We start from the raw sequence: 57671 nt of genomic DNA, 5'->3' as shown, positions 1-57671 counted from the left end.
ACTTTAAATTCAGTTAATTCATAGCCTTCAAAAACCGACGTAGTTTTGAGTCGTTTGTCGTCGCGCGGCAACATGTCCGTCACAAAAATATCCAGTAAGCCGTCGTTATTGATGTCGGCAATATCGGCTCCCATCGATGACAGACTAATATGGTTCATGCTTTCTTCGAGCGATTCCTTAAAGGTTCCGTCTCGCTGATTGATGTAGAGATAGTCGCGTTCGTAGAAGTCATTCGAAATATAAATGTCCAACCAATTATCCTCATTTACGTCACCAATGGTTATTCCCAAACCAAAAGCGATCAAACTGCCGTAAATTCCTGCTTCTTCACTTACATCGGTGAACACCGTAGTGCGTTTTGTCTCATTTGATGCAGTTGAATTTTCATCTTTTGCTTTGTCGGGTATTTCCAACGTCTTTGTCTGTTGCGTTTTGCTTTCTGCTTTTTTGGCAGTGCTTGCAGTACTTATAGTTTCATTTCGAAACAGCTTGTGTCCGCCAAGCGGATCGCGGTATTGACGAAAGTTTTGGTATTGGAGTTTATCGACCGGTGTAAAGCTATTGTTAAGCAGGTACATGTCTAAGTCGCCGTCACGGTCGTAGTCAAAAAAAGCGGCGTGGGTTGAAAAGCCTCCGTCAACAAGGCCGTATTCTTCGGCTTTATCAATAAACTTGGGTACGCCATCCGGACCTATTCCCTGATTGATAAATAATTCATTGCCGCGACTGTCGCCTTTGATATTTCCTGCATTACAAACATAAATATCCATCAGGCCGTCACCGTTGACATCTGCAAAGGTTGCGCCTGTAGACCATGCCTTTGTACCTCCGACGCCCGAGGTAGTGGTCACGTCATCAAATTTCCAACGGTCATTGGCATTTTTGCCTTTATTAAGAAAAAGGTGATTTTCTTCAAAATTGGACGTGACGTAAATATCAGCCCAACCATCATTGTTCACATCGCCAATGGCAACGCCGCCACCGTTATAGAAATTGCGGTAGTTAAAAATGTTAAGCTCTTTTTTGTCCAGCAATCGGTTTGTGAATGCAATTCCTGTTTGAGAAGCAGGGAGCGATTCGAACAGGTTATTGTCGGCGGCTTTATTGCAACTCAGTACCAGCAATAAGGGTGAAACTATTGGAAGGAAAGCATGGGTTAATTTCTTCATCATAGGTTTTGTCAATCTCTCGCAGCGGCAGATTTTTTACAAAATTAACTAAAATATAAAAGCGAGTGAGCTTTTACACTCACTCGCTTTTTATCACTTATTGATTCTTACAAAGAACCTCAGACTAGTAACCCGGGTTTTGGCTCAAGCCGGGGTTAGCATCACGACGTTGTTGTGGGATAGGGAACAACAATGTTTTAGGATTAGGCTCTTTCATGAATTTAGAAATGAATTTGCTGCCTACTTTGTTGTACTCTCCAAAACGAATCAAGTCATTACGACGCCATGCTTCCCATGCCAATTCGCGACCGCGTTCCGCTAAGATATTATCAAGCGTCAGTTGAGCGGCAGTCCATGCTACTACACCGGCACGTGCTCTAACGATGTTAAAATCAGGCAAAGCTTCAGCCGTTTTGCCTAAGCGGAAAAGAGCTTCTCCTCTCATCAAATAAACATCAGCCAAACGGAGCATTGCCCAGTCGTTATCTTGGTCGTTTACTGTGTTTCCTCTCTGGATTTCGTATTTACCCAAACGAACACCTACGCTTTGGAACTCAGGGTCAGCGGCGGTCATTTCGTCTTTGGTCATGTTTGGATCATAATTGATATCACGACCGTTGTCGTCTTTTACGGGTTTGCCGTCAGCACCGTATTGAGGACCAACGATCCACATTTTTTTACGGAGATCTTCGTTTGAGAACGAGTTATAGAATTCAGCAATGGTACAAAAACCGTTCCACGGAGCATCTGCCAAAAGGTTATAAGTTCCTTTATTCTGGTAGTGCAACGTACGCATTTGAATGTTCATTCCACCCGCTTGGAAACGATCAAAAGGAATAGCCCAGATGTTTTCAGTTGAGATCTCGTTTTTAGTAGAGAAGTTTGAAAGGAAATCAGCCGCTAACGTATATTTTCCTGAACTAATAATAGAAGTACACATGTCGGCTGCTTTTTGCCACTCAGGAGTTCCTTTAAACACTGCTGCATTCAAATACAACTTTGCCAAAATCGCCTGTGCAGTCCATTTATTGATACGACCATAATAGGAGCCTCCCACTGCGTCGCTCAATTCAGGCAGTGATTCTATCAATTCTTTTTCTACAAAAGCATACACCTGTGCACGAGGAGTAGTAGATACTGCTCCGCTGGTAGATTCAGTAATAAGAGGTACGTTACCGAAAGTATCCATGGCCAAGTAGTAATAAAAAGCACGAACAGATCTTAATTCAGCAATCGCTTTCGTATTACCTGCTACCTGAGGGATCAACTGGTTGATCGTGTTGATACCGCCTTCAAACAGAAAACCCCAGATATCGTTGATCGGACCGTGGGTTGTAGTCCAAGTGTGGCGGTTGTAGTTCAACCAGTTTCCACCATCGTACCAGTCTTTTCCACGAGTTGGAACAATACCTACGTCGGTCGTTACTTCCACATTGTGGATACGATCTACATAACCACGTAAGTTTGAATAAGCAGGACCCAACAAAGACGCCAACTGCTCCGGAGTACTCCCAAAACCATCTTTGGGTATGCGTCCATAAACCGTCTCATCCAAATTGGTACAGGATGCCATTGTAAGCGCTCCTGCCAATGAAAAGTAAGTGAATATTTTCTTCATTTTGATGATATTAATCATTGATTAGCACAAAAATTGAAAGATACTTTATGTACGGTAATTAGAAATAATTAGATTTTATTCAGAATATTATTTCCAATTACCGTATTTTTTAGAATGACAAGTTTACACCCACCTGGAATCCGCGTGCTTTAGGAAACTGTTGTTTGGTATAAACACCCGCCGTTGCAAAACCTGTGTTCATTTCAGGATCTACTCCTTTAAATTTAGTAATTACGAACAGGTTGTTGCCGGATACATATACTTGCGCACGGGTCAATACACCTTTAGCAGGGATTGTATAGCCTAAACGGAAGTTTGACAAACGTACAAAACTACCATCCTCCACGAAGTAACTGAAAGCTCCTGTGCGTGTATCACGAACGGGCGAATCAACGGCTTCACGAAGTGAGTTTTCTGCAGGAAGACGGTTGTTTGGATTGGCAAACATCATACGCTCTGCGTTGAAGATTTTGTTTCCAAACTGGCCGTTCAACAGGAAGCTAAGTGCAAAAGCTTTGTAGCTGAAGTTGTTGGTCAAAGAAGCAGTAACTTTAGGCAATGGACTGCCGATAAAATCACGATCTGCATCGTTTTCGCTGATTTTTCCGTCTCCGTCAATGTCTTTGAAAACAAACTGGCCTTTATCATCTAATCTTTCAACTACACCACCATAGAAGGCACCAACCGGCAAACCAACTTTGATAATAGAGAATGGAACCGAAGAAGTACCGCGTGTAGCAGCTCCTAAACCTGAATATAAGAAGATGCTGTTTGCCGCGATGAAATCACCTTTAGCAAGTGAAGTTACTTCATTTTTAAGCGTTGCTCCGGCAAATGTTACATCGTAACGGAAATCACCTTTATCGACGATCCCTACGTTCAACGATAATTCTAAGCCTTGGTTACGCATTGAACCTACGTTAGCCAAAATGGTCGGAAACAAAGGTTTGATAGAAAGCGGGGCGTTGATCTCGTACAAGAGGTCTTTGGTATTACGAATGTAGTAATCCAACGATCCCGTTACACGATAGTTCCACAAAGCAAAGTCAACACCGGCTCCGTAGTTCTCGTTTACTTCCCATTTCAGATCCGGGTTAGGATTCTGTGCAGGTTTGTATGATGGAAGCCAGTTACCGTTGTCATAGTATTTATCACTGGGTCCAACCAACGCTAAAGAACGGTAAGCGCCAATTCCTTCGGAGTTACCCGTTTGACCGTAGTTGAAGCGAAGCTTTAAGTTATTAACCGTAGGATTGCCTTTCAGGAAAGCTTCTTCCGTAAGTGTCCAACCTAGTGACAAAGATGGGAAAAGCCCCCACTTGTTGTTTTGTCCGAATTTGGTTGAACCATCGCGGCGTACGGTCAGCGTTGCAAAATATTTATTGTTCAATGCAGCAGTTGCTCTTCCAAAGAATGAAATAAGCTTATATGTATTGCGGAATGAGCTTACGGCATCACTTGAGCGTTGTCCTAAAGATACCCCGGCCCCTGCTCCCAAGTTATTGAACAGAAGCTGATCGCTGATAAAGTTATTGTTCTGTGCAGAGAAACCTTCGTAGTTAACATCTTGGTGAGAATAACCACCCAAAACGCCTAAGTTCAATCCGTTGAATGTTTTGTTATAATTCAAGGTGAATTCTAACAGATTATCCTGCGTCTGACCATCGTCGATAGGACCTGATGTACGTCTGGCAAAACCGGAAGCACCTACGAACGCTTTAGGAATACGGCTTTGGTAGAAATAACCCTGTTGGTTACTGCCTTTAGTTGCACCATTAACACCAACAACCAAATCCTTCGTAAGGCTATATTTCATGTTGATATTCCCTAAATATTCAATTGATTTAGAATAGTTAGTTGTCTGCTCCAAAATAGCAACGGGATTGAAGGCCCCAAATTCACCTAAACGTTCAAAGTAACCTGTTTTTGCAATAACACCTGTTGATGTTTGGAAATTTGGGTCAGTTGTAAAAATAGGGTCAGTCGGTAAGTTGGTAATTGAAAAAGTAAACGCATCATAGTTAACGTAATCACGCTTTCCTGTAATGGCTGAAAGGCTCGTTGAGATTTTCAGTTTTCCATTAAGGGCAGTTTGATCCAAGTTGATACGAGCACTTATGCGCTCAAGTCCTGATTGTTTTACAACTCCCTGTTGGTTCAAATAACCAATTGAAGCACGGTAGCTGAAGTTTTCAGTTCCGCCTGAGAATGCCAGGTTATGGCTGGTTACAGGAGCTTGGCGAGTGATGGCGTCAAACCAGTTGGTGTTGGCACCTTGGTCATTTACCAGCGTCATACCTAATTTTTTAACGGCAGCGCGGTACTCATCGCCGCTCAAATAATCAGGAGCCTTTGCCACCATGTCCATACCTACATAAGCATTGTAGTCAACGGTAGCACGACCGCCTTTACCACGCTTAGTGGTAATCAGAATTACCCCGTTAGAAGCACGGGCACCGTAAATAGCTGCTGAAGAAGCATCACGCAATACGTCAACGGAAGCAATGTCATTAACATCAATGTTCTGAATAGGTACACCCGGTACACCATCTACTACATAAAGAGGATCAGAACCTGCCGCCAATGAACCAACCCCGCGCAAACGAACGGTAGGACGTGAGTTGGGGTCAGAACCTGTTTGGTTGATGGTCAAACCGGCTACTTTACCCTGTACCGCTTGAAGAGGGTTAGAGATAACACCCGCATTGAAGTCTTTTGAACTGACAGATGATACCGTACCTGAAATTTCCTGACGTTTTTGAGTACCGTATCCCACAACCACAACCTCGTTAAGTACTTGATTGTCTTCTGCGAGAGTTACATCTACTACACTGCGGCTCCCTACTTCAACGTCCTGCGATTTGTAACCTACGAAACTGAATACAAGCGTAGCATTTTCTGGTACCGCAATTTTGAAGTTACCGTCTGCGTCAGTGTTGGCACCACGTTGGGTGCCCTTTACGGCGATGCTTACGCCCGGCATACCTGTACCGCTTGCATCTTTTACTTTACCGGTCACTTGTTTGTCCTGGGCCCATACCCCCAACGACACTACTGAGACTAAAACTGTCAGTAAAAATTTACTGACGAAAGCCCACTGTCGGGCAATGGAAGCCCGACCTGCTAAGGGGAAACTGTTCATCATAGGTTGATAATTGGTTTTTGTGAATAATTACCTAATTGGTGATCGCAATTTGTAACACACTCACTACTACGGTTTTTGGATTGTTCCAAGTATTTGTTGTCACAAATGCTTTAACCAGACGGCAAATTACAATAATAAATCTTTATAATACAAGTTTTCGAAGATTAAAAAGGAATTAATCACTGCATTTTTAGCCCTAAAAAGGGGAGGATTCGAAGAGAAGCGATCTTCCATTTATTCAACTAAAAATTTCATGAAACGAAGGGTTTACCTAACTTTGCAACTGATAACTTAAAAAGACTTTTATGAAATTTTTTATTGATACTGCAAATCTGAGCGAAATCCGCGAGGCTTATGAGTTAGGGGTATTGGATGGAGTAACCACCAACCCATCTTTAATGGCAAAAGAAGGAATTACGGGGAAAGCCAAAATCATGGCGCATTACAAAGCAATCTGTGATATTGTGGATGGTGATGTGAGTGCCGAAGTAATTTCTACTGATTTTCAGGGGATGATCAAAGAGGCAGATGAGCTCATCGAAATTGATGAGAAAATTGTCGTAAAAGTACCCATGATTAAGGATGGTGTAAAAGCCATCAAACACCTTTCGGATCGCGGTATAAAAACCAATTGCACCCTTGTGTTTTCAGCCGGTCAGGCATTGTTGGCGGCTAAAGCGGGAGCTACATATGTTTCGCCGTTTATTGGCCGTTTGGATGATGTCTCAATGGACGGGATGGATTTGATCGAACAAATTGTGACCATTTATCAAAATTATGGTTATACTACCGAAGTATTAGCGGCATCGGTTCGTCACTCGATTCACCTTCTGAAATGTGCAGAACTCGGAGCGGATGTCGTTACGTGTCCTTTAAGCGTTATTACTTCTTTGCTCAAGCACCCTCTGACCGATATCGGTTTGGAGAAATTCTTATCTGATTACAAAAAAGGAAATCAATAAAACAGTAGAAGCCGGGGTGAGAAGTCAGGAGAAAGAACAATTTTACCTCTGACTTCTCACTGACTCCCGGCTCCTTACAACTATAAAGTATGACTGCTTTTTCATCTGAACCGATTATTCAACTCGAAAATACCGACATTTATCAAAATGGCAACAAGCTTGTTTTGGCTGATGTGAATTTTGTCATAAATAAGGGCGATTTTGTATTCCTGATCGGAAGAACGGGAAGTGGAAAAAGCTCTTTACTCAAAACACTATACGCAGATCTCTGGTTGGAGTCGGGAACAGGAACAGTAGTAGGGTATCAGTTGCAAAAGCTAAAACAGGCAGATGTGCCTTTTCTTCGTCGTAAGATCGGTATTGTGTTTCAGGATTTCCAGTTATTTTTTGACCGTACCGTAGAAGAAAATCTTGAATTTGTACTTCGTGCCACCGGTTGGACGGACAAAGCCACGATAAAAAACAGAATTTCAGAGGTGTTGATGCAGGTCGGTTTGGGAACCTTGCAGAAAAAAATGCCGCACCAACTTTCGGGAGGGGAGCAACAGCGAGTTGTAATAGCCAGAGCAATGCTGAATGAGCCTCAGATCCTGCTGGCTGATGAACCTACCGGAAACCTTGATCCGGAAGTGGGTGAGCAAATCATGCAGGTATTTCAAAGCATTAACACCGCCGGTACAGCTATTCTAATGGCGACGCATAATTATGACTTCCTGAAAAAATACCCGGCACGCGTACTGAAATGTGAGTCAGGGAGTGTGAGTGAAGTGTAAATAGTAGAAAAATACAAAAATAAATGTCCCTGTTGGGAAAATTCGAATATTCTTCTTAGTTTTGCATAAAATAACTGCACCGAGCGCTTCGTAACGTCTCTGCGTCTTTTTTCTCCCATGGGGTATTGGAGTCCCCATCGTTGTCTGTTGGAAAATCACGCTTCGAATTATTTGGCACCGGCTCATTGAGATTTCATGAGTGTTCCGTGCATGGGCAATTTTTAAAAATCCTGTTGTTGATCGTAACCACCGATGAGTTAAACTAAAACTCGTCGACGGGAGGTAATCGTTGAATGGTTTTCGCCGGCGAAAAACCCTTCTGTGCCAGCGTTGTGCTTACCACTCGAACAATTAACGGGAACATTATCAACCGTTTAACTTGTGCGTAAGCACTTAAAACAATCAATGGAAGTACTTTTTGATTCATTAGGTCTTTCGGAAGAAATTCTGAAAGCAGTAACAGAAATGGGTTTTACCAAACCCTCACCCATCCAAGCAGAAGCCATCCCGTCCCTTTTGGAAGGCCGCGATGTATTGGGACAAGCCCAGACAGGAACGGGCAAAACAGCCGCTTTCGGTATTCCTGCCCTTGAAAAAGTCGATATTTCCGACAAACGTACCCAAGTATTAATGTTGTGTCCTACCCGTGAGTTGGCCGTACAGGTAACTGAAGAGTTGCGTCGTATTGCTAAATATAAAAAAGGACTGAAACTCGAAACCGTTTATGGTGGTGATTCCATCGAGCGTCAAATCCGCTCACTCAAAATAGGTGCCCAAATCGTGGTCGGAACGCCCGGCCGTGTAATGGATCTTATTGAACGTAAGGCGCTTAAACTGGATTTTGTTAATTACGTAGTATTGGATGAAGCCGACGAAATGCTTGATATGGGCTTTCGTGAAGATATCGATACCATTCTGGAAAGTGTACCCGATGAGCGCCAAACGGTGTTGTTTTCGGCTACCATGTCGAAGCCGATCATGGCTATCGCACAAAAATTCCAGGAAGACCCCGTCCAGATTAAAATTACGCGGAAAGAAGTTACCAACGAAAATATTGAGCAAACGTATTTTGAAGTAAAACAACGGGCCAAAACCGAAGTAACCTGCCGCGTATTGGATGCATATGATTTGAAACAGGTCATTATTTTCTGTAATACCAAGCGTAAAGTAGATGAAGTAACCGAAGAATTATCTGCCAAAGGATATTCGGTAGAAAGTTTGCACGGTGATTTGCGTCAAACGCAGCGGAATCAGGTAATGGCAAAATTCCGTTCAGGAGCTTCCAATATACTGGTTGCGACCGACGTAGCCGCTCGCGGTATTGACGTATCGGGCATTGACGCCGTTATCAACTTTGATTTGCCGTTGGATGAAGAATATTACGTTCACCGTATCGGCCGTACCGGTCGTGCCGGCTTAACCGGTAAGGCGTTGACCTTGGTAGCAAAAGACGAAAAATACCGTTTGCGCCAAATTGAGACCTATACCAAAGTTAAAATTGACAAAGGAGTAATTCCAACGTTTGAAGATATCGTTGGTGTACGCAAAGCGCGCTTTATTTCGCAGGTAGAAGAGGCCGTTTCGTCGGGCGATTTGGATCTGTACGAAGATATGTTGGGCATGTTGCACCATACAACAGGCTTCACTACGGAGCAAATTGTCGCAGCGTTGGTGAAAATCAACATGGGTATTCAGAAAAGCGAATTTGCGGATAATGATCTGGCATGGGATGCTGATCGTCGTCCATCAGAAAGAGGTTTTGAAAAACGCGGACGTTTTGAAGACCGTGGTGGAAGAGGCGAAGAGCGTGGCCCGGGCCGCTTCGGTGATCGTGGTGGTGACAGAGGAAGCCGTGAGGGCGGTAGTGATCGTCCAAAACGCAATGGCAACGAAGCCGGTATGGTTCGTCTTTTTGTCAGTGTAGGTCGTAAAGACCGCGTTCAACCGCGTGATATCGTAGGAGCTATTGCCGGCGAAGCGGGTATTCCAGGCCGTGTAATTGGCTCGATTGATATTTTTGATGCTTATTCATTCGTGGATGTACCTGAGCGTGATGCCCGCAAAGTGGTAGAAGCCATGAGTGGCAATACCATCAAAGGCAAAATGGTCAATATCGAAGTAGCAAGATAAATGTAGGAGCAGGCTTTACCTTTACGTCTGCCCTTTTTCTTTATTCTTCCATATTTCGCAGTTCACAGTTTACAGTATAAGTATCTTATCTGTTGACTGTGAGCTTTTTGTTTTATAAAGACCAAAAACTATTTTCCGGTATCTTTGGTTAACTAAAAGCGTGAAATTAAGGCACGCCAAATGACATTCCGCAAGAAAAGATAAAAGTGTTATGATAGAAAGACCCATCACTGATTGGTTGCCCCTGACTAAAAAAGAGGTCGAAAAAAGAGGCTGGGACGAAGTGGATATTGTACTGGTTTCGGGCGATGCCTACGTAGATCACCCTGCCTTTGGTACGGCGGTGATCGGTCGCATTATGGAAAGCGAAGGGTTTAAAGTGGCCGTTGTGGCTCAACCCAACTGGAAAGACGATCTGCGGGATTTTAAGAAATTCGGTCGCCCCAAATACTTTTTTGGCGTTACGGCCGGCTGTATGGATTCGATGGTGAATCACTATACGGCCAATAAGCGCCTCCGCTCTAATGATTCCTATACGCCCGGAGGAGAAGCGGGTTTCCGTCCTGATTATGCCACGACGGTTTATTCCAATATTCTGAAAGAGTTATATCCCGATGTACCGGTCTTGATTGGTGGGATCGAAGCGTCGCTGCGGCGCGTTACGCACTATGATTATTGGCAAGACCGATTGATGCCGACCATTTTGGCGGATTCCAAAGCAGATATGTTAGTCTATGGCATGGGCGAGCAGCCTTTGCGAGAACTCTTGAAATTGGTACGTGAAGGTGTTCCATTGAATTCGATTCGAAATGTAAACCAAATTGCTTTTTTGCAGGATTCTGATTCAGAGCTATCAGGTGATAGAGGTTGGGAAACGGTCGAGTTGTCCAGCCATGAGGTATGTTTGGAAGATAAGATCAAGTATGCTGCCAACTTCAAGATCGTAGAAGTAGAATCGAACAAATGGCAGGCCAACCGAATCATTCAGAAAGTGGGAGATCAAACCTTGGTCATCAATCCGCCGTTCAAGATCATGGACGAAAAGGAAATTGATGCTTCGTTTGATTTGCCGTATACGCGTTTGCCGCACCCCAAATACAAAACCCGCGGTACGATTCCGGCCTACGAAATGATCAAATTTTCTATCAATATGCACCGAGGCTGTTTTGGTGGTTGCAGTTTCTGCACCATTTCGGCGCATCAGGGGAAATTTATCGCATCGCGCAGCGAGAAATCCATCATGAAAGAAGTGGAAGAAGTAACTAAGCATCCTGAATTTAAGGGATATCTTTCTGATCTGGGCGGACCGTCGGCCAATATGTACCGCATGAAAGGCAAAGACGAATCCATTTGCGCGCGTTGTTCAAGCCCGAGCTGTATTCACCCCGTCATTTGCTCTAATTTAGATACCTCTCATAAGCCGCTTACGGAACTGTATAAAAAGGTAGATGCTCATCCAAAGATCAAAAAAGCATTTGTGGGTTCGGGTATTCGTTATGATTTGTTGGTGGATGATTTTAACAAAAACAACAAAGACGGAAACCACGATGAATACATGGAGCAACTCATCACACGGCACGTTTCGGGAAGACTGAAAGTAGCGCCGGAGCATACTGCTGATGATACCTTACGCGTCATGCGTAAGCCGTCGTTCAAGTATTTTAAATTGTTTAAACAGAAATACGATAAGATTTCGGATAAACATAATCTCAACCAACCACTGATTCCGTATTTTATTTCCTCGCACCCGGGGTGTGAAGAGGCCGATATGGCCAATTTGGCGGCAGAAACCAAAGACCTTGGCTTTCGCTTGGAGCAGGTACAGGATTTTACACCTACGCCGATGACCGTAGCGGAAGTGATTTATTATTCGGGCGTGCATCCATATACGCTGAAACCCGTATTTACGGCAAAGACCAAGGAAGAAAAACTGAATCAAAACCGCTTCTTCTTTTGGTATAAACCCGAATTCAGAAGCCTGATCCGAAGTAGACTTACTAAGCTGAATCGCCCTGATCTGGCTGATCGATTATTGGCAAGTGGAAAAAAGAAAAAATAGTTTACTTTGTAAAAAAATAAACTCATGGTTGTTATAGCTGCCAAACGAAAACCCAAGATTCGGAGAGTACCTTCCTATTTAGTTTACGAAGAACTCGGTGGTGAGGCTTTGCCTTATCGCGGGTATTTAGATGTATTAACAGGTAAGAAGAAAATCGAAGAGATAATGGGAAGGAGTTCATTGCAGGCAGTTTTAGTTTATATTATTGGGTTGTTTGTTGGTAATCACATTAATCGAAAAAAATACTTGATTGCGTCCAATGAATCGGGGCTTCATATTGATTCGGGAGATAATTTAGCGAATGATATTGCGATCTATGACAAATCGACCACAACCCTCAGCAACAAGTATTTTGAGACTCCTCCCAAACTTGTGATTGAGGTAGACATAAAGGTGGATTTGGAAGAATCACGATGGAGTAACGAATTGGAATACGTATTGGCAAAATCACAGAAAATGCTTGATTTTGGAGTCGAAAAGGTAATTTGGATCAGTACTCAAACCAAGAAAGTTTTCGTCATGTCAGCTACAGAACGTTGGTACTTGGTCAATTTCAATGAAGATATTCCATTGATTGAAGATTGTACGTTGAATTTAACGCAATTGCTTCAAGATGAAGACATTGTATATTAATTTTTTCAATTTGTCAGACATTCCAAGCCTTTAAGACGGGATCGCCCGGACTTGGAATGTCTCTCTTACTTATTTTTTCTTCAAAGAAATCACTTCACTATACGCTTCATTTAGCCCCGCCACCATTTTGTTCCATTCAGGAAAACTGGATTTTTTGATAAGCAAAGTATCAAGAGTAAGATTTGTACGGACAATGATTTGTCCGTTTTTTTGTTCGTACGTAAGCTTAAAGCCAAAATCAGGATTGGCAAAGGACTTGTTTTCGGGCAAGTAAGATACTTCATAACCTGCGGGGATCGGCAAAATTTCCACGCTTTGGTACATATGCGCAAACTCGTGTTTCCAGTCGTTCTTGCGCGTTTCTTCCTGACGTTTGTCAGCCCACGGACGGGTTAAATGGGGATTAATGAACAATTCTCCTGCTGCTTCCTGCACATAATCAGGGACTTTGAAAGTGTAATCAAACTGTAAGGGTACGTCGCGTTGGTTAATGCCCGATACTGTTCGTTTTTCCAAGGTAGATTTATTGGAGCCGCGACTGAGAATGGTCTTATAATACTCATCCCGCTGAGGTTCCGAACGGTATTGAATGGCGGATTTCACCGATGTTTTCCAAAGCCCTTCATACATCATCGTGCCTTTTCCTTTCAGTGTTTTTCCATCAATCGACAGGATCATGGAATCCCGTTGGAAATTTTGAGCTGCCGGAACGATAGGTACAGGTACGATCTCGTACTTGTCTTCCGAGGTCATTACCATCGCTTCTTTTCCCTGAATATGTGAGGTGGGTAGGCCAAAATCAATACGGTCGTCGGTGGCATCCAAAAACTGCCATTGGCCATCGCGTTTGATGGCCGCGATCATGTGGTTATCCACACTCATGGAAGGGTTTTCCACATATTTATAAGGAATATCGCGTGTACCGATCCAAACTAAATGCGCCGGAATACCGGCCAAATTAAGCATGCTGGAAGTCAGACTTGCCATGTCTTTGCAGTCGCCGTAGCGTTTTTGACACACATCTGCCGCCTGACGAGGGACAAAGCCGCCCAATCCTTCTTCAAAAGCGATATATTTTACGTGATCCTGTACCCAGTAATAAATCGATTTGATTTTTTCCTGCTCGGTTTTGCCTTTCGTTAGTGAATCAGTCAAGGCTTGCAAAGGAGCATTAGGCTGTTTATTCAGGTCTTTTACGAGACTTTTGTAATAGTTAAACAACTTTTGAACATCGCCCAATACCTCCGTTGTTTTGCCGTCTGCGGTATAACTTTCGATGAATAAAAGCACCTGCGGCACATAATGACGCAGTGAAGGGGATTCGGTTTCGAGCGGTGATGCTTTGAGATTTTGCGCTTTCCAGTTGTAAGTGGTTTTGCCGTTCAGGGTAGTTTGCTTAAATGCAATTCCTTTCATATCTCCATAGGTCTTATACGCTATTTTGACCGAAGCGGGAAAAGTAACTGAAAAATCGCTGTTGACCACCGGGACATAGTTGCCGAATATAAAGCCTGAAAGCATGTAAGGGTTTTTGATGCGTTCACGGTATGAAACCGTGCCGATTCCACCCTGTTTTGCGCCCGGAAAGGTGAACTTTTTCACCTGCATATCGTCAAAAAAGATGCCGCCACCCGGGCTGGGGCGTTCGGTTTTAAAATCAGTGACGGGAGTGCGCTTAAATCCTACTTTTTCGGGAACATACGAAATCGCTTCCAATTCTTTTATTTCCTGAAAAGCATCTGAAAAGTAGATTCGCTCATCGGCCCAAACGCTGGCGCGTTCGTCCAGAAATACGCGATCTTCCTGATGCAACACATCTATCTGTAAAGCTCCGTTGACCAATTCTACATTGACCTGTTCTGAACGATTCAGGTAAGCCATTTCGTCGTTGGGGAATTTGGCTTTCAGTTGGGAAATGTTTACTTTAGGTTGCGCCCAAAGAGCGGTAATATGTATGAGAATAAAGGCTGAAGTTGCAAGGGCAAAGCGAGTAATTCCTGCTATTTTTTTCATCAACAAAGGATAAGACATAACTAAGGAAATGATTAATATGGTATATGAATAACGGAAGGTTGCCGGGAAAAGTTTTATTTTGTCAAACGTTGTGACTCTACACGCTTTTTTCACTTTTGGCAGGAGAAATTCCGGTCTGTTATCGTGAAGGAAGGCAACAACATCTTTTCATTATAAAGTTAGATTTTATGCAACAATCATCGGATGATTTGATTCAAAATTCCAATGAAGCAATTCAGCATTATTTAAACATGCCGGATCTGCTGAAGGATTTACTGCTTCAAGTAACTAAAGATTTTCAGACGGCACAAATACCCTTAGCGTTGGATTCGATAGAATATTGCTCTTTTGAGGGCCTGTGCGACAAAATACTAATGGCGTTAGATGAGCATTTGGCAAAGGGAGGAACGTTGAAAAATGTCTTGAACCGGGTAGATTTAACCGAAAAGCAATTGAAAAAATACATTCCCAATCGTCTGAACAATAATCTTCGAGCATTATCGGAATTGATTATCAAACGTGAGTTACAGAAAGTAGTGATACGGTATTGGTATAAACAATCTTCCGAAAAATAGTCATTTGTTAATAATTTCATGTTTTTTTTAAAATTTCCCTGAACCTTACTACTTTTATATGTGTTGATGTGACACTAACTTATGAGAAAAGAGTAGATGAGTAATCGTTATGCGTCTATGGCGCTTGAGTTGACGACTCCCGTCGACGACGAGCGTCCTGTATATGTCACGGGAAATTTCTGTGAATGGTTTCCGGACATCGACAAATTTCAAATGCAAAAGGTGGAACCCGGTAAATATCAGTTTCAATTTCCGCCTGACTTCCTGTTTGACCAACCAATTGAGTATAAATACACCCGAGGCGGTTGGGATCAGGTAGAACTGGATTCGTTTGGTGAAGCACCCCAAAACCGTAAAATCCGTACGAAAAGTGTTGCCCAAAAAGATTTTGTGCCTCATTGGCGCAAAGACGGGCGCGCCTTTGACACAAGCCTTATCCCTACCGTAGAAGTTGTTTCTGAGCAATTCGAGATCCCGCAGTTAAGCCGTAAACGCCGCATTCGTATTTTACTTCCGTACGATTATAAGACTTCTTCCAAATCCTACCCTGTCCTTTACCTTCAGGACGGGCAGAATCTGTTTGAGGATGGTTCGGTATATGGCAATTGGGAAATCGATAAAAAAATGGCCATTCTGACCGCCCAAGGCAAAGGCAATTTGATCATTGTGGCCATAGACCATGCCGATGAGGACCGTTTGCATGAATTTGCCCCCTATGCCAATCCTAAATTTGGAAAGGGTTCCGGAAAAAAATATGCAAATTTTATTGTTCGGACGCTGAAACCGTACATTGATAAAAATTATCGCACGCGTCCTGAGCGCCGGTATACGGGCGTTGGAGGAAGCTCAATGGGAGGCCTGATAAGCATCTATGCAGGATTAATGTATCCCGAAATTTTGGGCCGCTTAATGATATTTTCGCCTTCGTTGTGGGTTTCTGATAAAATATACTTCGACGCCATAGAGTTTTTCAATCCGATGGAAACGAAGATTTATGTATACGCAGGAGGTAAAGAAGGTCGTTTTATGATACCAAGTACCGAACGACTCAAAGAGGCTGTTGAGCGGCAGGGCTGGTCTTCCAATCGTCTTCAACTAAAGCTTTCTGTAGACCCCAAAGGCGAGCATACTGAGGCTCGTTGGGGAAAAGAATTCCCAAAAGCCGTTGAGTGGCTTTTTTTTGACACGCACTAAAGAGCGCATTTTGGCACTTTTCTTGCTCTGACTCCTGAAACTTTACTCAGGTTTTAGGGGTGAAGCACTATTGCTTCCATTATTTTCAAGAAACTCTGTGCCAATTAAATGCGTATGAACAAACGTGTCCACTTTTGGGCTTTCGGGGGCAATGATTTGTTGAGGCGCACTTCATATGCTTTTTTTTACTTCGTTATTTTGGTAGTTACGGGGCCGATACGTGCCCAGACCCCTGTTCTTCTCAAAGATATTAATACCCTTGCCGATCCGATTTTGCCCGGTACGACCTTAGGCAGCGACCCGCGTTTTTTGGTTGACCACAAAGGCACTTTATTCTTTACGGCCAAAGAAAAAGGAACTGCCGTTGGGCTATGGAAATCAAATGGGAGCACAAATGGAACGGTCAAAATAACCGACTTGCCAAATACCGTTTCCGGATTAATCAGTGTCGGGAATCTTCTCTATTTTGCCGCAGACCAGTCTGGTTTTGGGTATGAACTTTGGAAATCAAACGGGACCGCCGCCGGAACGGTTCGGGTTAAAGACATTTATCCGGGTAGTCTCGGAAGTATGCCGGAAGGGTTTACCAATGTGAACGGCACGCTTTATTTCGTAGCTACCAATGCAACTAACGGAAGTGAACTTTGGAAATCAGACGGCACCGAGGCAGGAACGGTAATAGTAAAGGATATTGTGTCGGGTACACCGGGAAGTAATCCACAGGGACTGACCAATGTGAACGGTACGCTTTATTTCGTAGCCGACGATGGGGTAAATGGGTATGAACTTTGGAAATCGGACGGGACGGCTGCGGGAACGGCGTTGGTGAAAGATATAAATCCGGGTAATTCGAGCAGCAGCCCTCAGCATCTTATCAATGTAAGCGGAACGCTCTATTTTGTGGCTAACAATGGAGTAAACGGGTATGAATTATGGAAATCAAACGGAACTGCTACCGGCACCACCTTGGTCAAAGATATTTTGAGTGGAAGCAAAAGTTCCATGCCCCAATTTTTGACTGAATTTAAAGGAAGTTTATGTTTTTCCGCTAATAATGGTGTAAACGGCTATCAATTGTGGAAATCAGATGGCACAGAAAACGGAACTGCCTTGGTGAGCGATATGCAGGGAGGAAGTATAGGCAGTAGTCCACAATACCTGAAAAATATAGGAGGTAATTTGTATTTCTCGGCCACTAACGGAATAACAGGGCGTGAGTTCTGGAAGTCAGACGGAACATCGGCTGGGACATTCATGGTAAGAAACATTTCTCCCGGTGGCGAATGGTCTGCAAGTACGCCGCTGCTTTTTACCGACGGAAAAGGAATTGTCTACTTTACCGCAGACGATGGCGAAAATGGCCGCGAACTTTGGAAATCTGATGGTAAAGAAGAAAGCACAACTGCGCTGACCGAATTGAGGCCCGGAAAAACAGGCAGTGGAATCAGTAATATGATGTCGGTTGCGGATACGGTGTACTTTACAGCCGATGATGGAAAAAAAGGAAGCGAAGTATGGAAATTAGTACCCTGTGCTACCGTCAAATTGGCTTCGACAGATACCACAATTTGCCATAAAGGACCTTATTCCCTTTCCAAAATGGTTACCAATTCCCGTGATTTTGTCACGATGGTTTGGCGGCGGGGAAGTTTGGCGGGACCCATTGTAGACGACCCTGAAAATGCAATGCTTACCGAGGCTTCCACTGATTTCTACGTAGCTGCACAGATGTCCTCGGGGTGTTCAAGTAATGCAAAAATTACCATCACTACCATTCCTTATCCCGAAAGAGTGGGAGGGTTGTATGTAGTGTTGGAGGGGGCTTACCAAAAGGGCGTCGGAACCATGTCAACCTTGTTGAACCAAAAAGGCCTTTTGCCGGGCCAAACTCCGATTAAGGGGCTTGCTACGCCTGCAAGACAGCCCTATTATGGTTCTCCTTGGTTTTATGATGGGAACGAAACGATGAGTTCTTATCCTGCCAATGCAACGGATTGGATATTGGTATCGCTTCGTACCGGCCAAAACGATCCTTCTACTACCGTCTTTAAAGCTGCGGCAGTATTGCTGAAGGATGGTTCGAGTGTGGTGAAAGGGTGCCCGAGTAAATTGAAGAATTATACGAATTACTACGTTGCCATTGAGCACCGCAACCATATCGGCATTGTTTCTGCTACCCCAACCCTTTTTCTGTATGACAGTTTTTTTTACGATTTCGGCATTCAGCAGTCTTATCTGCCTCCCGGAGTATCATCAATAGGGCAGAAACATATTGATAATCGCTATATGATGTATGCGGGTGATCTGCAAAAGGCAAAGGTCGGAGAAATAAATGCCAATGATGTTATTGTTTGGCAACAGCAAAACGGTCAGTTTGGCCGCTATTTGGCAGGAGATGCAAACCTTGACGGCGAAGTGAATGCGCTTGATCAGATACTTTGGCTACTGAATAACGGTCTGTTTACGGGAGTTCGATTTTAGTTATTGTGGGAAAATTGACAGAGTACAAACGATGAAAAAAAAGATTTACTTCCTACTGATGAATTGTTTACTGGGGGTAGTAGTATATGGACAGGGAATTCCTAATGAAGTAGTATATGAGCCCGATGAAGGAGGCTACCCATCAGGATATACGCCGCTGCAAAAACTGGGAAATTTTGACCTTTCCAGCAATGCTCCCAACGAGCCATTTCGTCATTTACTCAAACTTTTTGAAGCACAAAAAGTAGTTTGGGATGATGTCACCGACTTCCGAGATTATGGATTCAAAGCCTTTTTCGGCGGTTCGGGCGAAGGCAAACCTAAAGAGAATCGCTACACAGATATTAATGAAGGTGCCTTCAGAGACGCTTTTACCGTGGACGGAGAATCCTTTCCCATCAACCCCATTTATCTACCCGACCCCAATAGATCAACATCCGCCCAAGGGCAGCGCTTCAAATGCTTTGATGCACCTTTTCTCTCCGTTACCATTGACGATGTGAATGAAGCAAGTAAATGGAATCCTTTTTTGCTTACTGAACGTGATCTGGACCGTCGGGGAAAATACGCAGGCGATGCCAAAATGGGTTTTTTGCGGTGGGATATAGAAACCTTCTCCAATTCCGAATGGCTCGGCATCCTTAAAGGGCGTCAGGTGTGGGAGAATGGGAAATACCGACACTCGTTCAATGGCGGCACGAATCCTGCTTACAAAGACCTGACCGATTCGCAATTTTTTGATGTTGTGCAGCATCGTTGGAGTTACGTTTTTACCGAACTTATCTACAAGACACGATTATATAGTAACAACTCAAAGATATGGCAATACGGGGCCGGTCCCATTAACCAAATGGACCCGTTTATCTTTCAACAATTTGATGAAAACGGAGGTATTGGCGGCAATTGGAAGTATCCTAACAATCCTATCTGGAACCTGCGCAACAACATAAATAACCGCGCACTGAACGAAGAATTGAGCTACATGGAAGCTTGGGATTTTGTGCAGCAATTTGCCATGTGGGCTATTCTTCAATACAATTCCGAGTATAATCAATGGATGAACACTGATATCATCCGGTTAAAAAATCCACCTAAAACCAATGTAACGGCAGGAGCGCCTACGCGCTACGATATTGTGGATATTGGCTCCGATGCTTCTACCGGAAATCGCCGCGTGCGTGTTACGTTGCATGCTCAGGATGGCAGCCTGCGGGCGGCTGACCAAGCCTATCGTGTTACTTTTCAGCATTGGCGCGGCTTTGCCGAAGTTACTTTTCCGGTAGGCACGCATACGATAGAAATGACGACTTCTTCGCCGGAACTTGTTTGGCAAACCGACGACCATTTTCTGCTTCTCATTTGGAATACCATGTATTGCGCGCGTTATCATGAACCTACCAAACTCGGATTTATCAATTGGGAGCCAACGCCCCGCACGTATAATTTCAGCCCTTATTCATTGGCAACAACGGATATTTTTGAGCAACGGATCTATGATGCGCTTGTGGGATTTGCTAATTTACAGAATTATGGCATCGTAAATTGGGAGGCCAATACCGTTGGTAAGGTGAACCCAATGGTGCGCGAAAGTATTATTTTGGCTCAGAAAAAAATAGCGCCTTACAAGACACATATTGAAAAGCAAACCTTGGTTTTTACCGACATAAGTACCGACGGAGGACAAACCTGGATCACAGGAGGGTATCCTAAAACGCCCTACGAAGCGCATTATAATGGCTGGTGGATGGGTGGCTTTTATCAAAATAATGAGGCTTTTCCGATGGTATTGGGGTCTTACAATGAAGAGCAAAAAACCTTTTTGTTTACGCATTTAGCCGGGAGACTGCCGATAGGTACGCTTAATTATAAGATTCGCGTCAAGGTGCCCAACTCAGAAACCACGCATATTTTTGATGTATCTTCTACCCGAAACCTAGCATATTCACTTTTTAAGATTTAGCTTCGTGAATGCAAAAAATCGTTGTCACCGGAGCATCAGGGTTTTTGGGCGGACGTTTGTTAAAATACCTTACGCAACATAAAAGGGCGATAGAGGTAATTGGAACCGGTCGCCGTAGTGAACGGAAAGCCGAATTTGAACAGTTGCATTGTCAATACCAAGCGGGCGATTTGCTGGATGAGAATTTCTGTAGAGCATTGCTCGAAAATGCAGATGTTATTGTCCATTGCGCTGCCTTGTCGGCGCCGTGGGGAAAGCGGGAAGAATTTGTAAAAGCCAACATTCGTACTACCCAAAACCTATTAAATACCGGCCGAAAATCAGGCGTTAAGAAGTTTGTTTTCATCTCTACTCCAAGCATTTATTACGATGGTCGGCACCGTTTTCACGTTTCGGAAAATGATCCGTTACCTTCAAAACCGGTAAACGAATATGCCGCTACCAAGTGGGAAGCGGAAATGGAAGTGTTGCGCCAAAATTCACCGACATTTCAAACCATCGCTCTGCGCCCGCGCGCAATTATTGGGGAAGAGGATACCGTTATTTTTCCAAGATTATTAAAAGCCTACCAAAGCGGCCGTCTCAAGATCATTGGTGATGGGCGCAACGTAGTCGATCTGACAACGGCGCGAAACGTCATTGAAGCGGTTATTTGTGCGCTTTATGCACCCAAAGAGGCGTATGGGCAGGCGTACAATATCACCAATGGAGAACCTGTTATATTATGGGATGAGATCAATTTTTTGTTGACGAAACTCGGTTTAACGCCTGTGAGCCAACACGTTCCTTTGGGAATGGCAGATGCGTTTGCTAAATTAATGGAATTAAAAGCCAAAATTACCGGTGGTTCTGAACCAACGCTTACCCGCTACGGCATTGGCGTTTTGGCGAAATCACTGACGATGGATATTTCGAAAGCAAAAGCATTACTGACTTATCAACCTGTACAAACAACTCGCGAAGGCATTATTGAATTTATTGAATGGTATCGAAACCAACAACTGTAACCTATCGCATTTTTGCGTCGGGATATTGTACTGCCCATGATTGGATCGTAGACCCCAAAAACGGTCATGGAAAAGCTAAATTCTATGCTACTTGGCTGTTGATCGAACATCCAACGCACGGCTTATACCTTTTTGATACCGGTTATTCGCCCCGATTTCTGGAAGCGACGCGGCATTTTCCTGATAAATTTTACGGTTGGGCTACACCTGCTTTTATCAGAGACGAAGAAACGGCGGTTTCTAAGTTGGCACAATTGGGTATAAAACCGTTGGATCTGAGTGGCATGATCATTTCCCATTTTCACGCTGACCATGTAGCAGGGATGCTGGACTTTCCGAAAATACCCATTCTTTGTCATCCCGAGGCGCTGAAACAGGTGTTGTCTGTCAATGGGTTTGGCGCAGTGCGGCACGGAATTGTGAAAGCATTGATTCCAAAAGATTTGGAGGAAAGGGGGCATGTGATCGCTGATTACAAATCAGCGGCAGAAAACGTCTGGATTATAAATCCAGACGAGCAATGGACGGTTCGGCGCGCGATTATAAATCCAGACGAGCGAATTTCCTCCATTCAGTTTCATGATTTATTTGGCGACGGAACGGTTGGGTTAGCCTATCTGCCCGGTCATGCACGCGGACAGTTGGGCGTGCGTATTCACGCAGCCGACCATACGTTGTTTTTTGCAACCGATGCTGCGTGGCGAAAAAGCGCTTTAGAAGCCAATATTTTGCCAAGCCCGACCGTAAAATTATTCTTTGATGATTGGCAAGCCTATAAAGCTACATTTGCGGCCTTGCGTGACTATCAAGCTACATTTCCAACACATCGGCTGCTTTTTACCCATTGTCCGCAAACAATGAATTATATTGCTTAATGCAAGACTTGGAAAGTTTCAAAAACTTTCCAAGTCTGCTTTTTGAATTATGTATTTCAAACTCCAAATTCTTTATTTTCTGCTGAGAAATAAACTGCGCGGTTCGTTCCGGAACAGAGTGCAGTTAGAGAGTTTTCAAAAGCGGCAGTGGAAACATTTTGCCCAAAAAACAATTCTTAAATCTCCTTTTTATCGTAAGTATGCCACAATCCCATTGAATGAGTTTCCTGTAATGTACAAAGAGTTGTTCATGGAGCATTTTGATGCAATAAATACCGTTGGAATAAAGAAGCAGGAAGCAATGGAAACAGCCCTAAAGGCGGAAGAAACCCGAGATTTTGCTTCAGAAATTAACGGAATTACGGTTGGGCTTTCGACGGGAACCAGCGGCAAACGGGGTTTGTTTTTGGCTTCAAAAACCGAACGGGCGCAGTGGGTGGCTATGGTGCTGCATCGAGTGGTGAAATGGTCGATTTTTAAACAGCAAAAAGTAGCTTTTTTCCTGCGTGCCAACAGCAATTTGTACAGCTCGGTCCAGTCGTCGGTATTGGCGTTTCATTTCTTTGATATTTTTCGAAAAACAGAAGAATTAGTGGTGGAATTAGGTCGTTTACAACCTGATATTGTCGCAGCTCAACCGTCGCTTTTACGGTATTTGGCGGAGGCGCAAAAGGTAGGAACATTAAACATAAAACCTCAACAGATCATTTCATTTGCGGAAATACTGTACGACGATGATCGTACGGTTATTGAAGAAATCTTTGGAATAAAAATTACGGAAGTGTATCAATGTACTGAAGGTTTTTTGGGTGTAAGCTGCACACACGGTACTATGCACCTCAATGAGGATGTAGCGATTTTTAAAAAAAAATACGTGGACGAGCGTCGGTTCATACCCATTGTAACGGACTTTACGCGCACTTCGCAGCCCATTATTCGCTACGAGATGACCGATATTTTATCGGAGCGCAGCACACCATGCCCGTGTGGATCGGCGTTATTGGGAATTGAACGCATTGAAGGCAGGGCCGACGATGTCCTCGTTTTTGAAGAAAAAGGTAAAACGATTACGATTTTTCCTGATACATTGGTGAGAAAAATTGCCCGCGTTACCGATGATTTCAGCCATTATAGAATTACCCAAGTGGCTGTTGATCGGTTGAAAGTTACAGTGGAAACGGAGCCGAAAAATAAACAAAAGGTTAGCCATCTGATAGAAACGGCTATTTTAGATGTATTAAAAGAACAGGCAATTGAGAATGTTGTCGTTGAATTTAGAGAAGATGAAATAAATGCCAAAGGCGCAAAACACCGTCGGGTAGTGCGTATGTTTAAGTAACGATATATGAAAATTCAAATTCAGGCCATCGAAAAATACCTACCCGGAATTGCACTGGAAAGTGCTCAATTAGAGGCGCAAATAGGTATTTCAGCGGGTTGGATCGAAAAAAATGTAGGAGTAAAAACAAGGCATTGGGCTGCGGCTGACGAAACGGTAGCCTCTATGTCGGCAACAGCTTTACAAAAAGCACTGACTGCCGCGAATATTCCTGCCGAAACGTTGGATATGATGATCTACGCGGGAGCATCCTACGATTATCCTATTCCGCACAATGCGGGGCGTATCAAAAAAGAATTGGGAACATCGGCTAAATTTCCCTGTTTTGACGTGGATGCTACGTGCCTGAGTTTTTTGAATGCACTTGATATTGCTCATTTGTATTTTCAACGCGATAATATTCGCACCATAGCCATTGTCTCTGCCGAATTGGCCTCGCGTGCCCTGAATCCCAAAGATCCCAAAACGTACGGATTGTTGGGAGATGCTGCCGCTGCTGTTATTTTAACCAAAAGCGCCGAAGGATACGAGCCTGCGGCACCTTATTTTATCAATAATTCGGAAGGAGCTGATTTAGCTTGGATTCCCACGGGTGGGAGCGTAGATCGCGGAATGTCTTCCGATACACCTGAAGAGTCTTTCTATTTCAGAATGGAAGGCAAACGTCTGATATCGCTCACGTTGCAGGAGTTAGTACCTTTTCTGGAAAACTACGAGCAACTTTCAGGCATCGCAGTAACGGAGTACGACTATATAATTCCACACCAGACCAGTAGGTTCGGTAATGAGATTTTTGCCAAACAGTATCATTTGAAGGAAGAACAATTGGTTAACACAATTGCTCAATATGGCAATTGCATTTCAGCCTCTATTCCCTTGGGGTTATGCGATTTGATTCACGCACAAAATGATTTGTCCGGCAAAACACTTCTACTTATCGGGAGTGCGGCGGGGCTGTCGTTGGGAGCAATTACGCTTAGATTTTAGGTTATTTCAACAAAACAGCATCAATGGCTTTCCAGTCAATTTTGGCAACCAGTTGGCGGGCCATTTCTGCGGGCGCTGTAATGGTCACCACGATATTTTCTACCAATTTACCGCCTTTCTTAAACTTGGGCTGATAGCGCGTATCCTGCCCTTTTTTAATGGGGGTTGTATTCCAACCACCCAACAATATGACCGTTTCCTGACGACCAATCGCTCCTTTTAAATCAGGTTTAAGACGAACTTCAAGCGCAATAGGACTGCCGGGAACTGAAATATTCTGAACATTTTCGACGATACGGGCGCTTTCTATATCTTGCAGACGGTAATTGCCGAGGTTCATTTCAACACTTACCGAGTAAGTATCTTTGGCGCGTTGCGCAATGGCTTTAGGATTTTCCTGATACATGGTATCGCGGTGTACATACAATGAAGGAGGCGTAATGCTGTCCGGCTTCATGGTGTCCAATTCTGCTTTGCGAGCAGCCATTAGCTCAGTGCTTTCCATTGTAAGGTCATAACGGTCGGTGCAAAGATGCACAAATCCGCCCCATTCAGAGGTTACTTCGAGGTTGCCCATCGAATGCTTTTCGTCAAACACTTTCCAGTTTCCTTCGGGAGTTATGGTGGTAAATTGTCGTTGAAGTTCTTTGACTACGCGTTCATATGCTTGATTTTCAGCGGCTGTAGCGGGGCGACACTGTGCTTGTATTGAAAGAGAAAGACCAATCAAAAAGGCTGTAAGTAGGAGTTTCATAGCAGGTACTGTTTAAAAGCGTTCCGGAAGAGCAAATCTTTCCGAAAAGTAACACAAAAAAACCATGCTAAGCTTACTTGTTGTAGAACTATTTCCCCAAAATTTCCCCTGCAACTCTTTCCCCCGATCGAACAGCACCTTCGATGTATCCGTTCCATACGTCAGAAGTTTCAGTACCTGCCCAATGAATGTTCCCAATCGGCTCGCGAAGCCATTTTCCCACGCTTGTCCAGACGCCTTTGGGCAGTACACCTGCGTAGCATCCGCCCGTCCATTCTTCGGGTGTCCAAGTGTAATCTAAGTAGCGTAGCGGTTGAAGCGCTTTCTCACCGTAAAAAGTAGCAAAAGCGCCGAGTGCCTGATCTTGTCTCTGAGCGGGGGAAAGTTCAGCGAAAGACTTTGCCTGATTGCCCAAAACAAAACCCATTAAAATACCTTTGCTGCCATCCTTCGGAGAGTTGTCGAACGTGACCGTAATGTGGCCATCGGGCGTGGCGGCCAAACCGTTGAGGTTTTCATCACGCCAAAAAGGGCGGTCGTAAATAGCATACGTTTTCCAAACGGCTCCCATAAACATTTGTTGGGTAAGCTGCGTGCGGGAAGAAGGCAAGGCCGGTTGAAAAGAGATGTTATTGATAACGGGCGGTGGAACCGCCACCACAACGTGTTTTGCTTCAAATGAAAAATCCTCACCGCTCACCGTAACCCTTTCAGCGGTATGTTCAATGCGTTTAACGGGAGAATTAAGTCGGAGATTATCTTTAAAAGTCTCAACCATGCGATTGGCTACGGTCTGCATTCCTCCCACCATGCGCTCTTCCTGCGCGCCGCCTTTAACGTTCATCAACATATCCAGATCCTTGCCCGATTTAGTATAAAACAACGCATGAAGCATGGATATTTCCGAAGGGTCGGCTGCCCAAATGGCTTCGGCGGCGACTTTGAAAAATTGGCGTGCCGTCGTAAAACTCATTTGTTTCTGCATCCATTCGGCCAACGTCATGCTGTCCCATTGAACGGCATTTGGTGTGAGCCAGGGAGCTTCAAGATTGACCGTTTTAGAGAGTTTGTTCATTTTCTTGATGGCCATGTCCAAACTCAACAGGGCACCAATGGGTAACGGGGGAATCAAGCCTTTATAACGTTTTACTTTTCCTCGGAAATATTGCGTGCTTTTTCCGGCGTCGTAGGTTTTGAAGGTTTCTACACTGTATTCTTTGGCTAATGCATAGAGCCGATCCTGCGTAGGACCTACCCAAGCACCTCCCAGATCCACGTAACTGCCGTCTTCAAAGGTTTGGGTGAAAACGCGACCACCTACGCGGTCACGGGCTTCGAGGAGGAGTACCGTTTTGCCGGCACGCAATAGGTCGCGCGTAGCAGTAAGGCCGGCGTAGCCTGCGCCTATAACGATGACATCGTACATGGAGTCGGATTTTAGATATATTTATAAATAAACGCCGGACATCAGAGTTTCCCATTGCCCGGCGTTCAGTGATTCAACAGTAAATTACACTCTTGATAATTTTATTGGATACGTCTGCTTGGCGTTCCATTGGCAGATATAAATGTTTTCGTCATTATCTATACACACATCGTGGCAGTGCATGAATGTACCGCCCACGGTAGAGGCATCCTGCACCATCAATTGAAGTTTTCCGTCGCGGTACTCGGGTTTTGTGCCACCGGGGTTTGAAACAACTTTGTCGTTTTTGTCCAAGATCGTTACAAAACCGGAATTGTTCGTTTGGTTCATGTACCGTAAACGCGACCAACAAACGCCCGCAAACAAATGATCTCCGTGAATCACCGGACGACAAACAAACGCACCGGGCAGGAAAATCGTAGACAGGTATTTTCCATCTAAAGTAAAACGCTTGAAGGAGTTATGAACACGCGAGGTGATGAGTAACGTTGGATTTGCTTTGTTACGATAATCGACCGTGATGCCGTGAGCTGTTGCAAATTGATCGTCACCATCGCCGGGACCGCCGAATTTGCGGATAAATTCTCCTTTGGAAGTATATTGCAATATCCACTGAGAGCCGTAGCCGTCGGCCACATAAATATCACCGTTCGGCCCGATGGTGGTTTCGGTAGGTAAGAATTTGTCTTCAGCTTTGTAAACCCCTATTTTAGAAGGATGTTCGATAACGAAAAGCACTTTTCCGTTGATGTCGGTTTTGGTGACTTTGTTTGAATTAGGATCACAAATAAACAAAAATTCTTCCCCGTTGGCATTCCAAAGGGTAAGGCCGTGGCCGCCGGGATATTCATGTCCCCAACTGTCCAATAATTTGCCCGAACGGTCGTACACTAAGATATTATTCTTGGTTTCGTCAGTCACCATGATCAGCCGCCCTTTGCTGTCCATGACCATTTCATGGCAGTTTTTGACAGGAAACTTAGCCGCATCCAATTTACCCCAATCCGCATTGATTTTGTAGCGATGCGATCCATGACCGATGATCGTATCAGCGGTAGGTTGGGCTTTCACGGAAGTGATAATAGAAGGTGCCAACAGCGTAGTTGCGGCTGCTTTGACAAAATCGCGGCGAGAGGTAGAAAGGTTCATTGTTTGGAGCGTACGTTTTTAGCAAAAAGCGATTTGAATCCGTTTTTTACTTCTTATAATAGGTTTTGCTTTTTAACACTTTTAGGTAATCAGCATTATAGTTTTGGAAATACCCAAGGCTTACGATAAGCGGGCGTAATGAGTGCATTGGCCGCTTCATTTTTGCCAAAGGATTGCGATGCTTCGCTCCATTCCAAACGCGAATTAGTGCGTAAGGCAATATTGCCGGCGTGTGCGTATAACGCCACCAATCGGCCATTCTCAATGGGGCAGTTAGGGTCTTTACGACTTTTGATACATTCCAACCAATTTCTGACGTGTTCTTCATGGGTTTCTTTGCCGTATCTTTTGGGAAGCGCCGGGACTTTATAGCCATTTTTGTCGATTTCGGGGAAAAGCTCCCAACCACCACGATCTATCACGAGTGTGGCATCATTGCCAATAAAGGCCAACCCATACGAGCGGCCATAAGGCCCGGTTTGGATACCGGCAGTTTGTTCCCAGGAAATGGTATAATCGGGAAGTTGATACATAACGCTCAATGTATCAAAGGCTTCGTGATTAAAGTCCGGAGAATAAAAATTGCCTCCTGTGGCTATTACCGACTGCGGCGGCATTTTGATGTTTTTGGCCCATAATGCAATATCCAATAAGTGAGCGCCCCAGTCGGTCATGAGGCCGCCGCCGTAATCCCAAAAAAATCGCCAGGAACCGTGGTGGCGTGTTCGATTATAACTTCGTTGCGGAGCGGGTCCAAGCCATTGTTCATAATCAATGCCGGCAGGAACAGGTTCGTCGGGAACTTTGGGCGAGCCGATGGCATAATTAAAATTGGCCCAACTGTGGACTTTTCGCAGGTTTCCGATACCGCCCGATTGAATGAATTTCATGGCACTTTGCCAATGTTCACCACTTCGTTGCTGTTGCCCCACCTGCACCACACGATTGTTTTGGCGCGCGGCTTTTACCATCACGTTACATTCGCCGATCGAATTTGCCAACGGTTTTTCCACATACACGTCTTTCCCGGCTTGACACGCTTCCACCATTGGCAGACAATGCCAGTGATCGGGAGTACCTATAATAACGGCGTCAATGGCCTTGTTCTCCAATAATTTTCTGTAATCTCCGTAGAGTTGCGGTCGCTTTCCCTGCTTGCGGGCAACTTCATCGGCGCGTTTGTTGCCAATGTTGGAATCAATGTCACAGATCGCTGCGCATTCAACATTGGGTTGGTTGAGCGCATGGTTCATGATGCCGTTGCCCATATTATTGCAGCCAATGACGCCAATGACGATTTTTTCATTGGCCGATGTACGCACGCGGTTGGTTGCGTATGTTTCAGTAGCTTGCGCAAAGGCGCCCGCAGCAATCGATAATTGAGTACTTTTTTCCAGAAATTTTCGGCGATTCATCAGGTTTAGGATTAGACGGTGTTGACCTTGATTTGTTTCCGGTAATGAATAGGTTAGAAACTGTTTTTTATAGGTAAGTATATTGAAAAACGCCTATTTGGTTACGAACCTATCAAGCGTTTGAAACCTGTTTTCTACCCGATTTAACAAAAAAATGAGGAGATAAAGTGTGAGGTTTAAACTGCCTGAAAGCTCAGTGCATCAATAACATTTTGAAACAATGTAAATGAACAGTTTTCGTTGGTAAACAAACCATTTTTTGTAAATGAGGGTTATAAATTGAAGGGGCTTTCCCTAACTTTGTGAGTTTAGCAATCAGCCGCATGAACGTAGCCGAAAACCAACAAAATACTTCTGCCATAGACTTCGAAAACCTCAATCCGAAGCAATACATTATCATCAAAGGCGCCCGCGTCAACAACCTTAAAAACATTGATGTAGCTATTCCCCGCAATAAATTGATTGTGGTCACCGGGGTGTCGGGGAGTGGTAAATCGTCTTTGGCGTTTGACACGCTTTTTGCCGAAGGGCAACGGATGTATGTCGAAAGCTTGAGTAGCTATGCGCGTCAATTTTTGGGGCGTATGGAAAAACCCGAAGTAGATTACATCAAAGGCGTGTCGCCGGCGGTGGCGATTGAGCAAAAGGTCAACACTCGGAATCCGCGCTCTACCGTGGGTACTACGACGGAGATCTATGATTACCTCAAATTGCTTTTTGCCCGTGTAGGTGTTACTTATTCGCCCATCTCCGGGTTGCCTGTCCGGAAAGATACAGTAACGGATGTGGTCGATTTTATGCTCAGCCATGAGGAAGGAACGCGGGTGATGGTCCTGGCGCCGTTGATCGTAAAAGAGAACAGAACCATAGCGCAGGAGTTAAGTATTTTACTGTCAAAGGGATATACAAGAGTCGTTGTAAATAAAGAGATGAAATCCATTGAAGAATTAATGGAAACCAACGACTATACTTCATTGCCCATAGAAAGCTTTTTTATTCTCATTGACCGGACTTCCGTGAAGCATGATGATGAAGACACGCAATTTCGACTCTCCGATTCGGTGCAAACGGCCTTCTTTGAAGGCGAAGGCATTTGTATCGTAGAAGTGATCGGTGGTGAACGACGCGAGTTTTCCGATAAATTTGAATTGGATGGAATGAAGTTTGAAGAGCCTACCGTTAACCTTTTCAGCTTCAATAACCCTTACGGAGCCTGTAAACGATGTGAAGGATTTGGTAAAGTACTCGGACTGGATCCTGATTTGATCGTTCCTGATAAAAATTTATCGGTGTTTGAAGGAGCCGTTGCGCCTTGGCGAACCGAGAAAATGAGCGAATGGCTTGCCCCGCTTTTACGTCATGGCATTCGTTTTGATTTTCCCATTCACCGGGCCTATAAAGACCTGACCAAAGAGCAGAAAGACATTCTTTGGACAGGCAATCAATACTTTGAAGGACTGGATGCGTTTTTTGAGCATCTTGAATCACAGACGCATAAGGTTCAATATCGCGTGATGCTGTCGCGCTATCGCGGCCGTACCTCCTGTCCCGAATGCCGTGGTTCGCGTTTGCGCAAAGATGCAAGTTATGTGAAGATGGCAGGTGTTTCCATTACCGATCTGGTCTTATTGCCGATTAGTGAAGTACTGCAGTTTTTTAAAAATCTTGAATTACCCTCTTATCAATACGGCATTGCCAAGCGAATTTTGATCGAGATCGAAAACCGTTTGGAATACATGGATCGCGTCGGTTTAGGTTATTTAACGCTTAACCGATTGACAAGCTCTCTTTCGGGAGGGGAATTTCAGCGCATCAAATTGGCTACTTCGTTGGGTAGTGCTTTGGTAGGCTCCATGTATATTTTGGACGAACCCAGTATCGGACTTCACCCACGTGATACACGCAAATTGGTGGGAGTACTTGAGGCTCTGCGCGATATGGGCAACACTGTGATTGTGGTGGAGCACGAAGAAGAAGTAATGCGCGCCGCTGATCAGATCATAGATATTGGCCCCGATGCCGGTAATCTGGGCGGAGAAGTGGTATGGCAGGGGAGCTGGGAGGATATATTGAACCCCACCCCTAGCCCCTCCCCTGTTAGGGAGGGGGATAATTACCCTGAAAATCCTTCCTTTGGAAGGCCTTTTTATCATAGTTCTCCTGAAACTTGGAAAAGTATAAAAGAGGACGTGCGTGATAATCGTAAGAATCCTACTGAGGCAGAAGAAGCGCTTTGGGAATACTTGAGAAAAGAGCAATTGGGGGTTAAGTTTAGAAGACAACATTCTATTGAAAAATATATTGTTGATTTTGTAAGTCCGGAAAAAAGATTGGTAATAGAGTTAGATGGAGAAGTGCATCAACATCAGGAGGAATATGATGCACAACGTACTATACACCTTAACCAACTGGGCTTTAATGTTATTCGATTTGAAAATAAAGAGGTAACAAATGCAATAGATGAGGTTCTCGAAAAAATTAAAAGAGAGCTTCTTAAAGAAGCCCCTCCCTCACAGGGGAGGGATTGGGGAGGGGTTAAATCCCATACGATCAAATTCCTCACCGGGGAAGAACAAATTCCGATTCCAACGTTTCGCCGGAAAGCCACGCATTGGCTTGAACTGACGGGTGCGCGGGAAAATAACCTGAAAGATGTAGATGTAAAAGTACCGCTTGGCACGTTTACGGTAGTAACAGGCGTATCGGGTTCCGGCAAATCAACCCTTATTCGGAAGATTTTGTTTCCCGCTTTAGCCCGCCAAAAAGGGGAGTACAACGAAGAAGCAGGAAAATATACCAATCTTACGGGAAGCATAGACCGTATCGACAACCTCGAAATGGTGGATCAAAATCCGATAGGAAAGTCATCTCGCTCTAATCCCGTTACCTACATTAAAGCCTATGATTACATTCGGCAAATGATGAGTGAAGTGCCGTTGGCTAAAGCACGTGGCTACAAGCCGTCACATTTTTCATTCAACATTGAAGGTGGTCGTTGTGAAACGTGTCAGGGAGAAGGCCAAGTGAAGATCGAAATGCAGTTTATGGCCGATATTTACCTTAAATGTGAGGCTTGTGGAGGAAAGCGATTTAAACAGGAAATCTTAGATGTGCGTTATCAACGCCCCGACCAGCATTCGGCAGATATTGCGGATATTTTGGATATGACCATTGACGAAGCAATCCGTTTTTTCAGGGAAAGCGAACCCAAATTGGCAGATCGTCTTTTGCCGCTTCAGGAAGTCGGTCTTGGCTATGTCAAATTGGGACAATCGTCAAATACACTTTCGGGAGGAGAGGCGCAACGGGTAAAATTGGCGTTCTTTTTAAGCAAGTCAAACCCTAATCAAGGCCGTTCTTTGTTCATTTTTGATGAGCCAACTACGGGTTTGCACTTTCATGATATTCAAAAATTGCTGAAAGCGCTTAATGCACTGGTGAATCAGGGAGACACCGTGATCGTGATCGAGCACAACATGGAAGTGATCAAATCTGCCGATTGGATCATTGATATGGGCCCCGAAGGTGGCGAAGCAGGAGGCTATGTCACCTTCGAAGGTACGCCCGAAGAAATGATCAAACTTTCAGACAACTACACTGCGGTCTTTTTGAAAGAGAAAATGAGGAAATAAATTATTTCACAAAAATCTGCAGGGTAGTGCCTTCATATACTCCCAAATTGGCATCCCGAACGTGCTCCATTACGGGGCGCAAGGCGCAGGTTGCTTCATCGATACAATCATCGCACTTTACATAAAAGTGAAGGGATACGCAGGGAGTGGGAGCAATAGGACCATCAATGACCCGGATCACTTGGGCAAAATTGACCCTTGCCGGCTCTACGCGTAATAGATACCCGCCACCTTTTCCTTTTTGACTCGACAAAATTCCGTGGTTGCGCAATTCGAGAAGAATAGCTTCCAGAAATTTTTTCGGAATATTTTCACGTTCCGCAATGTGCGAAATAAGAACGGGTCCTTTACCGTATTCTTCGGTCAAAACTTTGAGGGCTTTGAGCGCGTATTTTGCTTTTTTAGAGATCATGTTGTCGTCACAATATTGAGTAAATTATTATCGAAGGGAGGTTTGGCAAATTTACTCGATTAGTTTCATATATTAAATAGCTAAAGCCATAATTGATAGAAACTACTTCGTATATCCTATCAATTATTAACTCAAACGGTCTTTAAAACTTTCATAACCATATTTTTTAACCAATCTGAAACTATCATTCGCTTGCCAAATGCCGATAGAAGGGAGATTTACCCCGTTAAAAGTAGTGGTTTTGACCATTGTGTAATGGATCATGTCTTCAAAAATCAGCTTATCACCGATTTTGAGAGGCTCATCAAAAGAATAATCACCCATGAAATCACCCGCAAGGCAGGTCATACCCCCAAGTCTATACGTTGGTTTTTCGGCTATTGGTTCATGATAAGCCCCTAAAATACGCGGTTTATAAGGCATCTCAAGGGTGTCAGGCATGTGAGCGGCAAATGAAGTATCTAAAATAGCTACCTCTATTCCCTGGCTTTCCACAATATCCAACACACTTGAAACCAAATAACCCGTTCGCCAGGCAATGGCAGAACCCGGCTCTAAAATGACTTCTACGTTGTACGTTTCTTTTATTCTTTTTACAAGAGAGATCAGTTTCGGAATATCGTATCCTTCACGGGTCATTAGATGTCCACCACCCATGTTGAGCCATTTGGCTTGCCGGAGAAGGTCACCAAAGCGACTTTCGAGGGCTTCGAGCGTGCGCTCCAACACGTCAGAGCCATTTTCACAAAGGGTATGAAAATGAATTCCTTCAATTCCTTCCGGTAAGGTATTGCCAAAATGACTGCGCGTAACTCCCAATCGTGACCCGGGAACGCATGGGTTGTACATATCAGTTTCTACTTCCGAATACTGAGGATTTACGCGTATACCACACGAAACGGCTTTTTCGGGATGTTTTTGATTATAATCGCTCACCCGCTGCTTAAAACGTTCCCATTGAGATAAAGAATTGAACGTAAGATGGCTGCTGCGGTTCATTACTTCATCAAATTCTTCATCTTGATACGCGGGGATATAGGTATGTGATTGAAAGCCTAAATAATCATTAATAAGCTTGATTTCGTTTAATGAACTTGCCGTTGCGCCGGGCAGATATTCACTCACAATCGGAAAGGCGCTATACATTGAAAATCCCTTCAATGCCAGTATGATATGGCATCCGGCTTCATCCATTACACTGCGGATAAGCTGAAGGTTCTGCCGCAGAAGACGTTCTTCCAGAACGAAACAAGGCGATGGAATTTGAGCAAAATCAATGGGCATAACTATAATTAAGAATAATAAATGATGGTGCAAAGGTAAGTAAATCGTGCAGGAAACATTTATTTGCAGGAGTTCGTTTGTTAAATCGGTTATAAACCATGAATTGATTTGTTAATTTACAAGCCATAAAACCGTTTTGTATTCAATGAAAATAGGGCTGGTACTGTCAGGAGGGGGAGCAAGAGGAATCATGCACCTCGGAGTTATTAAAGCTTTACAGGAGCGAAGAGTAGAGTTTACCGCTATTGCCGGCACGAGCGCCGGGGCTATTGTCGGGGCACTTGTTTCGCATGGGTATAGCCCGGATGAAGTCTTGGATAAATTATTGAAAATCAATTTTTTAAAATACTTGAGGCCTTCGTTTAAGGGGCCGGGGCTTCTGAAAATGGACAAAGTGGAAGAACTTTACATGGAGTTGTTACCCCACAATTCATTTGAAAGCTTAAAGATTCCGTTGACCGTAACGGCAACGGACATAGAAGTGGGAGAAACTGTGTATTTTCAGTCAGGAGAACTGATCCGCCCTCTGATGGCGTCGAGCTGTTTACCGGGAATTTTTGAGCCTATTCGTTACAACAGGCGATTGTTTGTAGACGGAGCGGTATTAAATAATTTACCTATCGAACCTCTCCTGGATAAAGGCATAGAATTTTTGATTGGCGCTAATTGTAACCCCCATTCTTTGGATAAGCCAATTCGGTCAATGCGCACGGTGATAGAGCGCAGTCTGTTGTTGGCCGTTCGTAATAAAACACAGGAACGGACTCAACAGTGTCAATTGATGTTCGAACCCAAAGAAGTAGGGAAGTATGACATATTTGATGTTCGTAAAGCCCGTGAAATTTTCTTAACCGGGTATAATTCTGTGCTAAAATCTCCTGATAAGTTAAGCCTACTAGACAAATACTGTAATTTGTTTAATCAATAAAGGCTACTCGAGATAGGGTGAAAGTAGACGAATGCCTATTTTTTTTAGACCAAATCCTCTCAAAAGCACATTTTTTTTAATTTTAAATTGATTTTTTATAAAGTTTTTATTGTACTTTTTAAAGAATTTTCGCATTTTTTTTAAAAAAAAACTAACGGTTTCAGGATAATAATTTATCGTGTCAATTGCCCCCAATTCCTTAGAAATTTTGCTTAAAAAGGCCTTTTTTGACAATATTTTCTTCTGTGAATACAAGTAATCTCGTTCTTTTTTTTGGCAAAGTTTACTTTTGAACTAATTTCCTCCCTGTTTGAATTGTTATATTCTTTATTTTACTTTACAACTGGAAATTTTCTTAACCTAACTAAAAACACCCTATGAATTTTAACTCTACTTTAAACTCTCCTCCTCCGGCTTTATTCGCGGTATAGAATCAGGCTAAATTCTGCGAATGACTATTTGGCAAAACAATTTTGTTTTGTTGGTGGTTTTTATTGCCTCACTTTCAGCGCTTTCGCGATTTTTTTAATACACTTATCACTTTATCTTAACCAAACTAAATTACCCTTATGAGGAAATTTTTATGTATCAATTTTCTTCTCGTGTGCATGGTTTGGGCTACCGGTGTGGCTCAAGACCGTAAGATCACAGGGAAAGTGACCTCGGCAGAGGATGGAACCGCCTTGCCGGGCGTATCGGTCGTGGTGAAAGGAACATCTAAAGGTGTGAATACTGATGGCACAGGAAGCTATTCTATTGACGCTCCATCAGGTGGTACGCTGGTATTCAGTTTTGTAGGAACGGTCTCTCAAGAAATCAGTATTGGCAATCGTTCGTCTATAAACATTGTTTTGGCGGCTGATACCAAACAATTATCGGAAGTTGTAGTAACAGCAGTAGGGATTCAACGCGACAAAAAAGCGTTGGCATTTGCCGTTTCGAACGTGAAAGGTTCTGACCTTCAACAACGTTCGGAGCCGGATCCATTGCGTGCATTGAGCGGTAAAGTACCGGGTGTAAACATTACAGCAGGTAACGGTGCCCCCGGTGCAGGTACGCGTATCACGATTCGTGGTAATAACTCTTTTACCGGTAACAACCAACCGCTTTTCGTAGTGGACGGTATTCCTTTTGATAACGGAGTAAACAACACGCAGGGTTATAACCAAAATACCGTTACTTCAAACCGTGCGTATGACATTGATCCTAACAACATTGAATCAATGACCGTTTTGAAAGGGGCAGCGGCATCGGCTCTTTATGGTTCACGTGCGGCCAACGGGGTTATCGTAATTACGACCAAAGCAGGGAGCAAATCTGCTCGTAAAGGCTTGGAAGTAACTTATAACTCTTCTTATTCAGTTGAAAAAGTATCTTCATTACCTGATTATCAAAACAGCTACTCACAAGGTTCTAACCAAACGTACAACGGTGGATTCATCGGTAACTGGGGAACTGCAATGCCGAGTGAAGTAGATCGTATCAATGCTGCATTGGGTTTTGAGCGTTATTCTAAAATAATTGACCCGGATTATCCTGCCGGTATGATCCCTCACCCATTGGTGGATCAAACGGTAGCTTATGGTGCTGCACGCTACAAAAGTGCCTTCCCTGAGTTATTGCAGGCCAATGGCCGTGGTATTGGGGTTCCATTGCAGGCGTATGATATTGTAGGAGGCTTCTTCCGTCAGGGAAAAGTAATTGAGAACGGAGTTCAAATCAACTCTACAGGTGATAAAACGTCATTGAACGCTTCAATGTCGCGTACCAAGAACGAAGGGATCATTCCTAATTCATCGACAGAGCGTACTACGCTTAGCTTTGGTGGAAATGCAACGTTGGTTAACGGCCTGAACGTGAGTGGTAGTGTAGCTTATACGCGTACCAACCAAACAAGCCCGCAATCGGGTGCAGGTTATTATGCTGACTACGGCGGTCTTGCTTCAGCAGGTTCTATTTATGGACGTTTGTTTTATATGCCACGTAACTATGACCTGAACGGTTATCCTTTTGAAAACCCTGTTGATGGTTCTAACGTTTTCTTCCGTGCACTTGATAACCCACTTTGGACTGCTAAGTACAACTTGTATAACTCAAGCGTAAATCGTGTATACGGAAACATGGCGTTGAGTTATGATGTCACTCCTTGGTTGAACCTGACTGCACGCGGTGGTTTGAACACTTATTCGGAAATTCGTCGTAACCAATTACGTCCCGGCGGTACTTATCAGCCGCTTGGTTCGGTTTCACGTCAGGATTTGACCAATACAGAGGTTGACTTTACCTTCCTGGCAACGGCTCAACATGATTTTACGGAGAAATTCAACGCTAAATTATTGGTTGGTTTTAACCCTAACGAGCGTTCATACAGCGAGTCGGGCGTTTCCGGTTCTCCTGTCATTGATGCAAATGTATTAACTACGGGTGCTACTTTGACTCAAACAGCGTATGAATATTCACGCAAGCGCCGTCTGTATGGTATATTCAGTGAATTAACATTGGGCTATGGTAATTATCTGTTTTTGACAGCATCTGCTCGTCAGGACCACTCTTCTACTTTACCGGCAGCTAACAACAGCTACCTGTATCCGGCGATATCGGCTTCCTTCATTTTCACGGATGTCCTTAATTTGCCTAAAAATATCATCAACTTCGGTAAAATCAGAGCTAACTACGCTAAAGTAGGTAAAGATGCAGACCCTTATCAGGTAAATACCGCTTACAACCTTAGCCGTACTTACTATAACGGTACTGCTATATCGACCGCTTCGTTACCAAGCCAGTTGAACAACGCAGCGCTCAAGCCTGAGTTTACCTCAGAGGTAGAGTTGGGAGCGGAGCTTCAATTCCTGAATAATCGTATTGGTGTTGATTTAGCGCATTTTTCGCGAGTATCTACTGACTTGATCGTAACGCGCCAGTTGCCAAGTACTACCGGTTTCAGTACTGAAATTACCAACGCCGGTAAAATTTCAAACAAAGGATGGGAATTAGGTTTAACGCTTGTACCGGTTAAACTGCGTAATGGCTTTACATGGACATCGTTCGTTGCGTATACTCGTATTCGTTCAAAAGTGGAAGATGCAGGCCCCGGTGGTGAAATCTTCATTGGTGGTACAGGTCTTTCTACCTTGGGTACTATTTTCCGTAACGGTTTGCCTTACGGACAGATCTATGGTTCGGTTAACGCACGTGATGAAAGCGGCAACCTGTTGATCAACCCTAACACAGGATTACCTATTCGTGCGGCAAGTGCGACCGTGATCGGAGATCCCAACACCAAATATACTTTGGGGTGGACCAACACTGTTTCGTTTAAAGGGTTCAATTTGAGCGTATTGGTAGATTACAAAGCAGGTGGAAGTTTGTTTTCATCAACTGCTGCCTCATTGTTGTTGCGCGGTCAGTTGAAAGCTTCAGAAGATCGTGAAGGTATGCGCGTAATTCCCGGTGTATTGGGAGATCCTGCAACCTACAAGCCACTCTTGGGTGACGATGGTAAGCCAATCAAAAACACGATCGCTATGTCAGCGTTCCAGTATCACTTCACTGATGGTTACGGTGCTTACGGAGCTGATGAAGTAAACATCTACGATGCTACAGTAATACGTTTGCGCGAAGTTTCCCTGGGTTATGAAGTACCTAAGACGTTCTTAAAAAAATACGCGAAAGTGTTCGGCGGATTCCGGGTTTCGGCTTCAGGACGTAACTTATGGTTCTATGCTCCCAACATGTTGCCGGGCTTGAATTTTGACCCTGAAGTATTGTCAAACTTCTCAGATTCAAACATTCAGGGATTTGACTTAGGAGCATCACCTTCAACGCGTCGTTTTGGTCTTAACATAACCGCAACATTTTAATTAGTGCAGAGTATACGCTAAAAGAGTAGTGAACGAGACGAGATCAGGAAAACGAAATACTCAATACCGGTTACTCAAAACTAAAAATCATTCACTCAAAAGATTCAAACTGATGAATTATAAAAACATATTTAAAACCTTGTCATTAGGAGGACTTATTGCAGTAGCAAGTTCTTGTTCTTTGACGGAATTGGATATCAATACAGACCCTAACCGCCCTGCAACGGGTTCGTTAGCGCTCTTGTTACCGGTGGCGGAAAATGCGGCTCTCAATGCTCACATTGCGGTTAACAGCGATGCCATGGGTTTTGTGGGTCTAAGTACCACCTCTGACTCCTATAACCTAAGTAATACTTCTTATCAGGGAACCTGGAATAACCGTTTCCGTGAGCTTCAGACCATCGAAGAGATGTTGAAGGCTACTACTGACGGTAAAAACCCGGTTTATCGCGGAATTGCCCTGACCTTGAAAGCATTTTCGGTAGGTCACATGGTAGATATGTTTGGTGATATTCCTTATAGTGAAGCCTGGAAAGGTAACGCTGCTGAACCTAATAAAACGCCTAAGTTTGACAAAGATTCAGAAATCTATGAAGACTTGCTCAAATTGTGTGACCAAGCCGTTGTTGAATTGGCAAAACCTCAAGCGGTTGCAGTAGCAAACGATTATTTTGGTAATGGTAGTGCTGCAACTTGGACGCGTCTGGCAAAAACGGTAAAACTTCGTTTGTTGCTGACCTCACGTAAAGGACGCGCCAACGGAAATGCCGAATTAAAGGCAGCTTTTGAAGCAGGTGGATATATTACAACTGCGGCTCAAAACTGGTCATATTTGTACTCGAAACAAGTGGCTCCTGAAAGAAACACTCACCCTTGGTATAATACGTATGCAGGTCTTGGTGATCCAAGCTATATCAACCACCAACTGATGGGAGAAATGCTCCTTAATAAAGATCCTCGTTTGCCGTTCTATTTCTATCGCCAAACAAGCCGTATCTTGGATCAAAACAACCCAACCGATCGTGGTACTACGCCTTTTGGAGGGTCCTATCTACCACTCCGTGCTTCATTTTTGGAAGAATATAAAAAAGCATTCAGCATTACGGGAGATATTCCTGCGGCTGATCTCGCTTATATCGCAGGTTTCTTCGGCCGTGATCGTGGGGATGTGTCAGGTGCTGCTGCTGACGGAACATTGCGTGCTACACCGGGTGCTTATCCTGCGGGAGGAGTTTATTCTGACCGTACAGTTGCCGCAGTAGGTCTTACAGGACAGGCAGCGCTTAATACGGGTGGTGATGGTCAATGGCCGATCATCCATAGCTGGAACACGAAATACTATCAGATAGAAGCGATTTTGGATAATACAGGTGTAACAGGTGATGCGAAAGCATTGTTTGAAGCAGCCATGCGTGAGCAGATCGCAGTAGTAGTGGCACAGGGCTTGAAATCAGACCCAACGCGGGCTAAAACTCCCGCTACTGCAGAAGTTGATGCGTATATCAAGGCATGGTTAGGACTCTATGATGCTGCTGCCTCAAACTCCGCTAAACTTAACGTAGTAGCAAAACAAATTTGGTTCTGCTCTTGGGGACAGGGAATGGATCTTTGGAATTTCCAACGTCGTACCGGCTTCCCGATCCAAAGTCAGTTTAAACAGTTCTCGGTAGGAATTATGACGCCTATTTCTAAGCCTCCCCGTCAGTACGCGTTGCGTCTGCCGTATCCACAGTCGGAAGGAGCATTAAACCCAACCAATGCGTCTAAATACATCTCTGATGTAATTTTCGATCGCGATCCGATTTTCTGGGATAAGGTAAAAGTGAAGTGGGAATTTTAATTAAAGATGAATTGTGAGTGGTGAATTATAAAAGATTTTCAGATTTATAATTCACCCATTTACCAAACTTAAAGAAATACAACCGATGAAAAAAATACTTGTATATTCATTGTCATTAGCGATTTTCCTTTTGGTAGGGTGCCGGGATGAATCTCTCAATCCTAATAAACCTTATGAACCGGGCGTACATGGTTGGGGAGTATTTGATGGCGTGGCTGAAGCCGGAAAAGCCAACATTGCGGCTAATGCCAAAACTTTTCCGCTTACCGGGCAGGATGCTGCTAAAATTGATTTTAAAATTCGTTGGGTATCGTTGGATAATAAATTGACGGTCAGTAAAATTGTTATCAAAGTAGATATGATTGAGTCATACACTGATCCCGATGGCAACCCTAAGACAATCTCATTGGGTAGTGGCGGAAAAGTGGTTAAAACAATTGATGCTCCTGCGGCTAACCGTCAATGGAATTCTTTCAGTATTACGCCTGCAGAAATCTACAACCTGTACAAAGATGCTACAGTGAAATACGACAAAGTGAACGCGGTAAAAGTGTTTGAAAATCCGGCACGTCCCCGTCCGGCAGGAGCACGTTTACAGGGTGCAAAAACCGGCGCCAGTGCGGACTCTTTCTTGGTTACCTGGGAGTTGACAACTTCAACCGGTCTTGTATTTAAGACATGGAATGAAGACAGTATCTGTTTGGATCCTACGCCCGTATCACAGGCAAATGCAAACTGTCGTTTGAGCTTCATCGTAAAATAGTCTTTGATTTTACCTTACTGAAAATAGCAGATTCCTCGGAGTCTGCTATTTTTGCTTAGTGGCAGGTGTAACTGAGAAAAATGAAAAAAATACTGTTTTTGCTGGGGATAAGTTCATCGGTTTTGGGTCAAACCAAGCCGACTTACTATGAACATATTCAGCCCATTATTGCTAAAAATTGTGTTGTTTGCCATCGCCCCGGCGGAGTGGGGCCTTTTAATTTACTTACCTATGAAGACGTATCCAAACGGTCAAAGTTTGTGGCTAAAGTGACTCAAATCAAGTACATGCCTCCTTTTCCTGCGGATAGAAATTTTCAGCATTATGCCAATGAACGAGGTTTAAAAGACGAAGAAATTGAACTCATTCAGCAATGGGTAGCGCACGGAAGCATGGAAGGGAAGAAAGAAGAAAGTGTAAAAGGTAAAAGTCGGCCCGGCGCACAGCAAAAGGTTTCTGATGGTTTGGGTATAATAGAAGGCATAACCAAAAGAGTACCTGACCTGACCCTGAAAATGCAGAATGCTTTTACGATCCCTGCTACGGGAGTGGAAGAATTTCGGTACTTTCATGTACCCACGGGACTTACAGAGGATGTGATGGTGGAGGCTATTGAATTTTTGCCGGGCAATCGTAAAGTAGTGCATCATAGCCGTGTAATGGTAGACACCAGTGGGCGAATGGCGGGTCTGGAAGGCATGCACGGAGCTGACCCCAAATTGGCCGAATTTCAGCGTATTCCAATGGCTGATGAGTTTTTGTACGGTTGGGTGCCGGGCAATGATAGAATACAATTCCCTGATGGCGTGGCCAAGAAAATCAAAGCCAATTCCAATTTAATTTTATACCTGCATTATTCGCCTTCTGCTACAGTTCAGACTGACCAATCACAGATCAACCTTTATTTCTCTCAAAAACCCGTAAAGCGTGAAGTTAAATCGTTGATTCTTCACGAACAGCAAATTACCAACCCGCCTTTTTTGATAAAGGCCAACGAAAAACCGACTTTCTACATGAGCTTGGGGCCATTGAAAGAGGACATATCGGCCATATCTATTTTGCCCCACATGCACTTTTTGGGCAAAACAATCAAAGCGTTTGCTATTACACCGGAGGGGGATCTGGTTCCCTTTATCAAGATCGACAATTGGGATTTCAACTGGCAAATGACGTATCAATTCGATACATTATTACGAATTCCCAAAGGCTCGGTACTATTGGCTGAAGCCTCGTACGACAATACCGAAGAAAACCCGTTGAATCCTTTCAAACCTCCTCGTGATACAACTTTTGGTTGGAATACCACTTCGGAAATGATGGAAATGGTCATTTATTATGTGTCTTATCAACCGGGTGATGAGAACCTGAAGCAAATTTCCGATAAAAAATAGCGATGTTAAGAATTATACAAAATGGCGCGATCAACTGTAGCCGGTAGAGGTCCTACCGTACTGATTTTTAAAGTTGCGATATTAGCTCCTGCCTGAGCACATTCGGCGGGAGATCTACCGTCCAGCCAAGCCGTCAGAAAGCCTGCCCAATACGAATCGCCTGCGCCTGTTGCATCTTTTACTTCAATGGACCGCCCTGCGATTTCCACGTAATCTTTTCCGTAATTGGACGAAACAATGCTGCCTTTTCCACCTAAGGTCAAACAAACCAATTGCGCTCCCATTGCATGGAATTGAGCAATGACAGCATCATTGGAAAGGATTTGCCCAAAGATACGTTCGGCGTCGTCTTCGCTAAGTTTTATGAACGCACCGGTTTGGCAATAATTTCTAATAACCTGTTGAGCCTGCAAACGATCCGGCCAAATAGAAGGGGCATAATTGGCATCTAAACTCACAATACACCCGGCGGCCTGTGCACGGCCTGCCGCTCCTACAATGGCACTTTGAGCCGGTTCCTGACTTAATGCAAAACAGGTAGTATGAAAAAAGGAAGCATTTTGAAGTAAATCGTCCGAAATGTATTCCGGCCGAATCATACGGTCGGCTGTGCGATAAGCTATAAAATCAGGCGTCCCTTTCGTACGTGATACCAATACAATGCTTGTAGGCGCGAATGTATCCCGAGCAATATAGTTGGTATCAACGCCTGTTTCCGCTACTTTTGCTACAAGGTAGGCACCAATATTATCATTTCCAACGCATGCCACCAATGCCGTAGAATTTCCTAAACGAGCCATATTAGCTGCCAAATTGGCCGGACTTCCTCCTTGATAACGTTTGAAAATTTCGGTATCCGAAAGGTTTTGGGTAAATTCAGTTCCAATTAAATCTGCAAGGAGTTCACCCACAGAGACTAACGCATATTTTCGATTTGTCATAGGTTGTAGAAAGAATGTGCAATTTAGGAATGGTTTGCAGATTTGCAAAAGAGGAACTTGGCACAAATTTTGACGAGAAACTTTGCGGTACCGGTAAGTGTTTGTTTACTTTGTAGAAGTACAACAAGCCTCCATAGCTCAGTTGGTAGAGCGGCGCATTCGTAATGCGTAGGTCGCAGGTTCAAGTCCTGTTGGAGGCTCGAAGTAACAAAGCAGCGCTCCGATTACCGGAGTGCTGCTTTGTTATCAAAGATAGTTGCCGTTTATTGCAAGCGTAATGTTGACTTAAAATCTATGATTATGGCTTCAGTTAACCTTACCATAGGTTCCAAGATTCTGATAAGTTGACCAAAAGCGTCCTGTTTCATTTTTGTGTCCCCCTTGTCAAAACAACGGTATGTATCATAATTTACATAAGCGGTATTAGTGGGTTCATACAGAAACCCACCCTTTGGTAAATGATACTTATCTAATTCAGGAATATATACCACCGTGAGGGTAATGCTTTCCTGGTATTTTGGATAAAATGTCCACGTTAACTTCATTCCAAGGTAAGTTGAGTGTTGTGTCTCAAATTTTCCGTTTGCTTTTACAAAGTACCTCAAACTTTAGAAGAAAACAATACACTCATCGTATTACCAGCGTACGGATTTAAATTTCCAACCGGGTACTTTTTTTTGCATTTCGGGTTCATCGTCGCGTTTGGTCAGTCCGCAGGCCAAATAATTTTGATGGAGTTTTGCCAACGCTTCGCGGTCAAGTTCTACGCCAAGGCCCGGTTCCTGTGGTACAAGTACCGACCCTTCTTCAAACTTGAGACGTCCGCCCACGATGATTTCGTCCGATTGCCAGGGATAATGCGTATCTAACGCATACGTCATTTTGGGCAAAGCGGCCCCTAAATGCACCATCGCTGCCAACGAAATACCCAAGTGGCTGTTGGAGTGCATGGACAAACCGCGACCGAATGTATCGCAGATAGCAGAAAGGTTCATGGAGGCACGGAGCCCTCCCCAAAAGTGGTGATCGCTCAAAATAATATCTTCTGAACCAATGGCAATACTGCCGGGAATATCATCAAACGATGTCGTACACATATTGGTAGCGAGCGGCGTTTTAATGGCTTTCCGGACCATCGCCATGTTTTCCTGCCCACGGGTAGGATCTTCCAGGTATTCCAGAATCGGTTCCATTTCTTTACCATATTTGATGGACGTTTCTACGGTCCAAAGCGCATTAGGGTCTATGCGTAAGGGTACATTAGCCCCAAAAGCTTCGTATAATGCAAACATGGCGTCTACTTCCTGACGAGGTTCAAAAACACCGCCTTTGAGTTTAATGGATTGAAAACCAAAGGCCTTGCACATAGCTTGGGCTTGCGCCACCACTTCTGCCGGATTCAAAGCACTTGCCTGACGGGCGGCGGCCCAACCGGTCGCATCAGGGTCAATATCGAACGCTAATTCTCCACCCGCACCTTCGTATTTGTAAAAAAGATAGGCAGAAAAAGGTACTCGGTCGCGCATTTTCCCGCCTAATAAATCCACAATTGGTTTGCCGGTAACTTTACCGATAATATCCAGACACGCTACTTCTACGGCACTGAAAACATGCACTACTTTGCGTTGATCCCACGGCCTTGTCCCTCTATCAGCGGTACTTTCCATGCCAAACCGCTCTTCCAGCACCTGACGAATCTCATTCAGTTGAAACACATCTCTGCCAATCAACAGCTCGCCGGCAGCTTTCAAAGCGATGTCAATGTCTATATTTCCCGGAATTTCACTGATACCCGAAATATTGTCGTCGGTAATTACCTCCATAATAGTACGAAGTGCATACGGTGCGTGCAAGCCGGCCGCATTCAGAAGAGGAGGGTCAACAACAGCAATGGGAGTAATGATAATTTCTTTGATTCGGGGGCCGGGTTTATAGAACATGATAAAGCGTTTTTTATAGAACTGAAGAAAGAGATTTATATTACACAGAGGAAAACAGAGTTTTTACACGGAGAACCACAGAGAAAGCACTCTCTATGGTTCTCACCATTAACTCCGTGGCTCTCCGTGTAACATTAAAAACTCAATCAAACAATTTAAATTAAGTCTTATACTTCTTCCGAGACTGTTTGAAGAAGCCCTTTGATATAGCCGTAGCAAAACGAAAAAGCCTGTAAACTGCTGGCCGGGTCGTGGTGATGCGGAACGTGATCGGGCATGACCATTCCTGAATAACCTACGTCGCGCAAAGCTCTGATTACCTGCGCAAAATTCATTTCGCCGTTGTCAGGATATACTTCCTGAAAATTATTGAAACTGCCTTTGATATTGCGCAAATGAACGTTAAAAATCTGATTACGATCTCCAACCCATTTGATGATCGGATAAATATCATTTTTTGGGTCTTTCAGTCCTTCTGCAATCGACCCGATACAAAAATTGAATCCGTGGTATTCGCTGTCGTAGAGTTTTGCAAAACGTTGAATTCCCTTAAAAACATCAGGGCTGTTCCAACGCATGACGCCCCGAATAGGAGCGGGAATCGGTGGATCGGCAATGTGATTGGCCAGTTTTACTTTGTATTCTTTGGCAACGGGCAGAATGCGGTCGAGAAGGTACGTAATGCGCTCAAATATTTGATCAACGGAGACATCGCCGGCTATCGTTTTAAGATCATTCCTTTTTACCGCCTCCTCATAATTCCACACGCTGTATTCTGCATTGCCACGCTTAGTATCTATGTATTTGCCTGTTCGTAAAACGGGTAAAATTGTGGTGTTATAGTTCAATACTTTAATGCCCGATTTCCCCGCTACCTGAATCATCTGTTGCAGAATTTCGATCTCACGGTCGCGTTCGGGGCTTTTGCCAAGCATGATATTGGGATAAGCCACTTTGTCGATCCCCGCCGAAATCAACGGATAATGGTAGGCATCTAAGCTGATACCGTACTTTTCGCAAGCCTCCTTTTTCTTCAACGAATCTTCCAGATCCCAGCCCTTGCCCGGAATAGTTACAGGAGAGCCACCGTCGATGTTAAATACGCCGTGACGGGCTTTAAACTCCAGATTTTCAACGCTCGTACCCCCCGATTGACAACCTACTTTCATGAGTAATTTTTTTGGCGGCGTTGGTTTTGGGGCGGCCTTGGCATGATCGGGACCGAAAACGGCAGCTCCCACGGAGCCCGCCGTAATTACTTTAAGAAAATTGTTACGTTTCATATGAGTAAGTGGCGAGCCACGATTAAAGGTTACCGTTTAGATTAAATGATATTGAAAATCGTTTTATTTTTCCAAAAGCAGTAGAAGAGAACTGTGGTCCAATTCACCATTTCCCTGCGCAACAGCGGCTTCCATTTGCGCCGCTACCAACGCCGTTCCTTTGAGCGGCACCGAAAACGCTTCGCCGGTTTGCAGGGCAATTCCCATGTCTTTTTTGTGTAATTTGATCTTGAAACCGGGATTAAAATTACGGTCGATCATACGTTTGCCATGCAGGTCAAGAATGCGGCTTTGGGCAAATCCTCCCAACAACACTTCCCGCATTTTTTCTAAATCCACACCTGCTTTTTGGGCTAACGCAAAAGCTTCCGCAACCGCTTGAATGGTCATACCGACAATCATCTGGTTACACGCTTTTGTGGTCTGCCCCGCGCCGGGTTCGCCAATGTGGACAATGTTTTTGCCCATCGCCTGAAAAAGCGGTAATGCCCGTTCAAAAGCCGTTGCTGTTCCCCCAACCATAATGGACAGAGAAGCACCTACAGCGCCAACTTGCCCACCGGAAACGGGAGCATCCAGTGCCTCTACATCTTTGTCCTGCATCAACTTGTATATATTCACAGCAGTAGCCGGGGCAATGGTCGACATATCAATAAATAAAGCCCCGGATTGAATTCCTTCCAAAACGCCGTCAACTCCCGAAACGACCTGTTCTACGTCGGGCGAATCGGGCAACATAGTAATGATAACATCGCTTTGCGCTGCCAGTTCTTTGCTTGTCGAATACGCAGTTGCGCCGGCATCTGCCAATTCGGCAGCGGCGCTGCTTGTACTCAAAATGGACACAGAATAGCCGGCTTTCAATAAGTTCAAAGCCATAGGTTTTCCCATAATTCCCAGTCCGATAAATCCTACTTTTTCCATAGTGTACTGTTTGTATCTAAATGTTTTGTAATAACTATAATCTACCTTAAACCTTATAGGTTTTCAAAACCTATAAGGTTTCTTATCCCCAGCCTTTGCGGTCCCGCTGCGATCCCACTAAGGGAAAGAGAGTTACTCCTCCTCCCTACAGGGGAGGAGGTTGGGTGGTGGGGTTACGTCAAAGGTCCCGGATTGAACAGAACCAGATCATTGTGAATACCCAAGCGGTCAGCGGCTACTTTTTGTGTGCCACTTGCCGTTTCCAGAATAAGATGAAACAGTTCCCAACCCATTTCTTCGATGGTTTTGTTGCCAAAGGCAATAGGCCCTGCATCAAAATCAATCAAGTCAAACCAACGATTGCTCAATTTTGAATTGGAACTTACCTTAATGACCGGCACCATCGACAAGCCATAAGGCGTGCCCCGGCCCGTGATAAATACGTGCATATTCATGCCCGCAGCCAATTGCAGCGTGCCGCACACAAAATCACTGGCGGGAGTGGCTACAAAATTTAAGCCTTTTCGACGTATTTTGTCGCCGGGAGCTACCACATCCACAATAGGGCTTGTACCGGATTTAGCAATGGAACCCAGCGCTTTTTCAACGACATTGCTCAATCCGCCCTTTTTATTTCCCGGAGAAGGATTGGCACTTCGATCAGCAAGTCCTTTTTCAAGGTAATCGTCATACCATTGCATTTCATCCTTGAGTTTTTGGGCAACTTCAGGCGAAGCAGCTCTGGGAATTAATAAATGCACCGCATCCCTAACTTCGGTCACTTCCGAGAACATCACTGTTCCGCCCGCCCTGACAATCAGATCAGCCGCAAACCCGGCCGCCGGATTTCCCGTTATTCCCGAAAAAGCATCGCTGCCGCCGCATTGCATTCCTACCACTAAGTCAGCCGCCGAACATGTTTCGCGTTTTCGGGTATTCAATTTCTTCAAATGCCTGTCCGCCATGTCCATAATTCCGTCTACCATTTCCTCAAACCCGTTAAAGGCTTCGTCTTGCAGGTAGAGGATGGAAGAGTCCTCGTTTTTGCCGGCATTGGGTAATAAACGCTCCGGACGCAGTTTTTCACAACCTAACCCAATCACCATGATCTCGCCGCCAAAATTGGGATTTTGAGCAATATGCTGAATCGTCCGGATAGGAATAATAGCCGCCGGCGCATTGATGGCAATACCGCAACCGTAGCTGTGATTGAACGCAAAAACATCGTCAACGTGGGGATACTTTGGCAGTAATTCCTGTTTTATTTTATTGGAAATGTAATTGGTAATTCCGGCCACGCATTGCACACTGGTAGTGATTCCCAACACATTTTTAGTTCCAACACTTCCATCGGCATTTCTGTACCCTTCAAAAGTATAGCCATTCAATGGTTCAATCGGAACGTCATTTGAATTGGTTGACGGAATCGTATCCAACGAAATTGTTTCTAAATCAGGAGGTTGGGGTAATACCATTTTGCGCTCGTCTACCCATTCCCCTTTTTGAATATCAGTATTGGCATAGCCAATGACTTGTCCGTAACGAATAATACTTTTTCCTTCCTTTATGTCCTTTAAAGCAACTTTATGGCCCATCGGAATATCCTGCCCCACCACTACATCCCCCAAAACAATCACTCCTTTTCGTACGCCAAAGGCATTACAGACAATGCCCACATTGTCGAAAGGGCTTGTTTGTACGATGGTATTTTCACTTATGTTTGTCATACATATTTTCTGAACGTCGGCAGGGGTTTAAACGGTCGTAAACAGCCCCTGCCGACGTTTTCATTTATTAAATCATTGGAAAAAGCTGCGCCGCAATCATGGTTAAAATAAGACCTGCTAAGCCCATGATGGTTTGCATGGGGGCGATGGTTTTAAGCGCTTCCCGTTCGGTAAGATTACTTGTTTTACACATGATCCAAAAACCGGCATCGTTCATCCACGGGACTAATTTTGCACCGGCGCCAATAGCCAAACACAAATAAACGGGATTAAAACCTAAATTGGCATTTTGAGCCATCCCGGCCAAAATTCCCGAAGCCGTAATTAAGGCAACAGTTGCCGAGCCTTGGGCTGTTCGAACTACGGCGGTAATGAAAAAAGCCAAGGGAATCAACGCCATTTGATAATCTTTGGTCATATCGGCAATACGGCTGCTGATGCCTGTTTGTTGGAGCATTCCGCCAAAGGCACCCCCTGCGGCCGTGATCAAAATGATGCCGCCGCCACTTAACAAAGCTGTTTGAACAAAAGCCGTTAAACCCGACTTCATCGTCTTTTTCTGCTTGATAAGTACCAACAGAGCAAAAACGGCACCTGCGAAGAGAGCAATATTTTTATCTCCAAAAAACAGGACAACATCGATCAATTTATTCAAAAAAGGGCTTTCGGTCAGAGGCACTTTGGGCGTGGCAAAAGCTTCTACCGCCGAACGAATACAGATAGTTACCAGCGGAAACACGGCCGGCAACAGCGCTAAACCCAACGGAGGCAGCTCTTTGTCACCTTTGTTGGCAATGGCCTTAATGTCTTCCAATCGCGCATCGGGTGCATCGCGGAGGGGTATTGGCCACTTTTTGTTGGCCCAAACGGCATAAAAATAACCTACTGTAATGGTACAAAGACCTAACAGCGTTCCGCAAACCATCATTAGTCCGATAGGAACATTGAGCGCACCCACTAAAAATAACGGCCCTGGAGAAGGCGGCACGAATGAATTGGCCATTACTGCCCCGGCAATAACGGTTAATACCAACATCAGATAGTTTTTATTACCCAATCGAATGCTCATGGCTTTGGCCAAAGGCATCATCAGGAAAAGAACCGTATCAACAAATACAGGAATCGTAAGAAAAAAGCTGCTGAGGATAAACCCAATCGGGGCTCTTTTAATGCCTGTCAATTTGAGCATCGCTCTTACCACCTTTTCGGCCGAGCCACTGTCTAACATGGATTTGCCGATAATGGCAGCCATAGCGATCAAAATACCGATTTTGGCGCAGGTATTTCCAAATTCTGTGGCAATTCGCTCGCCAATGCTTTTATGGGCCAATTTCGCGGCTTCAGCTACGGAACTGCCTTTTGAAATATAAAATTGTTCAAGTGATGCAGTAGGTGTAAGTAAGGCCACGACCAAAGCGGCTGATAAAAGTGCCAAAAAAGGGTGCAGCTTCAAGCCAATGATACCACCAACCACAATTACAACTCCGACACATAAGATAAATATAGGATCAGTCATTCAAAAAAAGGTTTAGGAAAGCTGTATTAATGATGATGGAAATAACTGTCGGAATGCTGTTACTTATGCTGTGCCGTGGTCTGTGTCTCCACAGACCTTTTAAATACGGGTCTGTGGAGACACAGACCACGGATTTGGGGATTTGGGCACAAAGAACGTCTCGCTTACATATACGCTGCTCTAATAGCATCCAATCGTTTAGCCATGTTACGCGCTCCATCGGCCACAAACGTAGCATCAGCACCGCAGGCGATAAATCGAATGCCCATGTCGTGGTATTTTTTGTAATCGTCGGGATTGAAAAACAAAATACCGGTGGCTTTTCCTGCTTTTCGAGCGGCTTGATTTATTTTTTCCAAAGCGTCCAGAAAAACAGGATTGTCAAATTGTCCGAAAATGCCAAGCTCCATCGAAAGGTCAGCGGGCCCGATAAAAAGAACATCCACGCCTTCCAAAGCGGCAATTTCGTCCAAATGGTTAAGGGCTTCGGCGGTTTCTATTTGAATGATTCCCAGCAGATTCTCTCTTGACGAATCATAATACGCCTGAAAATTTTGCCCAAAAGCTGTAGCCCGTACCATTTTTGCAACGCCCCGATTGCCAAAAGGAGGGTAATGCAGGCCATTGATCACTTTTTTGGCTTCTGCGGCATCGTTTACTTTTGGACACATTATGCCGTCGGCACCCATGTCCAGCACGCGTGAAATGCGGGGCGAATCACTGCTTTCAACCCGTACAAAGGCGGCGGTAGGCGTACTTTCCAAGGCCTGTAATTGAGCCAAAACTTCTTTCTCTGTTCCGGCCCCGTGTTCGAGGTCTATCAGTACCCAATCGAATCCTGACAGACCTACGATCTCGGCCGTGAGGGGGCTACCCAAGTTTAACCAACACCCGTTGAGGGTTTCTCCCTGTTGGAGACGTTTTTTTAGATTTTTCATAGTAAGAGAAAGAGGTGGGTTAATCGATTTTACTTCTTATCCCACCAAATTCTGGTATCTAAAACATTAGGTCCCTGACGCGTAATGGCTTGTTGTACATTGGCTTTGTTTACATTTAGCTCCGCATCTGTATAAGTCAGACGACGAATAAACGGCTCCGTTTTAAGATCGCTGCCCGGAAAAGGATTAGGCGTCAAAACAGGGTAGCCGCTCCGGCGGAAATTGGCCCAGGATTCAGGGCCATTTAGAAAGGAGGCTACCCAATACTGTGTATTGATTTGTTCCAATTCTTTTCCGGCTGTTAAAGGATTAGCTTGTACGTAAGCAGTAATGGCTGCATCGGCAACAGCTGTACTCGTGCCGTAGCTTGCCAATTGCTGCATGTGTGCTCTTATGCCGTTGGAGTATAATGTTGCGGCGTCGCCCGTGGTCCATTTACGAAATGCGGCCTCGGCCAGTAAGAGCTGCGTTTCGGCATACGTGACCAAAAAACTGGGGGCAGTAAGGCCACCCATGCGGGTACGGTCGAGTTGGCTGTAATCCCATAAACTGGCCAATTTTTTAGCCGCTACTGCCGTGCTGATGGTCGTATTGTCATACCCCAAAGGTGCACCGATCTGAGAGGCCGGGGTGCGGTTAGCTCTTGCCTCTACTTGTTGGGCACCGCTCGTGGCGCCCACGTAACGAACAGAAATAGAAGCCAAACGAGGGTCATTGTTTTTGCTTAAATAATCAACAAAATCTTCGGCTAAGTAGAAGAAAGCCGATTGCCCGCCGTTTAGCTGAGAACCGATGGGATTGGTAAAACTGGCATTATGGCGAATAATGGCATTGTCGGCATTGGATTGCATCACACCTCCTGCCACGGCTTTGGCTACGTATTCAGCGGCTTTGGTTGGGTTGACTTTGGAAAGGCGCATTCCTCCCCTTAACAGCAGTGAATAGCCCAGACGTTTCCATTTAGCGACGTCCCCATCGTATAATAAGTCACTGGCTACTTTGGCTTTAGACGCATCTAACGCGGCTGAGGCAGCGTCAATTTCGCTCAGAATAGCTGTGTAGACAGATTCCTGGGTATCATAAACAGGCGTTGAAATTCCTTCCAAATAGTTCTTGCCCGCCTGTGTATAAGGAATATCTCCATACGTATCGGTCAGAATCATAAAGGAATAGGAGCGCCATATTCTGGCCATGTTGTAGAGATTGGAACGAGCAGGCAGGTCTTTGGTTTTGGCCAAAACATCGGTCAGTTCCTTGATGTTCGATTGATAAAAGTTGTTCCAGTTACCGGCCGCTACTGCCCGGTTATCTTGGTTGAAATTAGCCGCCGAACCCTGTCCGCTGAAAGGCGTGATCATTTGCTTTACGATGGTTGTTTCGTAGCTCAAATTGCCATAGGCGGGTGCCGTATTGACAATCGCGGTATTGAGTTGATAGGCAGGATCAACGGCCGTCAAGGCTACAGGATTGACGTTCATTTCATCAAATCCTTTATCGCAGCCTGCCAATCCCCCGAGAGCAAGTAAGACTAAACTGAATTTAAGTATTTTCTTCATGTTGTTTTTCTGTTTTGAATGACTTTGGTTTTTTAAACCCCTATTTCCAACCCTTTCCCCGGTAAGGGAAAGGGAGCTGTTTTTCCCCTCCCTCAATGGGGAGGGGCCAGGGGTGGGGTTAAAATTTAACATTCAGATTAAATCCGATATTACGCGTAATGGGCAATCCCGTAGCTTCCAGACCGATGAGGTTGTCCGATGGAAAACCGAACTGCTCGGGGTGAATATTGGGAACCCATTTTTTGATAACAGCCACATTGTTGGCGACCGCATTTAAGCGAACGCCTTTGATGAAACGAGCGGATGGAGACAAAAACTTCGTAAAATCGTAGCCGATCGTGATTTGACGCAATTGCCAGAGGCCTGCATTGTAAACAAACTCTTCGGCAATGTTTTGCGAACGTACCGTTTCATAATAAGCCTGTACGCCGGATTTGGTTTTATTGATCTCGCCGTTAGGGTTCACACCGTCACCAATCACAAAACCTTCAGCCCGTCCGGGCAATGTTTCTTTGCTCAGGCCTTCACGATACGCATTGTGATTGGTTCCTGAGATCATTTTGTGACCCAGTTTGAAGTCGATCAGGAATGATAAATTAATGCCTTTATAGGTAAAACTGTTGGTGATACCGCCAACCCAAACCGGCACCGCGCTGCCAAAAGGAATTTGCGTAGCGGTACGTAAAGGGCGACCATTGCCGGCGTCAAACACCTGTCGGCCCTGGGCATCGCGCAGGTAACCAAATCCGTACAGTTGGCCCATTGGTAATCCCACTACCTGACGAAGTTCACCGGTAAAATCACCGGTGCCGACCGTTATCATGTTATCGCTGGCACCTGCACCCAGATCAAGTACTTTGGTTTTGTTGTAGGCAGCGTTAAAGATGGCATTCCAAGTAAAATCATTGGTTTTGATGGGAGTTAAATTGACTAACATTTCCAATCCGTGATTTCTACTTTGACCCACATTGATCAGTTGCGTAAGGTAACCGCCCGCATCAGATGTTTGAGCACGAAGGATTTGGTCAGACGATAATTTGTCATAATACGTCAAATCCAGTCCCACTCTGTTATTGAACAACTTCAACTCCAAGCCGATCTCTTTTTCTGAAACCCGCATCGGACGTAAATTGGCATTGGGGACCGTAGAACCGCTGATGGTTGCCAATGGCTGCGAAACACCGCTTGGAGAAGGAAACTGCTGCGAATTAATACCATAGAAAAGGTTATTGGCATAAGGCGACACGTCGGTATCGCTTCCCACTTCTGCATACGCCGCTCTGATTTTGCCAAAGGTGATCCACGTGGGTAAAGAAGTGGCAAATGCCTGTGAAAAGACAAAACTGGCAGTAATGGAAGGATATAAAATGCTGCGGTTCGCAGGAGATAAGGTGGAGAACCAGTCGTTGCGGACAGTTCCGTTTAAGAAAATATAATCTTTGAACGAAACTTCTGCCGAGGCATATAGTGAATTTACCTGACGTTCGGAGAAGTCGTATGTTGCATCTTTTGCGCGACCGTTTCCAATGGTATAAAGATCTCTGGTGTAAAAATCCTGTACAAACACATTGTGGCGGCTGATGCGGCGGTACATTCGGTTTCCACCTACGTTGGCATTCATTCCGATAACCCCAAATGTTTTGTTGGCTCCCAAGAGAAAATCAGCATTCAATTCGCGCACATTGCGGTCATCCTGTACGTATTGACCATTCACAAAGCCGGCCGGTGCGGCAGGTTGCCGTTGAGTACCTGTGGGTAAGTTATAATCCTGCTCGCGAGAATAATAATCCTGACCAACTCTGCCTTGTAAAAACAGCCAATTGGTAAAATTGTAGCGAGCGGTCAGGTTACCGAAAATACGGTCATTGTGAATATTATCAAACCGTTTAAGGGCAAAATAGGGGTTTGTGCGGTTGGTAAAGCGCGACCAAACCACTTCGTTTCCGTTGGCATCCGTAGAGTACTTTTCCAACAGATCCAGCGGCATAGAATTAGCCATATTGTAGATAATGACCGGACTGTAATCCTGCTCGGCGATGTTCGGCGGATTTTTGCGGTATTCGTTGGAATAATTAACGTTGCCCGAAACCGTCAGTTTTTTCAACGTTTGGGTAAAACCTAAGTTGATGGTTCGGCGATGATAGCCTGAGTTGCGCAGAATGGTTCGGTTGTCCAAATTGGAAACGGAAAGGCTGAAACCACCATTATCATTGCCTGAAGAAAGCGTCATGGTGTTGGTCCATGTGTAGCCTTTTTGGTAAAACTGACTGATCTGGTTGCGTTGAGGCACATAAGGTACTTCCACGCCATCAAACAGAATCTGGGTCATGCCGGGTTGAAATTTCTCCCCAAAACTCCACTGTCCCGACGTTGGAAAAGGAGCCGTTGGACGAACCCCATTCTCGCCCTGTCCGTATTCGTATTGATAATCCGTATAATCCAAAGGTGTTTCAGAAGTAAAATTGGAATTGTAACTCAACGAAATTCCCGAACCTGTACCGCGCGTTTTGGTCGTGATCATGATAACCCCGTCTTTGGCGCGCGATCCGTACAGCGCCGATGCGGCCGCTCCTTTCAAAACCGTCATGGCTTCAATGTCGTCGGGGTTGATGCTGCTCAAACCGTCGCCGCCGTCAGAGGTGCGGTTGCTTCCTTTTTCCGATACATCGCCGCGTGCGCCGTTGTTGGTATTGTCAATTGGCACGCCGTTTACCACGATCAAAGGAGAGTTGTTGCCTCCAAAAGACGACTGACCGCGAATACGGATCTTACTGGTTCCTGCCGGACCTGAACCCAACGAAGTGATATTCACCCCCGCCATTTTTCCCTGCAAGGCATTCATGAAGTTGGCCGTACGGTTTACCGTAATTTCCTCTGTCCCCACAGTGGCAGTGGCGTAACCTATACTTTTGGCTTGTTTTTTGATACCCAAAGCCGTTACCACTACTTCACCCAACGATTTACTTTCGGGAGCCAAAGAAATAGAAATAGTAGTTTGGTTGCCAACGGCAATTTCTTTGCTTTCATAGCCTACATAGCTGAATACGAGTACGGAAGAAGTTTCAGGGACGT

Annotated in this window: 38 protein-coding genes and 1 tRNA gene (2 of these 39 only partly in view); 20 read left to right on the top strand and 19 right to left on the bottom strand. The window is 44.5% G+C overall.

Annotated elements, in window-relative coordinates:
* The 3 genes from ACQY73_RS17065 to ACQY73_RS17055 all read right to left on the bottom strand — a co-directional run.
* Window positions 1-1172, bottom strand: partial view of a VCBS repeat-containing protein gene (locus ACQY73_RS17065; protein ID WP_428668258.1) — the 5' end (the start) only. The gene continues 2386 nt to the left of window position 1, outside the view; only the first 1172 of its 3558 coding nucleotides appear in the window; it begins with the start codon at window positions 1170-1172; the stop codon falls past the left edge of the window.
* Window positions 1173-1293: 121 nt separating this feature from the next.
* Complete coding sequence (locus ACQY73_RS17060) at window positions 1294-2787, bottom strand: RagB/SusD family nutrient uptake outer membrane protein (RefSeq protein WP_428668256.1); 1494 nt, start codon at window positions 2785-2787, stop codon at window positions 1294-1296.
* A gap of 109 nt (window positions 2788-2896) precedes the next feature.
* On the bottom strand, window positions 2897-5932 hold the full coding sequence (locus ACQY73_RS17055) for a SusC/RagA family TonB-linked outer membrane protein (RefSeq protein WP_428668254.1): 3036 nt from the start codon (window positions 5930-5932) through the stop codon (window positions 2897-2899).
* 305 nt (window positions 5933-6237) lie between these two features.
* Between ACQY73_RS17055 and fsa the strand changes: the two genes are divergently transcribed.
* The 5 genes from fsa to ACQY73_RS17030 all read left to right on the top strand — a co-directional run bounded on the left by fsa (window position 6238) and on the right by ACQY73_RS17030 (window position 12489).
* Entirely contained in the window at window positions 6238-6894 is a 657-nt protein-coding gene (gene fsa, locus ACQY73_RS17050; RefSeq protein ID WP_428668252.1) for a fructose-6-phosphate aldolase, read from the top strand.
* Window positions 6895-6983: 89 nt separating this feature from the next.
* Window positions 6984-7667 (top strand): cell division ATP-binding protein FtsE, encoded by a 684-nt coding sequence (locus tag ACQY73_RS17045; RefSeq protein ID WP_428668250.1) that lies wholly within the window; start codon window positions 6984-6986, stop codon window positions 7665-7667.
* Window positions 7668-8072: 405 nt separating this feature from the next.
* Window positions 8073-9797, top strand: coding sequence for a DEAD/DEAH box helicase (locus ACQY73_RS17040; protein ID WP_428668485.1), 1725 nt, complete (start codon window positions 8073-8075; stop codon window positions 9795-9797).
* A gap of 211 nt (window positions 9798-10008) precedes the next feature.
* Window positions 10009-11856: a YgiQ family radical SAM protein gene (locus tag ACQY73_RS17035; protein ID WP_428668248.1), complete on the top strand. Its 1848-nt coding sequence runs from the start codon at window positions 10009-10011 to the stop codon at window positions 11854-11856.
* 24 nt (window positions 11857-11880) lie between these two features.
* Window positions 11881-12489 carry a Uma2 family endonuclease gene (locus ACQY73_RS17030; RefSeq protein WP_428668246.1) on the top strand — a complete coding sequence of 203 codons (609 nt, stop codon included), beginning with the start codon at window positions 11881-11883 and terminating at the stop codon, window positions 12487-12489.
* A 69-nt stretch (window positions 12490-12558) separates the two neighbouring features.
* Here ACQY73_RS17030 and ACQY73_RS17025 read toward each other — a convergent pair whose 3' ends face one another.
* Window positions 12559-14520 (bottom strand): DUF3857 domain-containing protein, encoded by a 1962-nt coding sequence (locus tag ACQY73_RS17025; protein ID WP_428668244.1) that lies wholly within the window; start codon window positions 14518-14520, stop codon window positions 12559-12561.
* Between the two features lie 170 nt (window positions 14521-14690).
* On the opposite strand from ACQY73_RS17025, the gene ACQY73_RS17020 reads away from it, so the two are divergent.
* From ACQY73_RS17020 to ACQY73_RS16985, 8 genes are all read left to right on the top strand, one after another.
* Window positions 14691-15077 (top strand): hypothetical protein, encoded by a 387-nt coding sequence (locus ACQY73_RS17020; protein ID WP_428668242.1) that lies wholly within the window; start codon window positions 14691-14693, stop codon window positions 15075-15077.
* A gap of 96 nt (window positions 15078-15173) precedes the next feature.
* Window positions 15174-16271, top strand: a complete 1098-nt coding sequence (locus ACQY73_RS17015) for an alpha/beta hydrolase (protein WP_428668240.1) — start codon at window positions 15174-15176, stop codon at window positions 16269-16271.
* A 114-nt stretch (window positions 16272-16385) separates the two neighbouring features.
* Window positions 16386-18752 carry an ELWxxDGT repeat protein gene (locus ACQY73_RS17010; RefSeq protein WP_428668238.1) on the top strand — a complete coding sequence of 789 codons (2367 nt, stop codon included), beginning with the start codon at window positions 16386-16388 and terminating at the stop codon, window positions 18750-18752.
* Between the two features lie 31 nt (window positions 18753-18783).
* On the top strand, window positions 18784-20712 hold the full coding sequence (locus ACQY73_RS17005) for a hypothetical protein (protein ID WP_428668236.1): 1929 nt from the start codon (window positions 18784-18786) through the stop codon (window positions 20710-20712).
* Between the two features lie 8 nt (window positions 20713-20720).
* Complete coding sequence (locus ACQY73_RS17000; RefSeq protein WP_428668234.1) at window positions 20721-21719, top strand: NAD-dependent epimerase/dehydratase family protein; 999 nt, start codon at window positions 20721-20723, stop codon at window positions 21717-21719.
* Window positions 21695-22594, top strand: a complete 900-nt coding sequence (locus ACQY73_RS16995) for an MBL fold metallo-hydrolase (protein ID WP_428668232.1) — start codon at window positions 21695-21697, stop codon at window positions 22592-22594. The genes ACQY73_RS17000 and ACQY73_RS16995 overlap by 25 nt, the downstream gene beginning before the upstream one ends.
* Window positions 22595-22643: 49 nt before the next feature.
* On the top strand, window positions 22644-23933 hold the full coding sequence (locus tag ACQY73_RS16990) for a F390 synthetase-related protein (protein ID WP_428668230.1): 1290 nt from the start codon (window positions 22644-22646) through the stop codon (window positions 23931-23933).
* Window positions 23934-23939: 6 nt separating this feature from the next.
* A complete protein-coding gene (locus ACQY73_RS16985; protein WP_428668228.1) occupies window positions 23940-24920 on the top strand; it encodes a 3-oxoacyl-ACP synthase III family protein in 981 nt (326 codons plus the stop codon).
* A gap of 1 nt (window position 24921) precedes the next feature.
* On the opposite strand, the gene ACQY73_RS16980 is transcribed toward ACQY73_RS16985, so the two are convergent.
* The 4 genes from ACQY73_RS16980 to ACQY73_RS16965 all read right to left on the bottom strand — a co-directional run bounded on the left by ACQY73_RS16980 (window position 24922) and on the right by ACQY73_RS16965 (window position 29664).
* Entirely contained in the window at window positions 24922-25674 is a 753-nt protein-coding gene (locus ACQY73_RS16980) for a hypothetical protein (protein ID WP_428668226.1), read from the bottom strand.
* An 88-nt stretch (window positions 25675-25762) separates the two neighbouring features.
* The gene (locus ACQY73_RS16975) at window positions 25763-27100 is read right to left on the bottom strand and encodes a flavin monoamine oxidase family protein (RefSeq protein WP_428668224.1); all 1338 of its coding nucleotides are present in this window, start codon (window positions 27098-27100) and stop codon (window positions 25763-25765) included.
* Between the two features lie 84 nt (window positions 27101-27184).
* Entirely contained in the window at window positions 27185-28249 is a 1065-nt protein-coding gene (locus tag ACQY73_RS16970; RefSeq protein ID WP_428668222.1) for a 6-bladed beta-propeller, read from the bottom strand.
* Between the two features lie 95 nt (window positions 28250-28344).
* Window positions 28345-29664 carry a Gfo/Idh/MocA family protein gene (locus tag ACQY73_RS16965; protein ID WP_428668220.1) on the bottom strand — a complete coding sequence of 440 codons (1320 nt, stop codon included), beginning with the start codon at window positions 29662-29664 and terminating at the stop codon, window positions 28345-28347.
* A gap of 323 nt (window positions 29665-29987) precedes the next feature.
* Between ACQY73_RS16965 and ACQY73_RS16960 the strand changes: the two genes are divergently transcribed.
* Entirely contained in the window at window positions 29988-33296 is a 3309-nt protein-coding gene (locus tag ACQY73_RS16960; RefSeq protein WP_428668483.1) for a DUF559 domain-containing protein, read from the top strand.
* A 1-nt stretch (window position 33297) separates the two neighbouring features.
* Here ACQY73_RS16960 and ACQY73_RS16955 read toward each other — a convergent pair whose 3' ends face one another.
* Both ACQY73_RS16955 and nspC read right to left on the bottom strand, forming a co-directional pair.
* A complete protein-coding gene (locus tag ACQY73_RS16955) occupies window positions 33298-33708 on the bottom strand; it encodes an RrF2 family transcriptional regulator (RefSeq protein WP_428668218.1) in 411 nt (136 codons plus the stop codon).
* A 126-nt stretch (window positions 33709-33834) separates the two neighbouring features.
* Window positions 33835-34992, bottom strand: a complete 1158-nt coding sequence (gene nspC, locus ACQY73_RS16950; protein ID WP_428668216.1) for a carboxynorspermidine decarboxylase — start codon at window positions 34990-34992, stop codon at window positions 33835-33837.
* 145 nt (window positions 34993-35137) lie between these two features.
* On the opposite strand from nspC, the gene ACQY73_RS16945 reads away from it, so the two are divergent.
* From ACQY73_RS16945 to ACQY73_RS16925, 5 genes are all read left to right on the top strand, one after another.
* Window positions 35138-35920, top strand: a complete 783-nt coding sequence (locus tag ACQY73_RS16945) for a patatin-like phospholipase family protein (RefSeq protein ID WP_428668214.1) — start codon at window positions 35138-35140, stop codon at window positions 35918-35920.
* Between the two features lie 569 nt (window positions 35921-36489).
* Entirely contained in the window at window positions 36490-39780 is a 3291-nt protein-coding gene (locus tag ACQY73_RS16940; protein ID WP_428668212.1) for a SusC/RagA family TonB-linked outer membrane protein, read from the top strand.
* A gap of 112 nt (window positions 39781-39892) precedes the next feature.
* The gene (locus tag ACQY73_RS16935) at window positions 39893-41620 is read left to right on the top strand and encodes a SusD/RagB family nutrient-binding outer membrane lipoprotein (protein ID WP_428668210.1); all 1728 of its coding nucleotides are present in this window, start codon (window positions 39893-39895) and stop codon (window positions 41618-41620) included.
* Between the two features lie 85 nt (window positions 41621-41705).
* A complete protein-coding gene (locus ACQY73_RS16930) occupies window positions 41706-42383 on the top strand; it encodes a hypothetical protein (protein WP_428668208.1) in 678 nt (225 codons plus the stop codon).
* A gap of 80 nt (window positions 42384-42463) precedes the next feature.
* Complete coding sequence (locus ACQY73_RS16925) at window positions 42464-43774, top strand: hypothetical protein (RefSeq protein ID WP_428668206.1); 1311 nt, start codon at window positions 42464-42466, stop codon at window positions 43772-43774.
* A gap of 5 nt (window positions 43775-43779) precedes the next feature.
* On the opposite strand, the gene ACQY73_RS16920 is transcribed toward ACQY73_RS16925, so the two are convergent.
* Window positions 43780-44715 (bottom strand): carbohydrate kinase family protein, encoded by a 936-nt coding sequence (locus ACQY73_RS16920; protein WP_428668204.1) that lies wholly within the window; start codon window positions 44713-44715, stop codon window positions 43780-43782.
* Between the two features lie 127 nt (window positions 44716-44842).
* On the opposite strand from ACQY73_RS16920, the gene ACQY73_RS16915 reads away from it, so the two are divergent.
* Window positions 44843-44915 (top strand) — tRNA-Thr (locus ACQY73_RS16915).
* Window positions 44916-45350: 435 nt separating this feature from the next.
* Here ACQY73_RS16915 and ACQY73_RS16910 read toward each other — a convergent pair.
* The 8 genes from ACQY73_RS16910 to ACQY73_RS16875 all read right to left on the bottom strand — a co-directional run.
* A complete protein-coding gene (locus ACQY73_RS16910; RefSeq protein ID WP_428668202.1) occupies window positions 45351-46655 on the bottom strand; it encodes an enolase C-terminal domain-like protein in 1305 nt (434 codons plus the stop codon).
* Window positions 46656-46822: 167 nt separating this feature from the next.
* Complete coding sequence (locus tag ACQY73_RS16905; RefSeq protein ID WP_428668200.1) at window positions 46823-47938, bottom strand: mannonate dehydratase; 1116 nt, start codon at window positions 47936-47938, stop codon at window positions 46823-46825.
* Window positions 47939-48001: 63 nt separating this feature from the next.
* Window positions 48002-48862 carry a 2-hydroxy-3-oxopropionate reductase gene (locus ACQY73_RS16900; RefSeq protein ID WP_428668198.1) on the bottom strand — a complete coding sequence of 287 codons (861 nt, stop codon included), beginning with the start codon at window positions 48860-48862 and terminating at the stop codon, window positions 48002-48004.
* Between the two features lie 173 nt (window positions 48863-49035).
* Window positions 49036-50589 carry a galactarate dehydratase gene (gene garD / locus ACQY73_RS16895; RefSeq protein WP_428668196.1) on the bottom strand — a complete coding sequence of 518 codons (1554 nt, stop codon included), beginning with the start codon at window positions 50587-50589 and terminating at the stop codon, window positions 49036-49038.
* Between the two features lie 67 nt (window positions 50590-50656).
* The gene (locus ACQY73_RS16890; RefSeq protein WP_428668194.1) at window positions 50657-52105 is read right to left on the bottom strand and encodes a GntP family permease; all 1449 of its coding nucleotides are present in this window, start codon (window positions 52103-52105) and stop codon (window positions 50657-50659) included.
* Between the two features lie 164 nt (window positions 52106-52269).
* Entirely contained in the window at window positions 52270-53043 is a 774-nt protein-coding gene (locus ACQY73_RS16885) for an HpcH/HpaI aldolase family protein (protein ID WP_428668192.1), read from the bottom strand.
* Between the two features lie 29 nt (window positions 53044-53072).
* Window positions 53073-54599, bottom strand: coding sequence for a SusD/RagB family nutrient-binding outer membrane lipoprotein (locus ACQY73_RS16880; RefSeq protein ID WP_428668190.1), 1527 nt, complete (start codon window positions 54597-54599; stop codon window positions 53073-53075).
* A gap of 118 nt (window positions 54600-54717) precedes the next feature.
* Window positions 54718-57671, bottom strand: the 3' portion of a protein-coding gene (locus tag ACQY73_RS16875; RefSeq protein WP_428668188.1) for a SusC/RagA family TonB-linked outer membrane protein. 598 nt of this gene lie beyond the right edge of the window; 2954 of the gene's 3552 nt are visible here — the last part of the coding sequence; its start codon lies beyond the right edge, outside the window; it ends in the stop codon at window positions 54718-54720.

Source organism: Runella sp., from assembly GCF_965279615.1.
In the GTDB taxonomy this organism is placed as follows: domain Bacteria; phylum Bacteroidota; class Bacteroidia; order Cytophagales; family Spirosomataceae; genus Runella.
The sequence above is the reverse complement of the archived record's forward strand: the minus strand, read 5'-3'. Positions and strand labels throughout refer to the sequence as shown.

Excerpts from the sequence above, each read along its gene's own strand:
- ACQY73_RS17035 (WP_428668248.1), top strand. The coding sequence starts at position 10,009 with ATGATAGAAAGACCCATCACTGATTGGTTGCCCCTGACTAAAAAAGAG.
- ACQY73_RS17010 (WP_428668238.1), top strand. The coding sequence starts at position 16,386 with ATGAACAAACGTGTCCACTTTTGGGCTTTCGGGGGCAATGATTTGTTG.
- ACQY73_RS17045 (WP_428668250.1), top strand. The coding sequence starts at position 6,984 with ATGACTGCTTTTTCATCTGAACCGATTATTCAACTCGAAAATACCGAC.
- ACQY73_RS17015 (WP_428668240.1), top strand. The coding sequence starts at position 15,174 with ATGAGTAATCGTTATGCGTCTATGGCGCTTGAGTTGACGACTCCCGTC.
- ACQY73_RS17005 (WP_428668236.1), top strand. The coding sequence starts at position 18,784 with ATGAAAAAAAAGATTTACTTCCTACTGATGAATTGTTTACTGGGGGTA.
- ACQY73_RS16935 (WP_428668210.1), top strand. The coding sequence starts at position 39,893 with ATGAATTATAAAAACATATTTAAAACCTTGTCATTAGGAGGACTTATT.
- ACQY73_RS16930 (WP_428668208.1), top strand. The coding sequence starts at position 41,706 with ATGAAAAAAATACTTGTATATTCATTGTCATTAGCGATTTTCCTTTTG.
- ACQY73_RS16925 (WP_428668206.1), top strand. The coding sequence starts at position 42,464 with ATGAAAAAAATACTGTTTTTGCTGGGGATAAGTTCATCGGTTTTGGGT.
- nspC (WP_428668216.1), bottom strand. The coding sequence starts at position 34,992 with ATGCCCATTGATTTTGCTCAAATTCCATCGCCTTGTTTCGTTCTGGAA.
- ACQY73_RS16890 (WP_428668194.1), bottom strand. The coding sequence starts at position 52,105 with ATGACTGATCCTATATTTATCTTATGTGTCGGAGTTGTAATTGTGGTT.
- fsa (WP_428668252.1), top strand. The coding sequence starts at position 6,238 with ATGAAATTTTTTATTGATACTGCAAATCTGAGCGAAATCCGCGAGGCT.
- garD (WP_428668196.1), bottom strand. The coding sequence starts at position 50,589 with ATGACAAACATAAGTGAAAATACCATCGTACAAACAAGCCCTTTCGAC.
- ACQY73_RS16970 (WP_428668222.1), bottom strand. The coding sequence starts at position 28,249 with ATGAACCTTTCTACCTCTCGCCGCGATTTTGTCAAAGCAGCCGCAACT.
- ACQY73_RS17020 (WP_428668242.1), top strand. The coding sequence starts at position 14,691 with ATGCAACAATCATCGGATGATTTGATTCAAAATTCCAATGAAGCAATT.
- ACQY73_RS16980 (WP_428668226.1), bottom strand. The coding sequence starts at position 25,674 with ATGAAACTCCTACTTACAGCCTTTTTGATTGGTCTTTCTCTTTCAATA.
- ACQY73_RS16975 (WP_428668224.1), bottom strand. The coding sequence starts at position 27,100 with ATGTACGATGTCATCGTTATAGGCGCAGGCTACGCCGGCCTTACTGCT.
- ACQY73_RS16905 (WP_428668200.1), bottom strand. The coding sequence starts at position 47,938 with ATGAAACGTAACAATTTTCTTAAAGTAATTACGGCGGGCTCCGTGGGA.
- ACQY73_RS16885 (WP_428668192.1), bottom strand. The coding sequence starts at position 53,043 with ATGAAAAATCTAAAAAAACGTCTCCAACAGGGAGAAACCCTCAACGGG.
- ACQY73_RS16965 (WP_428668220.1), bottom strand. The coding sequence starts at position 29,664 with ATGAATCGCCGAAAATTTCTGGAAAAAAGTACTCAATTATCGATTGCT.
- ACQY73_RS16880 (WP_428668190.1), bottom strand. The coding sequence starts at position 54,599 with ATGAAGAAAATACTTAAATTCAGTTTAGTCTTACTTGCTCTCGGGGGA.
- ACQY73_RS16945 (WP_428668214.1), top strand. The coding sequence starts at position 35,138 with ATGAAAATAGGGCTGGTACTGTCAGGAGGGGGAGCAAGAGGAATCATG.
- ACQY73_RS16990 (WP_428668230.1), top strand. The coding sequence starts at position 22,644 with ATGTATTTCAAACTCCAAATTCTTTATTTTCTGCTGAGAAATAAACTG.
- ACQY73_RS16960 (WP_428668483.1), top strand. The coding sequence starts at position 29,988 with ATGAACGTAGCCGAAAACCAACAAAATACTTCTGCCATAGACTTCGAA.
- ACQY73_RS17040 (WP_428668485.1), top strand. The coding sequence starts at position 8,073 with ATGGAAGTACTTTTTGATTCATTAGGTCTTTCGGAAGAAATTCTGAAA.
- ACQY73_RS16900 (WP_428668198.1), bottom strand. The coding sequence starts at position 48,862 with ATGGAAAAAGTAGGATTTATCGGACTGGGAATTATGGGAAAACCTATG.
- ACQY73_RS16955 (WP_428668218.1), bottom strand. The coding sequence starts at position 33,708 with ATGATCTCTAAAAAAGCAAAATACGCGCTCAAAGCCCTCAAAGTTTTG.
- ACQY73_RS16985 (WP_428668228.1), top strand. The coding sequence starts at position 23,940 with ATGAAAATTCAAATTCAGGCCATCGAAAAATACCTACCCGGAATTGCA.
- ACQY73_RS17060 (WP_428668256.1), bottom strand. The coding sequence starts at position 2,787 with ATGAAGAAAATATTCACTTACTTTTCATTGGCAGGAGCGCTTACAATG.
- ACQY73_RS17000 (WP_428668234.1), top strand. The coding sequence starts at position 20,721 with ATGCAAAAAATCGTTGTCACCGGAGCATCAGGGTTTTTGGGCGGACGT.
- ACQY73_RS16920 (WP_428668204.1), bottom strand. The coding sequence starts at position 44,715 with ATGACAAATCGAAAATATGCGTTAGTCTCTGTGGGTGAACTCCTTGCA.
- ACQY73_RS16940 (WP_428668212.1), top strand. The coding sequence starts at position 36,490 with ATGAGGAAATTTTTATGTATCAATTTTCTTCTCGTGTGCATGGTTTGG.
- ACQY73_RS17030 (WP_428668246.1), top strand. The coding sequence starts at position 11,881 with ATGGTTGTTATAGCTGCCAAACGAAAACCCAAGATTCGGAGAGTACCT.
- ACQY73_RS16995 (WP_428668232.1), top strand. The coding sequence starts at position 21,695 with ATGGTATCGAAACCAACAACTGTAACCTATCGCATTTTTGCGTCGGGA.
- ACQY73_RS16910 (WP_428668202.1), bottom strand. The coding sequence starts at position 46,655 with ATGTTCTATAAACCCGGCCCCCGAATCAAAGAAATTATCATTACTCCC.
- ACQY73_RS17055 (WP_428668254.1), bottom strand. The coding sequence starts at position 5,932 with ATGATGAACAGTTTCCCCTTAGCAGGTCGGGCTTCCATTGCCCGACAG.
- ACQY73_RS17025 (WP_428668244.1), bottom strand. The coding sequence starts at position 14,520 with ATGTCTTATCCTTTGTTGATGAAAAAAATAGCAGGAATTACTCGCTTT.